We start from the raw sequence: 57,084 nt of genomic DNA, 5'->3' as shown, positions 1-57,084 counted from the left end.
GTTGCCAGGCGCGCAGCAGGCGCGAGCCCCTCGACATAGCCATGGGCGCCGCAGAACTGAACGAGCTCGTGCGTGAATTCAACAGATTCGGCTGCGACATGTCGGGCTAGCTGGCGCACCAGTGTGCGTGATGTGCCGGACTGGGCAAGCGCGAGCATGCGCACAAAGAGTTGCGTGCCTTGCACTGCAATAAGCATATCGGCCAAGCGCGTAGCGGCACGTTGATGCATCACCAACGGTTTGCGAAAAGCCTGCCGCTCTGCTCCGTAGCTCAGCGCAAACGTCACGCCGTGCTGCATGGTGCCACTGAGCAGGGCCGACAAATAGAGCGCGGTGTTGGTGAGCCACGTCTGGGTCGGCGAGACGCCGTGTGCGTCAAGCCGCTCGAGCGTGACCAGCGCAGCGGCGTACAAAGCGTCGTCGCAGCGCAACTGCTCAAGCGTGAGTGCGCCAAGGCAGGTGACGTGTTGCCGGGCGAGCCTGGACGGGGCACACGTCGATTCGACGAGGGTAACGCCATGTGCCGCCGGCGCGGGAATCAATGTCAGCGCTGACGGGGTGGTGTGGTCACACAGGCGCCAAAGCGTGGCGGTACGAAAATCGGGCACGGTAAGCGCAATCGGGCGTGTGCCATCGAAGTATTCGCCGATTCGAGCGAAACCGAGCGACTGAAGCGCAGCGTGTGCGCGCAGCGTCATGAGTGCAGGAATGCTCTGCGTCAATTGCACGGCGCGCTCGATAGGCCCGCAGGCCAGCGCGCCGAGAATGCAGGACAGATCGTGGTGGTTGATGGCCATGCCACCAAGCTCCAGCGGCAAAATCATGGTACCCAAATCGAGTGCACCCGCTTGCTCGACGATCTCGTGCCAGGCCTTTTCTGACGGAGGTTGTGAGAGCAGCGGCTCAAGTTTTTCACGAGCAAAACGTTGGCTTGCCGCGACGAGCGCGCGCTGGTCCTCGGACAGATGCCACGAGTGTGGCGCAAGGTCGGGTAACGAAAAGTCGGGCTGGTGCATCGCAGTTCTCCGTGTACGGAATTCAGACGAGCATCTCGATTGCCTCGGGGTGGCCGAGGAAGTCCCTGGGACTTGCCGAGCGGGCGTAGGCGCCCGATTGCAGAACCACCACGAAGTCGCCAATTTGCGCGTGCGGGAGAAGCACATCATCGGCGATGCGATCGAGCGGCGTGCACGAGCACCCAACGATGTGGTACCGCTCGACCGGTAGATCGTTGAGCCGATTGCCGAGCAGCACCGGGAAATTGCGGCGCAACACTTGTCCAAAATTGCCGGAGGCCGCGAGATGGTGATGCAGACCGCCATCGGTGACGAGGAAGGTGGTGCCGCGCGAGACTTTACGGTCAATAATGCGACATACGTAGATACCCGCTTCGCCGACCAAGTAGCGCCCAAGCTCGAGGACGGGCACAGCCCCGGGCAACGCCCGTTGGAGCTGTGCGAGCCACGTTTGCATGGGCTGGGTGACCGCATCCAGATCAAGCGGCTTATCCCCGTCGAAATAGGGGATACCGAAACCGCCGCCAAGATTCACATATCGGGGCGGTGTCGGTAAATCGCGGCCAAGCCTTATAACAAGCTCCGCGCTGTGTTGCTGCGCTTTGACGATGGTTGGTGCGTGCAGGCACTGCGATCCCCAAAAGATGTGAAAACCGGCCAATGTCACCTCGCGCGCGGCAAGTTCCTGCAGCAATGCCGGCACTTGTTCGACGTCGACGCCGAACTGGGTGGCACCCCCGCCCATGCGCATGCCGCTGTGGCCGACGTGGAAGTCCGGGTTCACGCGAAGGGTGACCTTCGGCTGCACGCCCAGTTCCCAACCGATCGCGGTCACCAAATGCAGTTGCGTGGCGGACTCGATATGAACGTTCACACCGTTGGCCACCGCCCGTCGCAGCTCGTCGCGCGCCTTACCCGGCCCTGCAAAGCCGATTTGATCGGGCGGTGTGCCTGCGTTAAGCGCAAGCGCCATCTCCGCGGCAGATGCGACATCAAACCCATCGACGCGGGTTGCCAGATGATGCACAAGCGCTGGCATCGGGTTGGCCTTGACGGAATAATGTAAGTGGACAGAAGCCGGCAGCTTTGCGCGCAACAGGCGCACACGGGCGTCGATTGCCGCGCGCCCGTAAGCAAAAAAGGGCGTTGATCCGGCACAGTGAGCCAAGCGGGTGACGTCGATGCCCTCCGCTGGCAAGACGCTGCTTCGGTTGATCAACGATGCACTCATACGGACCTCGCTTGGTCTTGAGCTATGGATTGGACGAGCGCATTTCGCAGTGCTGGCCGATCGAATTTGCCGTTTGCGTTGCGTGGCACGTCGGTTTGCACGACGATGCGCTTCGGCACCATGTAGCCCGGCAGGTGTTGAGCGCACCACGCCATGAGTGTTTGCGGGACAAAGGGTTCGACCGCCGGCACGACAACGAGCGCTATGGCTTCGCCCAGCGCATCATCGGGCACGCCCACGGCGACCGCTTCGGTCACGAGTTCGCTGCGGTGCACGGTCTCTTCGATTTCTTCTGGGCTGATCCGGTAGCCGGAACTCTTGATTTGCGCATCGTTGCGCGCAATGAAGTAGAGAAAGCCCTCTTCGTCGCGTCGTACGAGGTCGCCCGACCACACGGCAGTGTCCGGTTTGGCTCTGCCCGGCTTGGCTTCGGGCGAGGGCCGATAGCGCGCGGCCGTTCGAGCCGGATCGTTCCAGTAGCCCATCGTCACGCACGCGCCTACATGGACGAGCTCGCCCGTCTCGCCGGGAGCGCAGGGTGTGCCGTCCGGACGCACGACTAGGATTCGTGCGTTGGGCACGGCCTTGCCGATCGAGTCAGGGCGACGGTCGACCTCGGACGGATCGAGGTAGGTGGAGCGGAATGCCTCGGTCAACCCATACATCAAGTAAGGTTTTGCCTGGGGAAAGAGCGTGCGCAGGCGGTGCAATATCGGAACGGGTAGTCGGCCGCCGGTATTGGCGAAATAGCGCAGTGTGGTGCGTGCCGCGTGCGGCCAGCTCGCGCGCGTCAATTGCATCCATAGCGGCGGCACGCCCGTGAGGGCGGTGATACGTTCGCGCGTGCAGGCGTCGATTACGTCTTGCGGGCTGAGATAATTGACGAGAACAACGGCGGCGCCGGCCGCCCACGCGGATGTGAGCTGACTGAGACCCGCATCGAAGCTGAGCGGCAGCGCCGCGAGAATGCGGTCGGAGCTCGTATGCTGCAGATAATGGGCGACGCTCCACGCACCCTCGAGCAGATTGCGATGACTGAGCATCACGCCTTTGGGCAAGCCGGTAGAGCCCGATGTGTACAGAATAGCTGCCAGGTCTGTGTCGATTGCTGTTTCTGCTACGGGTCCGGTGTCGCTCGGCGGGCCGAAAGCGTGCGCACTGACGCACGCGCTCCAGCTGTGAACGCAGTCATTCCCGTGCGGCGCATGCTCGGTCACGTCGATTGAGTCGATTAGGATCGTATGCGGCACGCCAGACAACCCGTTTTCGGCGAGCAGGCGCGCGCGCAATGCGCTCGTAATCAGGCAGCTCGCACCGCAGTCACGCAAAATATGGGTGACCTGCTGGGGCTTCAGAAGCGGATTGATGGGAACGAACACACATTGGGCGGCAGCCGCACCAAGCAGCGAGACGACCGTTTCGATGCGCTTGTCCAGGAAGATACCGACTCGTGAGCCGGGCACGATTCCCATCGACACGAGACCGTGGCCGAGCATGCTGGCGCGCGTTGCCAGTTCCTGGTAGCTCAAACTGGTGTTCGCGAAGACGATTGCTGGCGAATCGGGCGCATGCCGCGCAGCGGTGAGTACGAGATCGAGTATGTTTCGCATGGTAAGGCCATCGGTGTCTGGTTAAGAAGTCGGCGCGTGTCAGTGATGAATCACCATGGCGCCGAAGCAACCGGCAAGGCCGCTGGAAAAAAGCAAGGACCACTCGCCGGCGTGCGCGCGACAAGTCTGAAAATTGATGAATGGGTCCGCTCCGAATACGTGGCCGAGCGCGGCAAAATTCGGCACGAATAGTCGCGTTTGCGGAATGGCGAGCATCGTCATCAATCTCGTCCATCCCGGTAGATTCACGTGGTGCGGCAACACGTGGGCGACATCGCCTGTCGTGATGCCGGCCTGGCGGATCGCTGCGCGCATGGTCGTGAACGCCGACCAGTAATACCGATCGTCGGCGATCGGCTGCAAGCTCTCGTCAGTGCCGCGAGAAAAGCGCGCGTCGGTATACAAGTGCAAACCACTGATGATGTTGCGTTGCGCGCTGCGCTCGAGCAGCAAGGCACACGCTCCGTCACTATGCAATGCGAGGTCATGGATTGCGCGCAGTTGATCGCAACCGGAGCCGATGACGTCGGCGCATACGACGATCGCACGTTCGATTGAGGGTTCTCGTGCGGCAAGCGTGAGCAGGACGCGAATAGCGGCCATCGGTGACACGCACTGCTGCTGCGTGACGGAGAACGTCAACGCGCGGGTGATTCCAGCGCGGCGCTGAATGTAATGAGCGCTACCGGTGGGCGGTGCGAGTACGCTCGTCTGGATCGTATGTGTATAGACGAGTGCATCAATGGCCGACCCCGGGGTTGAGGTGTCGCGTAATAGCGTTGTGACGGCACGTGCGGCAAGGCTGACGGGCGACTCACCCGCGGCATCATAAAATTGCGCGGCGCCATGAGCGCGCAAAGCGATAACGCGCGAAGCCGGTAGACTACAGCGTGACGCCCACTGCTGAACGTTGACGATGCGTTCCGGAAGACAGTGAGCGACGCCTGAAATCGAGAAAGGATGCGTTGTCATGAGCGCACACCCCGGAATTCGAGGATCGCACAGGCACTTTGGCCTTGAAATCCCGTGGACCACACAAGCACACGCTGACCGTCACGTGGCGAAATCACACCGAGCAGGTCATCAAGGCGTGCCGGTGTCTGTGCCGCACATAGATGGCTTTGGCGGCCGTCGCCCATGCCCATGACACGCTCTGGTGCCAGTTGGCATCGGGTACAGACGGTGCGAATGACCGCACTGTCGACCATAGACGGAAGAATCCAATCGATTTGCGCGGCACGGAGTGCGGCGCGTGACAACGACTTGTTGATCGCCCCGACGAGCATGGGCGAATCGAGGCTTGTATTTACGGTGTCCTCGCAACTCAGTTGCGTCCCAGGCGTGCAGATTGAAAGACCGCGGACACGCCATCCTGGCATCGAGCTGCGAGCGATCAGCACGGCAGCAGCGCCGTCGGCAAGCGAGATCCGCGCGCCGACCTGCTGGGACAAGGCGCGGTGCCAGCACTCGGCTGCGACAATCAGCACGGTGTTCAGTGTGTTATCCGCATCCATCATCGCAAGCGCCACGTCAACCGCTGTCAGAAACGACACGTCCTGGAGTTGCCCGATCGCGAAGGGCGCGCGGCTGGAGCCGAGTTCGCAGTGCAAGCGGCCTGCGCAGGATAAGGCCAAATCGTGTTCGAAGCTTGTCGTGCAAACGATGATCTGGTCGGGGGCATGCCGCGCCGGTGCGGTGGGGCAGATCATGCGCGCCACGCGCAGCGCCATGTCCGACAGCGACAAGTTCGTTTCGATCGCGCTTCGATTGTCTGGCCGAAAAGTGGCCTCGGTCGTCGAGCCGTTGTCGCCGCATGGCGCGCATTGAGCGCGCCAACGCAGCGTGTCGGCGTAGAGCGCATGCATGACGGCGTCGAGCGCGCTCGGTTGTGCGGACGAGATCGTCTCGGCCACCGCACGATCTACGTGGCGCCGAAGCGGCACGTATTGCGCGGTGGCAACGATTCGAGGCTCGGCGCTCGTGGAGTCAGCTCGATGAAACATGGGAAGCGACGAACGCGACGAGATTGTCGAACCGTACAAAGAGGTCGCTGGACAGATATTCCGGGTCCAGAACAAATCCGAAGCGTTGCTCGAGCTGGAGCAGAAGATCGGTCATGTTCATGGAATCCACACCAAGATCGAACAGATTCGTATCGTTGTTGATGAGGTCGGCGCTCAGATGAGTGCCCAGTACTGAGAGCAGGCAATCTTTGACCGAAGCGGGGATATCGCCGTGACGACTTGATTCGAGACGAGAGCTCATGAAAGTCTCCAGTAACGGTTCTCAGACGAAATCATGCTCACATGCATGCGGGGTGATGCACGGACGCACTTGGTTGGATCGTCTCCCACGGCGGGCGTGACGCCCGCTGGGCGGCTCGAGCAATCATTAGGCGTTGCATGTCCCCGGTGCCTTCCATAATGTCGAACGCTTTGGCATCTCGGCAGCTTTGCTCCAGCGACGGGAAACGGGCGATGCCGTCCAGACCGACTAGCGTGAGGGCCGTGCGAGTGACGTGCGCGGCCATGCGCGCGGCGTACGCCTTTGCGATCGAAGCATGCATGGCGCTTGTGATGCCTTGGTCTGCGTACCATGCAGCGTGATGGCAGAGCAGATAGGCTGTCGTGATATGCCGGTCGAGCTCCAAAAGACTCGCTTGTACGTTGCTCGCGCCGCAGTGTGGATTGACCGGGCGTGCGCCTGCTTCAAGATAGGTAGCGAGTTCGTCGCGTACGCGTCGACAGGCGCCGATCATCACAGCGGACAGAAGCGGCCGAAAATAGTCCCACGACTGTTGCGCGCCTGAGAACGAATCGCTAAGCGGCGTCTCATGGTCGCGCGTGAGCCGAGCGTCGTCTGGCACCTCGCAGTCGGTAAAGGAGAGCACAGCCAGTTGGGTCACACGCAAGCCGACCATGCGCTCGATGCGCGTCACCGCGAAACCCGGGGTATCTTGTGCAACGCGAAACGCCCTGATGCCAAAGCGGCCCGCGTTTCGATTGATCGTCGCAAACGTGATAACGGTGTCAGCACGCGCACCATTCGTGATGAAGCACTTGGTTCCGTTAAGGACCCAGCCATGGGCCGTCTTGCGTGCCGACGTGCGCATGGCTGTTGCGTCGGATCCGCAGTCGGGCTCGGTGATCGCAAATGCGCCCCAGCGTGGCGTATCGCTTTGAAAGCGCGCGAAGAACGCTGCCTGCTGCTCACGATTGGCGAGCGCAAGAACAGGCGGCATCGCCAGTCCGGGGCCGGGAAGCGCGAGCGCAAGCGCCGCATCCGCGTAGCCGAGATGCTCCATTAGCATGACGCGTGAGACGAGCGATTGGGCCTGCGGGCACCCGCCGTATTCCTGCGGAACGAGGTTCAGATTCAGCGCCCGTACCGCATCGGAATGCCAGAACGCATCAGGGATTTGCCCGGTGCGGTCGGCTTCGTCGCGATGCAAGCGCATCTGCGAAGTAAGGCGGTCGAGGTCCAGGCCAAACGCCGCGAGGCTCGCCTTGAGCACCGCTACGGTGGGAGATTGTTGGGATCCTTGCGATGAGTTGGGCATATGCGATCTTCCCGGATGGCGCACCGGCGCCGAGCAGTTGAGCTGTATGGAGACCACGCTCACGCCATATCCATACTGCTCGATCTGCAGCGTAGGCATTCTCGGCGATGCCCGCTACCTCCCAAGGTTGGGAGGGTATGGACGGCTGGCAGCGACGCCTGATTCTCGCCAGGCGATTTACGGATGTCCGATAATGGCGCCGATAGGAAATGACGAAGGCTAACCACGGACTTGAGGGACATGGCAGGACGACAACGGACAGCGCGCAAGACACAGTTGGTGCAGCCGGACAAGCGCGGCCCGCGCACGACCAAGCGTGGCGATCAGGTAGCCGATTCGATCAAAGGGTGGATCAACGACGGTCGGGCGCGGCCCGGCAAGCGCTTGAGTAAGGAAGCCGAGCTGCAGCAAATGTTCAATGTCAGTCGTGGCTCGATGCGCGATGCGCTCAAGGCGCTTGAGGTGCAGGGGCTTGTTAGCCTGAGCACTGGGCCCGACGGCGGAGCGACAATTACTCGTGTGCCGCTCGCGCGGGCGTTCCAGTCGCTGCAGAACTATCTGTTTTTTGAACAGATCACTCTTGAGGACATTTATGCGGTGAGGCGCACGCTTGAGCCCATGGTGGCCGCGGGCGCAGTGGCGTATTTGACGGATGCGGATTTCGAAGCACTCGAGCGCAGCATTTCAGTGTGTGAACCATTCGTTGCCGGTCACGAGCAAGCGCTTGATCAACGTTGTGAGGACATTCATTTTCACGACGTGCTTGCCGCCGCGCATCCCAACGCGTTTTTGCGTTGCCTTTGCCAGATCATCAACCAGATGCTGCACTCACTGGTGATCGTGGCAGGGAACGTCACGCAGCGGGACTATCAGGCGTTTGGGCGGACGACTGTCGCCGCACATCGCGCGATCTTGGATGCCGCAAGGCGGCGTGATGCGCAGGCCGTCGAGCGATTGATGGTCGAACATATGGACGAGGCCGAGGCGCAGTTGCGCAAGGTACATGCGGCGCTGAGGCAAAAGCTCGTGCTGGACTCCGAGCTTGATTTGCATGTGGATCGCGACATGTGCTGACCTGGTTTGGCGCCGTGGTCAGGGAATGGAGGCTTGGATCGCTGACGCTCGATTGCGCTTGCGCCAAGTTACAAGGCGCTTACGGCGAAGAGCGATATATTTATTATAATAAATACCCGAAAGGGTGGGTATGGCGCGAAGCGCGCTGCCTGCGCGCGGATCTGTTTTCTACGTATTCTTCGGGTAAACACCAGCGTCGCGCTGATTGACAGTGTTGTATCTGCCTCGTAGATTCCCTGACAATAAATTGGCTGGCTGAGCGCACACTGCACGCGAAGGGCTATCGTTCCGCTCGTCAATACACGCCACGGGCCTCCCTGAAGCACGTCATCAAATGGCTTAGGATGGGCGTGGCGCGGAGGATAAATGGGAAGATGTGGTTGCGGGCTGCGTCGGTAGCGGCTCGTGGTGTTTTCACGAGCTCTGAGCGGCAGCAGCTTGGTGAATTCAGCGAAGATTCATGCGATCTTCCGCGCCCTTGAGCAACTGCGAGAGAGGGGTATCGAGCGCAGCAGAGAGAACTAGCAACGCGTCGATTTTCGCGACTATTTGAGCACGCTCAATTAACGAGACGGTGTTCGGATGGACGTTGGCGCGCAGCGCGAGACCGACCTGGGTAAGTTTCTTCATCTTACGGCGCGCGCGGATCTCATTTCCGAGGGCCTCGATAAATTTTTCTGTGGTCATGCGGACTCGATGGGACAGGGCACATCGAGTATCCCGGAAGGTGCGCCTAGAAATTCACAACGAATTGTGAATTTTGCTTGCCTGTTTTTGGATTCACAATGTATTGTGATATTTGAGTTGTGCGCCATCAGGGTGCGCCGTTGAACAGAATGGCCTGCCTTGTGGGTTGGACGCTTTGGCATACCGATGCACGGTTGCAAGCGTCTGAGGATCCCCGGGCTTCAGAATTTCGCTTTTGGAGACGATATGTTAGGACTATTGAATATTTTGAATTATGTATCTTTGTTAATTTTGGTCGCCCTTGGCCTCGCGATCGTGTTTGGCATGATGGACATCGTGAATCTTGCACACGCAGAGTGGGTCACGATGGGGGCATACATGCTTGCTGTGGCGCAATCACTCGGCGGTCAACACGCGTTTTGGGTTGCGCTGATCGTGGCACCGATCGTTGGCGCGGCGCTGGGTTGGTGTCTCGAACGCTTTGTTATCCGGCTACTTTATGACCGACCACTGGACACGCTTCTGGCGACTTACGCGGTCAGTCTGATCGTTCAGAAGGTGCTGGAGCTCGTTTTCGGTACACAACCGATGCTCGTTTATGCGCCATTCAACGGAACCATCGACGTGCCGGGTGGCGGCTATCCCGCATATCGGATGTTCGTGATCGGTGTGGCATTGGCCGTCACCGTGGGGTGCTGGCTACTTTTTGCTCGAACGCGCTTTGGGACGAAGTTGCGTGCGGTCATTCAACATCCTGCGATGGCAGAGGCCGCGGGCATCAATACCAAGCGACTCAATCGAGCAGCATTTTGTGGCGGTGCGGCGCTCGCCTCGCTTGCCGGTGTGCTTGTCGCGCCGATGGTGTCGGTGGAGTCCCATCTCGGGGTGTCCTATCTGGCCAAGGCATTTTTCGTGATTGTACTCGGTGGTATCGGCTCGGTCGCCGGCAGTGTGCTCGGTAGTGCCTTCGTTGGCACGATCGAAACCTTGCTCAGCTATCGCGTCGATCCTTCGCTTGCCTCAGCGATCGTCCTGATCGTCTCCATTGTCCTGATCCGCTTCCGCCCACAAGGCTTGCTTCCGGGTTTCAGTGCCGCTCACCAGCTTCTCGGAAAGGGGTAAGGCGATGTTCGAACGTCATCTTTCGCGTGCCCGTACCTGGTTGTCGCAGCCAGCACTGAGCCGCACGGATCTCTCTCCTGTCGCGATAGGGTTTGCGTTGGCAGTTGCCGGCGTGATTCTTCCTGTTGTCGTGGGCGCCTATCAGCTCACCGTGATACGAGACGCGCTGGTGTTGGCGATATTGGCGCTCAGTTACGACCTTCTTTGGGGCAAGGCGGGCGTCCTGACGCTTGGGCATACGACCTTCTTTGGGCTTGGCGCATATGGGTTTGCCGTGGCCACCGTCCAGTTTGGTCAAGCGCCGCTTGTTGGGATCCTCGCGGGGCTCACATGTGCGGCCATCGTGGCAATCGTTCTCGGCTACTTTCTGCTGTATGCGGGTGTCAGATTGCATTTCTTCGCCATTCTCAGCATGGCCGTTCTGATCATCGTGCAGCAGGTGGCCACGAGTTGGCAGTCCATCACGGGGGGTGATACCGGTTTGCTCGGCATTCCGGGGTTGTCCCTCGAGCTCGGGAGATTCGCAGTGGATCTCAGTAGCCCAGTGGCGTCCTGGTATGTCGTCACGGCTGTACTCGTTGTGATCCTAAGTGCGACGTGGCTGCTCTGTCGAAGTCGCTACGGGAAGGTGCTCACAGCGATTTCGACCAACGAGTGGCGTGCACAAGCGTGCGGGTACCACACATCGTGGCATTTGCTGTTGGCGTTCGTTGCCTCAGGGGTGGTAGCTGCGGTTGCCGGCTGCCTGATGGCAGCATGCGCTGGCGTCGTGGCCCCGGACGTATTTTCTCCGGTACTGGCCACTGAAGTCATCCTTTGGGTTGCCGTGGGCGGCCGAGGCACACTCGGTGGACCGGTGATGGCAGCCGTTGCATTGACGCTCCTTAAGCACTCCGCGTCCAGTCTTAGCACGCAATGGTGGCCGTTGGTACTCGGCGCGATCTTCTTGATATGTGTGCTCTGCTTGCCGAACGGCATTCGGATCGGTCGTTTAGTCGCGTGGCTGCATCACGTCGCACGATTCCGGATCGGACGTGTGCCCCAGCGTTGCGCCAAGCGAGCCGAAGGAGGGCAGTGATGGAAACGCCGCTTATGAAGGGCATCGGGCTACGCCGCGCGTTCGGTGGCATCAATGCGATCGCAGGCGTTGACGTCGAAATTGGCCCGCGCGACCTGATCTGCGTCATTGGCCCGAACGGGGCTGGAAAGAGCACGCTAGTGGGACTGTTATCCGGCGCGGTTATCCCAGGGGCGGGAGAGCTGTATCTGTCTGGAGAGCGGATGACTGGCCGGCCTATGTATCAGTATTGCCGGCGTGGCGTTGTCCGGAAATTCCAGGGGACCAACGTTTTTCTCACGATGAGCGTTCGGGAGAACCTGGAAGTCGCGGCGCTCGGCGTTGCGGCTGGCAGGCCATCTGTGATGCGAGAGATCGATTCCGTTCTGGACGAGGTCGGACTCACGTCGCAGGCAGACGTGCTCGCCATGCACCTTCCGCACGGAGAGCGTCAGTGGCTGGAGATCGGTATGGCCATGATGTGCCGGCCGGCGTTGTTGTTGCTTGACGAGCCTGCTGCAGGATTGTCCGGCAATGAGGTTCAGCGGCTCGTGCGCCTTCTTCATCGCTTGCGCGAACAATGTGCGGTGCTTGCGATCGAGCATGACCTGAGTTTCGTTCAGTCGCTTAAGTGCGACACGTGGGTTATGCATCGCGGGGAAATTGTTCGGCAGGGCAGCTATGGCGACATCGCCAGGGACGAAGAAATCCGACGTATTTATCTTGGGCAGGGAGCGGGCCATGCTGCGCATTGAAAGTCTGTCGGCCGGATACGGTCAAACCTCGATTTTGAGTCAGATTGACCTCACCGTTCAGCCTAATGAAGTGGTCGGTGTGCTGGGGTGCAATGGCGCGGGTAAGTCAACGCTTGTCAAGGCCATCATGGGGCTGTTGCCGCGCGTGAGTGGTGATATTCGCTTCGGCGGGCGGGCCATTCGGGGTTTGCGCACGCACGAAATCGCACGACTGGGCATCGGCCTGGTGCCGCAGGGACGGTGGATTTTCCCCAAGCTCACGGTGCGGGAGAACTTGGCAATGGGTACCGCGGCCGCTGGTGACGGCGAGATTCTGGACGAGGTATTCGAGTATTTCCCAGTATTGAAATTAAGACTTGCTCAGCATGGAGGGACATTGTCAGGGGGCGAACAGCAGGTCCTGGCCATCGCGCGAGCGTTGTGCGGCCGCCCGAAGTTGTTGCTATTGGACGAACCCTCGGACGGCGTGCAACCAAATCTTGTTGAGCTGATCGGTGACGTCATTCCGACGCTTTGTCGTCGATCGAAGCTCGCTGTGCTTCTGGTCGAGCAGAACCTCAATCTGGTATTGCGCTGCGCGCAACGATGCATCGTTCTGAAAAACGGTCGACTTGTGCATGCAGGCGCAGTTGAACCCCGACACGGTGCTAGCAGCGCCCACCCGCTGGCTCACTTTCTGTCACCTGCTGCGGAACGAACCATGGGTTCGCCGGCAGCGCCTATCGAATGAAATGATCATGAATCGACGCGATTTTTCACGTATGACGATGCTCGGTGTGGTCGGCGCATTAGCTGCCACTGCTTATCCGACGCGCGCGCGTGCGGTGGCACCCATCAAGATCGGATTGCTCGCGCCATTGAGCGGGCCGCTCACCCGCGTGGGTGAAACAAATCGACATTGTGCGGCGCTTGCCATCGAGGAAATCAATGCAGCGGGCGGATTGCTGGGGCGTCCACTGCAACTGGCTGTCGAGGACACGCAGATGTCGACGACCGTGACGCTCGAAAAGGCGCGGCAGCTCTTTATGCGCGATGAGGTGGCAATGATTACGGGCATGGTGCTGCCCGCCGAACGCGAAGCAGCGTTGCAGGCGGCCAGGGGCGCGGCTCGCCTTGTTGTCTACCCGAACTTCGACGAGGGGCGCTGTGATCCGCAGTTGTTGAGCACGGGGCTCAGTGTCGCACAGCGGGTCGAGCCGCTCATTGGATGGTTAATGCGTGCCGGCGGCAAGAGCGTGAGCGCGGTGGTCTCGGATGTCGGCAGCAACCGTAAGGTACTGATTCATTCGCTGGAGGCGGCAGTTACGCGCCACGGCGGTCGGTTTCTCAATGTGTACTGGCTGCCGTTCGGCACGCGTGACTATGGGGCGATGCTTCAGCGGATTGCTGGGGAGCAGCCGCAGCTTGTTTGGCACAGCGTCGGCGACGATCCGGTGACGTTCGTCAAACAATATCGGTCATTTGCGATGAAGCCGCAGTTGGTGACGGATATTGCACACGAGTCGCTGTCGATTGCTACTGCTGGTGCATCGACGGGCATCATTGGTGTGTCGTCCTACTTCATGAGTCTCGATAGTTCCGAAAACCGAACTTTCCTTGCACGTTATACCGCGCGCGTGGCCGACACTCATGTTCCCCGATTGGACTCTTATGCGGTGATGCTTCCGCACGGCGAATGCACGTACGCAGGCGTCCGGCTCTTCGCGCAGGCCGTGCGTGCAGCCGGCAGTCTCGATGTGGCGCGCATCAAGTCCGTTTTGCCGGGCATTTCACTGGATTTGCCGCGAGGCAAGGCGGGTGTGAGCCAAGGCGGCGACCACGTTACTTGTGAGGCGCGTATTGCTCAGGCGCGCGCCGACAACAGCTTTGCGGTTTTGGACTCGATCGGGCCGATCCAAGCAGTGTGTCAGAGGTAGAGCAGTCTCGAGACGCTTCTATCAATTTTATTTGAGCAATTAGGAGTACATATAAATGACATTGCATCGATGAGTGCGGAAGAGTTGATTACTGAGTATCGGCGGCATGCGCTTTCTCCGCTTGAGAGCATGAAAGCGGTCCTGGGCCGCGTTGAGCGCTTCAATCCCCTTGTGAACTGTATGTGCGCCGTTGACGAGGAGGCGGCGCTGGAGGCGGCGCGCGAATCGGAGCGGCGCTGGATGCGGCGTGAGCCATGCGGGCTGCTCGATGGCGTGCCTGTATCGGTCAAGGATTTGATCGATGTAGCGGGATTTCCGACGCGATACGGATCGTTGACGACGCCGGACACGCCCCAGCGCGAGGACGGGCCCGCCGTGGCGCGTCTGCGGCGGGCCGGTGCGCTGCTTTTTGGCAAGACGACCACTTCGGAATACGGCAACAAGATCGTGACTGATTGTCCGCTGACCGGCATCACGCGCAATCCCTGGGACCGGCGCCTGACGCCAGGTGGCAGCAGCGGTGGTTCATCAGTGGCAATCGCGCTCGGTATGGGGCCGCTCGCGCTTGCGACCGATGGTGGTGGGTCGATTCGTGTGCCCGCCTGCTGGACTGGGGTGGTGGGGTTTAAACCAACGTTCGACCGTGTTCCGACGGGCGTAGCCGGTTCGTGGACGCGCCTGTCTACGTTCGGGCCGATGGCGCGCAATGTGCGCGATGCAGCGTTGATGCTGAGTGTGGTAGCCGGTCAACATGGATCTGGGCCATCGGGCTATGTCGCCCCGCAGGATTATCGAGTCGGTCTGGAGGAGGGCGTCTCGGGGCTGCGTATTGCATATTGCCCGTCCATCCCGGGCGTCATCGTGGACCCTGTGATTGCCGCGAGTGTGGCGCACGCCGCAGAGGTCATCGAAACATTGGGCGCACACGTCGAGCAAGTCGACGTAAAGCCGCTCGGCGACTATCTGGGTAGTCGCATGCACGCGATCCAATGGTCGGTGTTTTTTGCGCAGCGCGCCTGCGGATTGACGGAGCCTCAACGCATGCAGCTCGATGCGGACGTGCAAGCGCTTGTGCGGGCCGGTTTGCGCGTCACCGCGCTAGAGCTTGCCGACGCATTGCGTGCGCGCCACACGCTCGGTGTCGAGATGGCGGCGTTCTTCGAGCGCTATGACTTGCTTGTGACGCCAGTGTTCCACTGTGGGCCGCTGCCCGTTCCAGGTCTGCCTGAGACGCTGCTCTCGGCACCTCAGCAGACGTCGTGGTGCAACCAAACTGGGTTGCCCGCCATCAGTGTTCCTTGTGGATTGCCCGCAGGGCTGCCGACCGGCGTTCAGATTGTTGGCCCCTTACACGGAGATGCCCTTGTGCTGCGCGCAGCGCGAGCTTATGAGTCTGCACGCGGGACGTTTCCCATACCGGCCGCAGCACCGGCCGAGAATGCGATGGTCGCTGAGGTATGACCGTGAACATACAGATTGAGAAGATTGTTGTTCACGTGATCGAACGGCGCGCGGAGCTTGGTATCGCGATCCGTCCGGCGCATCGCCAAGCGATTGCAGTCGCGGTTCTGACGTCGAAGAACTGGTGTACCGATACTTCGCTCGAGTCTCTGTACGAAGTTGGTGCGGAGCTCGGGACGTTATTGAGCGAGCGCGCGAGAGACGCCCTTGACGCACCGCGCGCGCAGATTCAGGCGTATGGCAAGGCCGCGCTCGTGGGCACTGCCGTGCCGCTTGAGTGTGCGGCGGCGATCTTGCATCCGAGAATGGGCAAGGCAATCCGTGCGTGTCTGCCCGGCGCCATATCGCTTATCCCGTCTGTTACCAAGCGCGGTGCGGCCGGCGCATGCATGGATATTCCTGTGCATGGTGCTCTTGATATGTGGAGCTTTGATCACTTTGATACGGCGTCGCTCGTTGTGCCGGATTCACCTGCACCGCATGAGATTGTGGTGGCCGTCGCGCTGTCTGAGCGAGGGCGGCCGCTTGCGCGCGTCACACCGGCGTAGCGCACACACGTGTTTCGGCAAAAGAAAACAAATGACAGCGAGGAGATCCAATGCAGAAAAGATTTCGTGGTTTAGGCCGGGTATGTGCGATGGTAATGGGGATATGGGGGTTCGCGACGATCGCACACGCACAATCTTCAGTTTCGCTTTACGGGTTGGTCGATGCTTTTGTTGGCGACACGCACATGCCGGGCAGCGCCGGCAGTGCCTGGCAGGTCAGTTCAGGCGGGATGACGACTTCATATTGGGGCCTGTCCGGGTCCGAGGATCTTGGGCGTGGGATGAAGGCGGTATTCTCGTTGGAGAGCTTTTTTAGAGTCAACAGCGGTCAGATCGGATCATTCAATGGCCAGTCATTCTTTGGCCGCAACGCTTTTGTCGGATTGAGCGGGCGTTTCGGTGAGGTGACGATAGGCCGCAATACGGCGCCGTTGTTCGTATCGACGCTGCTGTTCAATCCGTTTGGCAACTCGTTCGCGTTCTCGCCGATAGTGGCGCACAGCTATCTGGGTTCGGCCATGGGCGCGGCATCGGTACAAAGCGATACCGCGATCGACAATTCCATGCTGTATCAAACACCGGAGGCGGGCGGATTGTCGGGGAGTTTTCTGTACAGCAATGCAGGCGTGGTGGGGCACGCGGGACAGGCGAACTACAGCGCGAATATGCTCTACTTCGCGGGCCCGTTTTCGGCAACCGCAGCAGTACAAAGTCTGCATACCGCCTCGCTTTTTCTTAACGGAGCGACAGCACAAACTGCTTGGCTCGTGGGGGGCGCCTATCGACTCCGTGCGATGAAGCTCATGTTTTTGTACGAACACATCGACAACAACAGTGAAGTAAAAGACGACACAGTGCAGATGGGGGCAAGCGCTCGAATCGGCACGGGCAATGTGTTGATCTCGTGGGCGGGTACGCGCCGACGTCCCGCCGTTGGTTCCGCGCTCCGCTGGTCGACGCTCGCCTTGGGATACGACTATCCACTATCGAAACGCACGGATGTCTATGCAGCGTGGCGCTACGATTGCATCACGGGCGCATCGTCGGGTAATAGCTTGGGGGCTGGAATGCGGATGCGATTTTGATCCACCTACGATGCTACGGGGCGAGAGCAGAATCATTCATCAATCATTCCGGGGCGACGAGCCTCGATGAACGGTCCCGGTTTTCAGTGCCAAAGGCAATGTTAGTCTTCGGCGTTCTGTTGGTCCGTCAGTTGGGCCTGCAGGCCCAACTGGCGGACGTATTCGGCAGGCGGCACTTCACCGAGAGCCCTGTGAGGCCGACTCTCGTTGTATTCGATCCGCCATCGTTCAATCTGCTCCCTGGCGTCGGCCAGCGATGTGAACCAATGCACGTTCAGGCATTCATCGCGTAGCGTGCCGTTGAATGACTCCACGAATGCGTTATCTGTTGGCTTGCCAGGCCGGCTGAAGGCAATCTCGACCTTGTGATGGTAAGCCCACAGGTCCCTCACCTGACTCGTAAATTCCGAGCCGTTGTCACAAAACAGCGTGCGGGGCGCTCCGCGTTTGCTCCTCAGTTCGTCCAGTGCACGCACGACATCTGAAGCGCTCAGTCGCTGGCCAACATCGATGGCTAGTGCTTCGCGCGTAAAGACGTCGCTGATGGTCAGCGCGCGGAACCTCTGGCCGTTCGAAAGCTGGTCGGCGACGAAGTCCAAACTCCACGCCTGATTTGCCGCCGTCGACTTTGCACGTGCCGGGCGGCTCATCTGTGCACGTCGCTTGCGATTTGGTCTGTAGCGCAGCGACAGCCCTTCCTCACGATACAGACGGTACAGCCGATTCTTGCTGACCTGATAGCCCTCCCGTAGCAGCAGCACGCGTATCTTGCGGTAACCATAGCGCACCCGCGTCGCCGCGATTTCACACATACGCTGCCGCAATGCAGTCTGCGGATCGCGGTGGCTGCGATATTGGTACACCGAGCGCGATATGGCCACCAGGCGGCAGGCACGCCGCTCTGCTACTCCATAGGCGGACTTTAGATAATCCACGACGTGGCGCCTCGGCGAGGGCTTCACCACTTTTTTTTCAATACGTCGGTCAGCATCGCCTTGTCCAACGTCAGCTCCGCGACCACCTTCTTCAGTTGGGCGTTCTCGTCTTGAAGCTGCTTGAGCTGCCGCACCTGGTCCGTCTGCAAACCGGCATACACCTTCTTCCAGCGATAGAAGGTTTGATCCGAAATGCCCACGTGACGAATCAGTTCCGCTACCGGCATGCCTGCTTCGGCCTGTTTCAACACCGCCACAATTTGCTCGACACTGAAGCGCTTGCGTTTCATCGTACGGCTCCTTTCATACTGAAAAAGTCCGCCGAAAACTCGCTTACATCATGGCACTGTTTACTGGGGGCCGCTCAAAAAGGACTTTGCTAGAAGTCCATTGGCCCTATTGAAGGGGGCAGGTCAAGCCCTGAAATATAGAACGCCGGATGCAGTGCATCGGGCGTTCTAGCGCAGAGATACTGTCAACCTATTCCACGACTTGAGACCCCGTACGCGTTACGACGCACAGCTGGCATGAGTGGCATCGATTCCGATTCCACTTCGCTTACTTTGAGCAAGTTACTGGCCGCAATTTGAAATGCACGGGATACAATTGATGGATGTGCCGGAGTTCCTCAGGTGCTTGGTCGTGCGTATCGCATGCGCTATTGTTCTTTTTAAACATACCATCATTTATCATAGAAATACTGCTCGCATTACGGAATGCTCAATTGTTGCGGAGACGCTCGAGCAGTTCGTACTCGATTGGATCGCTCGCGCACTGACCGCCACCACATTCGAGTAACGTCGATACGAGATTGGCGATGATCGTAAGCCCGAAGACTGCCATCGCGATTCGCCCGGTGGTACTCATCGACGCGGGTTGAACAGTATAGCTTGCGCGGCGGACAGCAAGCAGCAAGGAAACATACAAAATGATCAACACCGACGCGATAAAGCACCATGTGTAGAAATGCAGTCCCCACAAAGCGGAACCATACGCTCCTGAATCAGGCGAAATGTGTAGCAGTACCTGACGACCTGCGATGACGCCGGTTGCGACCGCACTGACGAGCACGCAGCAATAATGTTTGCCACGTACACCGTATCTGACGTTCATTGCGAATCCAATCCCGGCGAGGATCAATCCGACGCGCTGCAGTAAGCAAAGTGGACAGGGTAGCTCATTGAATGCAAGTTGATAATAGAATGCGATGAGCAGTGCTGCACTAATTGCAATTAGTGCGAAAACATCTGGCGTATTGTTCGTCAGCGCGTTGTCGCTGCTGTCGTTTCGTAGAATCTTCATTTCAATTATCGCGATTTCATTTATAGGAATAGATTGAGAGAATCTGTCGCGTGATGAGCGAATGAGAAAAGTGTCGAGATCAGCGCGAAGACGAACAAATAGGTCGTCGTACGTGAACGTGTACCGTATATCATTGAGGTGAACGATGCTAGCGACAACAGGAACGGAAGAAACATGAAAATTTCGAGTCCTTCAGGTGGTGGTTATCAGGAACAGCGGGACAATGTTGGGTCACCCGACTGGAAATCGATTGCCTGTCACAGGCTGGAATAGAACAGCCGGGAGGTCGCCGTAGCGAACATGGCAGATGCCACGTTTATGCTCCCGTTATCTTGGGATGCCGCTACGGCCAGCGCTCGTCATAAGTAGTTTTCCACTCCTCCTATCAGCGTCTGTATTGCCGATTTGTTGATTACACAGGTCCTCAGTTGAGCGTTCTCCCCGGGCGTCATCCGAGCGTGCCGACAATGCTGACTTCCTTATTGTCGGGAACTTCGTTGTATGAAAGCACGGTTAGGTCCGGTGAGAACAGTTTGGCGTATCGCGCGAGCATCGGGCGAATGCGTGGCACCACGATCAGCACCGGGGCGGAGCCCATTTGTTTCAATTGTTCGGCGACTGCCGGCATATGGGTCTGCAACTGCGAGAGCACATTCGGTTCAACTGGGAAATTGTCCAGCGGTACACGCGTACCCGATTGCTCCGCGAAACTTAGCGCATTCAGCAGAATGTTCTCGAGTTCCACCGTCAGGCCGAAGCCCTTGAGCGTCTCGTGCTGGGCGCCAAGTCCGGCCACGATCTGGCGGCGCAATGCGCAGCGAACTTCGGCCACGAGCAGTAGCGGGTCCTTGGTGGTTTCTGCGGCCTCCACCAGAGTGGCGGACACGGTTTCGATGTCCTTGATTGACACGTTCTCGGCCAACAACGTACGGAATACCTTGCGCAACTGACTGTGCGTGAGGCATTTCCCCAGCGCATCGGCCAGCACTGGCGCAATGGCCGTCAGGCGTTCGATGATGGCGGTCACATTATCGTAGCTGAACAGGTCGGGGATCGTTTCGCGAATTAACTTGGCCGCGTGCGTGGCGATCACCGTCGCGCAATCGACAACCTGGTAGCCGAGGCCGAGTGCTTGGGCCTTCTGGTCGGGCTCGATCCACGTGACGGGCATGCCGTAGGCAGGGTCGATGTCGGGTGTGCCATCTAATTCCCCGTAGACGGTAGGTGACGGAATGGCCATCAGCTTTCCCGGTTGCACTTGGGCCTGAGCAAGCGTGGTGCCATTGAGGATGATGGTGTAACTGGAGGGGGGCAGGCTCATATCGTCGCGCGCGCCGATAGGCGGTAGCAGGAAGCCGAGCTGTTCCGATAGGGTTTGTCGGGTGCCATGCAGGCGGCGTATCAGCGGCGCGCCTTGAGCGCGGTCCAACATCTCCACCAGCTTGTAGCCGAGGGATACCGAAAGCGCGTCCACATATGGCAGACTGCTCCAGTCGAACGATTCGTTGCCGGGCGCGGCTAGCGTGGCTTGCATGACGCGGGCGGTTTCTTCCGCCTCGACCGCTGCGGAAGGCGAAGTACGCTGCGTCATTCGATAGCCGACGTAACCGAGTACTGCTGCAAAGCACAGAAACACCAATGTCGGCATGCCCGGGATCAGGCCCAGCGCGGCCATCAGTGCGGCGGCGCTGAACAGCACCAGCGGCGAAGCCAGCAACTGCTGTCCGACCTGTTCCTCGAAGTCGCGTGCATCGTCGATGCGGGTGACAATTACCGCGGCGGCGGCGGACAGCAGTAGGGCGGGTATTTGCGCGACCAAGCCGTCCCCGATGGCCAGCAACGCATACTTGTGGAATGCCTCGCTTGCAGGCAAGCCGTGCATGATTACGCCGATGATCACGCCACCGATCAAGTTGGTGATGAGAATCAGAATGCCGGCGATAGCGTCGCCGCGTACGAACTTCGATGCGCCATCCATGGCGCCGTAAAAGTCGGCTTCGGTCGTAACATCTTTGCGGCGTTGCTGGGCTTGTGTCTGTGTGATGACACCGGCGTTCAGATCGGCGTCGATGGCCATCTGCTTGCCGGGTAGCGCGTCGAGTGTGAAACGCGCCGACACTTCTGAGATGCGCTCCGCGCCCTTGGTGACCACAACGAAGTTGATGATCATAAGGATCACGAAGACGACCAGACCGACCACGAAGTTACTGCCGATCACTACATTGGCGAACGATTCGATCACTTGGCCGGCAGCGCTCGCGCCCGTGTAGCCATTAAGCAAAACGACGCGTGTTGATGCGACGTTCAATGTCAGGCGCATCAGCGTGGCAGCCAGGATAATGGTCGGGAATGCCGAGAAGTCCAGCGGTCGCTTAACGGTCACGGCCACCATTACTACCACAATGGACAGCACGATGTTGAACGTGAACATGATGTCCAACGCGGTTGGCGGAAGCGGCAGGATTACCATCGCCAAGATGGTGAACAGGGCGAGAGGCGCAGCAAACTTCAGGCGCTTGAGTAGGTCGATCACGTTCATCGGGATTGGGACTTTTGCAAGTGTTCGGGAATGGTGATGCCAGCGGGCAGCGATGGTGAAACGTCACGTCCACCGCTGCGGAATGCCTTGATCTGTAGCACGTAGGACAACACCTGCGCTACCGCCCGATACAGCTCTGCCGGAATTTGCTGATTGACTTGGCTGGTGTGGTAGATCGCACGGGCCAGCGGCGGCAGTTCGAGCACCTCGACGTTGTGCCCTCGGGCGACGTCGCGAATGAACAGCGCTACCTCATCGACCCCCTTGGCTACTACGTACGGTGCTTGTGCACGCGTTACGTCGTATTTGAGTGCGACTGCATAGTGGGTTGGGTTCATCACCACCACATCGGCGGTTGGCACGGTCTTGCGGATTCCCTGGCGCGCGAGCTGGCGCTGGATTTGACGGATGCGGCTCTTGACCTCGGGCTTTCCTTCGGACTGCTTCATCTCCTCTTTGATGTCACGCTTGCTCATGCGCTGGCCACGATTGAAGATGATTTGTTGCACCGGTATGTCGATTAGTGCGAACACGGTGATGATGCACGACAGCGTGAGCGCAGAGGATAGGAACAGGTTTGCCCCACCGGACAGTGCATCCGCTAGCGGCGCGCCTTGCAGGCGGATGAAGCCGCTCACGTTAGAGCGGCAGACGATGAAGAGCGTAGCCATCAATACGAGGGCCTTAAGCACAGTCGTGCCGAACTGCATGTAATGCTTGCCGGACGCCAGGCGCTTGAGTCCGGAAAGCGGGTTCAAGCGGCTGAGCTTCGGCATGACGTTCTTGTGGCTTATGGTCCAGCCGCCCGGTACCAACGATGCGATGATGATGCCGGCGGGCACTGCGGCCAGTGGGGCAAGCATCTTGCACAATAGCAGCACCGCTGCAGGAAATAGCATCGAGACCGCATTGCCGATCCTATCGTCGCCGGAAAGATCGGCAAACGACAGCGCGAAAATGTGCTTGAGTTCAGCCAGCCAAACCGGCGTTAGTACGACGATGAGCTTGAGCGCGACCAGAATTCCCACACACATGCCGATATCTCGCGAACGTGCAACCTGGCCTTCCATTCTGGCTTTGCGCAGTTTCTGCGGGGTGGCCTTTTCGGTCTTGTCGCCGGTTTGTCGCTCGCTCATTGCATTCCCCCGTTGCTGATGGGCCGCGTCGCGAGTCGGTCGTAGAGTTCTAGAACGTGCTCCACCATGCGACCGTAGTGATCCGGCAGTGACGGCAATAGCAGCGTCAGCAGTAACAGTCCGAACATGGTCGTGATCGAAAAGCCCAACGCAAAAAGATTCAGTGCGGGTGCTACGCGATTAAGGAGGCCCAGGCCGACTTGTACTACCAGCGTAGCGAACATCACCGGGAGTGCCAAGGCAACGGCGGCGGAGAAAATCCAGCCTACTGCGAATGCGAGACGCTTGAGCGCGTCGAGGTCGAAGGCGAAACGACCGACCGGCCAAACTGCAAAGCTGCGCGCGATGACACTCGTGAGAATCAGATGGCCGTCAACTGCGAAGAACAGCAGGATGAACACCACATACATAACGCTGGTGAGTACGTCGGCCATCTGACCATTCATCGGGTCGTTGATCTGCGCCATGGACAGGCCCAATTGCGACGACGCGACGGTACTGAAAATCTGCAGCGCGCACAGCACGAGATGGAACACGTAGCCGAGCAGGCCGCCTATCAGTACCTGTTCGGCCATGGCAGCCACGCCTTTGAGCTGCAGCAGATCAATCACGGGCATCGTCGGAATCCCGGGCTGTACGGCTAATGCGAGGATGAGGGCGATCAGCAGGCGAAGGCGCACAGGAACCATCGCATCACCCAGGATCGGTGACGCGGCCAACGCGGCAGCGATTCGGCAAAAAGGCCAGAAGATTGTGTTCGCGAATGGCAGGAGCTGCGCAAGAACAATTTCCATTGCCGAGTCACCCGGTCAGTTGTGCGGCGCGGCTGAAGATCTCAACCGTGTAGTGCATTACGCGGCTGGTCATCCACGGGCCAGCCAGCGCGAGTGCGAACAGCGTCGTGAGCAGGCGCGGAAGAAAGCTCATCGTCTGCTCATTGATTTGTGTGGCAGCCTGGAATACGGCCACCAGCACACCGGTGATCAGGCCTGGCGTAATCAGCACGAGGATGATGACAAGTACCAGGCGCAACGCGTCGACGGCGAAGCCAGCGGCCAGATCGGGAGTCAGCATCAGTAGGCCTTCACGCTGGTAATGAGGGTGTTGACGGTAAGCGACCAGCCGTCCACCAGTACGAACAAGAGCAGCTTCAGCGGCAGCGAGATGACTAGTGGCGACAGCATCATCATTCCCATTGCCATCAGCACGGACGCGACAATGATGTCGACGATCAGGAATGGGATGAACAGCATGGCGCCCATCTGGAACGCAGTCTTCAGTTCGCTCAGCACGAACGCCGACAATTTAACCAGGAACGGTTGCTTCTCCGGATCCGTGATTTTTTCGGTGCCGGAGAGTTTGGCCATTTGCGCGAGCGTAGCCTTGTTCGTCTGCGCGAGCATATAGCGCCCCAGCGGTTGTTCTGATGTCGCGAGCGCGGCCTGCATGCTGATCTTGCCTTGGTCATACGGCACGAAGGCCTTTTGCCAGATTTCCTCGCCGACCGGACGCATCGTAAGCATGGTCAGCACCAGCGCGACACCAGTAACGATGCGCCCCGGCAATCCTTGCTGCAGGCCTAGCGCCTGCTTGACCAGCGACAGCACGATCACATAGCGCAGGAAGCTCGTCATCGTCATCAGTAGCGCGGGCAGCAGCCCGAGCAGCGTCATCAGAACGAGGATCTGAGTTTTGACTGTGAAGCCTTGGCCGCCGACGCCATCGGACGCGAGCGTCAGCGTGTCGGCTTGAACGAGTGTGGGCATAGCGAAAACCGCTAACGCCAGACCCAGGTGGGACAGGAGGTCGCGCTTCTTCATGTCGCAAGAGAGTTGAGGTCGTCGAGCTCGATGATGCGTAGGCCGTAGTGTTCTCCAGAGACGACGACTTCGCCGAACCCGACCGGCGTACCATTTACCTTGATGATGAGGGGGTCGCCGGCAAGGCGATTGAGCTCCACCGTCGAGCCGGTTTCGTACGACAGCAGATCGGCTAGCTGTACGGTGGCCTCCCCCACCTCCAACGTCAAGCGCACGGGAATGCGGCGCAGCATGCGCATCGGGTCGCGTGGTGATGCAGGTTCAGTGATGGATTTGGGATCGTCGCCCAGATCCAGATCGCCCAACGCGGAGAGATCAAGGTCGGTGGTCGAGGTCATGTTGGGAGTTACTCCACGGGTTCGAAAGAAGTAATCCACAGCGCGCCTTGGTGTTCGGCTAAGGCCGCGCGGTAGAGGCGGACGTTGTTGACGAGCACGTCGACGGTATCGGGCAAGCGAACAGGCAGCACGTCGCCCGGGCTCATACGAAGCAGTTCGTCAAGGCGCATGTTCTTGGACAGCACGTGCACCGACATCGTGACGGGGATGCACACGTTGGCCGGAGCACTATCGGGTGCAGGACGCAGGTGCTGAGCATCGAGGCGCGCAAACAAGTGGTCAAGCCACACATCGTCCAACACCAATTCGACGTCGCCACAGACTTTGCGCAAGCGGTCCGAGATGGTCATGCGCAGGATGCGGACGCCCGGGCCGGGCACGATGTCCCCACTTGGCAAAAAGGGCTCTGCTTGGTCGCCGAGCATCGCTGAGGCAAACGCGGCGAGCAGCGCGGTGTGTTGTTGTGCCGCAAAACGCCGTTCCGCCCCCGTTTCTGGCGCCGGGGCGGCCGGCATAGTTTCGTCGAGCGAAGTGCCGTAATGACAGGCCAGTAGCGCCAGCAGTAGCTCGCGGTCGCAGCGCACTGAAATCTGTCCATGGTTGCATGCATAAGTGCGCCAGACGGCCGCATTGCGCGACCGCATCGCGGCGATAGAGAGCTCAGTGACGACGAAGTTCGTGCCACGGCGCAGATTGAACCGTTCATGAAGGGAGTGGTCGATTCTGCGCTTGATATCTTGCAGAACATCGTCAAGCAAATGGTATGGACGCCCTAGCGTGCACGGATCGAGTACCACCGGAGATGCGGCTCGGCTGCTGCGGGAGTAGGGGGGAGATGCTGACACGGTCAAGGGGTCGTTTTTGAAGAAGAGTTGGCGCCATTGTCTGCAGCGTGCGGCACGGAGCGGAGAATGTTGAACAGAGTTTGAATACCCCAAAAAAAACGACCCGCTTGTGGCGGGCCGGTTTCGGACTCCAGTGAATCTGGGGCGGTGCTTACTGGAGCAGCGACAAGACCATCTGGTTCATGCTGCTGGTTTGCTTGAGCATGGACATGCTGGCTTGCAGCAGTACTTGCTGCGAGCTCATCTTGGCGGATTCCGATGCCATGTCGGCGTCCATGATGCGGCCTTCGGCGTCAGCCGTGTTCGTCGACATGTTGGCCAGGTTGTTGTGGGTGTGCTCGAGGCGGTTTTCTGCCGCACCGATGGCCGAGCGCAGCGCGCCCACGTCGTCAAGTACGTTGTTGATCAGATCGATCGTCGCGTTGGCGTTGTCAGTCAGCTCCTTGCCGGCCTCTTCAATCTTGCCTGCTTCCGGGCCCTTGTAACTCGCCGACAGGCCTTCGAACTTGTCGTGCGCATTTGTGACGTGCTTGGAGAAATCGACGGCCATCGTTTCGTCCTTGGTGGCGCCGATCTGGAAGGTGATTTCCTTGGTCAGGCGACCGCCCTCGCTCACTACCGTGCCGTCATCCTTTTTGACTTCGCTCTGCATAAGCTTGGCGCCGCCATACGACGTGTTTTTCATGATGTTCGACAGTTCCTTGCCCAATGCATCGTACTCGGCCTGCATGGCAGTCTTTTCGTTTGCCGAGGACGATCCGTCGGCGGCCTGCGTGGCCAGGTCCTTCATGCGGTACAGAATGTTGGTGACTTCCTTCATCGCGCCGTCCGCAGTTTGGAGCATCGACGACGCATTCTGCGTGTTTTGCATGGCCATGCCCATGCCGCGAGTTTGCGCTTGCAGGCGCACGGCGATCTGCAGGCCGGCGGCGTCGTCCTTGGCGGAGTTGATGCGCAAGCCGGTGCCCAAGCGGGTCATCGTGGTGTTCAGGCTGCTGCTTGTGCTGCCGATGGCCTTCTTGATGTTCATGGCGGCGGCGTTGGTGTGCAGGCTCAGCATGGTATGTAATCCTTAAGTCTAGACTAGGTTGGGGGTATTTGTTTGTCGCTGCCAACTTATCAGGGGCGACGCCTGTTCAAGACGGCAGGCGATCGACAGACGTTAAATCGATTCGAGACGGACAAGCTGGAGATTCGGCGCGGCGGATGTGAGAGCGTAGAGATTGCTTTTCCGCGGGCGCGGGAATTCTTGCCCTTTGAGCGGTGCCGCGCGATGGCGCTATGAGTCGCTGCAATAGCGTTAGTGCAAACTGGCTGCGGCTTTGTGCCGTGGACTGATCTCGCGTATGTCCGTGCGCGCTGAGATGGGCCAGACCATCACGGGGGAGGGGCGTCGGCGATTGAGGATGTGTTGACGTTCCCGCGCGTAGCGATATGCTATTGATCTGGCCCGTCTAATGTGCAAACTCCGGAAAATAAGAGTTATCTGATATTGGGAAGAGCTGATTTCGCTCACACTTTAGCTCTACATTGAGATCCGTATCGCAGCTCAGAATGGAGCTGGTTTGAGCTTCGGTTCTCGCCGTGAAAACTTCGGATGGCATTTCTATTGAGGCTGATTCGAACACGAGTTGCCAGTCCGTTAGGTTGTTGGCGATTCACCGGCTATGACGAGCGTAGCCCATAACGCGAGTTGAGAAACGTACGAGTTGTGGTTTGACTGATGCCTGATCTTCAATCTCTGGTCTTTTTCTCGCACCATGCGCGTGCGCGGGCTGCTGACGCAGTGCCGAGCGATTTCGGCTCCGCGGCAACATCGGGATGGCCGCACGGCTAAATATCGCGATCGTGCATTACAGGGAGGAAAACCCAGTGATGCAGCTGAAATTTTTGCGGCCTCGCGATATTTTTTTTGCATCAAGCACTCCGCAATTCGTAGTGTGCATTCTGTCTACCCTTGCAGGGAAAGCTCTGCTGCTTAACCGTCGGTGCCCACGAATTCCCGTCGTTCGCGTATTGACGGGATGCGACAGTGGGTGCCTCCCAAAATCCTCATCAGTCTCGCAATCATGTCGACAGTCCCAACCGCCGATGCAAAAAAGCCGCGCATTGCGCTCCTAGAAGACAACGTCGCACATGCGGCAACCGTTCGACACTGGCTCGAGGCTGCGGGCTACGATGCTATTGTCGAGCACGACGGCAGTCGCTTTATTGACCGGATCGCCCACGAGGAGGTCGATATGCTCTTGCTCGATTGGGATGTGCCCGGCATGACCGGCATCGACGTACTGATAGACATGCGCAAGCGGGTCGACTATCTGATTCCCATTGTGTTGCTCACCCAACACGACGACGAGCGCGATATCCTGCACGGCTTGAGCTGCGGTGCAGATGACTATCTGGTCAAGCCTATCAGCGAGCGAATGTTGATTGCGCGCGTTATCGCACAGTTGCGCAAATGGTACCCGGGGGTCCAGCGCAATCAGCAAATCAAATTTTCCGGCTTCATACTGGACGAGACCACGCGCACGGCGACGTTGCCCCACGGAGAACAAGTCGCGCTGCCTGAGCGAGAATTTTCCATTGCGCTGTACCTGTTCGCGCACGCCGGACGCGTGGTGAGTCGCGAGGTGCTCCTCAAGCAAGTTTGGGGCGCTGCGGATTCGTCGAATGTCGGCACGTTGGCAACCTATATCACACGAGTGCGAAACGGCCTTCGCCTCCGTCCGAACGGGCTCAGAATTTCGAGCGTGTATCGCTACGGGTATCGCCTCGAGCGGTTGGCGGATGGTACCGACAACGACTTGGATTGAGCTTGCAGCAAGCTGGTGGCTCTATGCGCGCACTCGTTTCCCGCTTGATGGCGATCGGCCCCTTGCGCGGCGTTGTAGTCCTTGCGATGCTGGCGCTGGCTGCGTTGAGCGGTAACCCCGGCAGTGGCGTGGTGTCGGGTGCGCTTGATCGTGTGCTGTTCGATATGATGGCGCAGGCGGTTGCGCATCGGTCGACGCGACAGGTGGTGGTCGTCAACATCGACGAAGGAGTGGTCGCACAACTGGACCCGCATAGCATGGACGCGTATTTGGCGCAATTGCTCGGCGCGCTTGGTAAGGCGCGCAGCGTCACGCTCGATTTGCCCTTGTGGCCCGGGTTCGATTATTCGAGTCTGCGCGCCGGAATGCGAGCATGCTCGCATACCGTGTTGGTCGAGCCAAGTCTCACCGGGCACGCAGGAAGCTGTTCAAGCTTGCTGCCGCCGGCACTCAGTTCGCTTGCTGCCGCGCACAGCCAGCGAATCGTTACGATGGGTCACTACGGCGTGGTGAGTGGTTTCGTACCTTACCGTCTGTCTGCGGGTGTCCGTTATGCACACGTTGCGCTCGACGCGCTGCGAGTGGCGAGCATCGAGCCGCCGTTGCCGGTCGTTGATTTCGTCAGGCCGTACGCGCAGTCGATTGGGGCCGCACGCACGCCGGCGGTGATGACAATGCTGCCGGCATCGATGCACCTGACACAGTATTCGGATATTGATGTGCTGCAGCAACGCGTACCTGCGGATGCGTTCGATGGGAAGGTGGTGTTCGTCGGTAGCCAGGCGTGGGGCGCCGGAGGGATGTTCCAAATCTCGTCTCTCAATTCGCACGAGGTCACGCGCTCACAACTCGACGCGCTCATCGCCGACGCCGTGGCTTCAGGCAATCTTGCGCGCGAAGCGCCCGCTGTCGTCGGGGTGTCGATCTATCTGGCTCTCGCGTTCGGCGTCGTGCTGATCTGCGTGTTTGTGCCCGGTCGTGCGGTGCATCTGGCGGCGCTCGGCTGGGGCGCGCTGATCTTCGCCGTTCCACTGGGAATGTTGGTATTCCATATCTGGTTGCCGCTGGGGCTGCTTCCGGTTGTTTGTCTGCTGATCTACGGCTTTTTTGCGTGGGAGCGACATGCTCGCATGCTCTCGATGTTGCGAGGCGAATTGCGCGAATGGGGAGCGATCGCGGCCGCGATCCGTCCGCGGGAGGGTGCAGTCGCGGTCGCGGCGCCCTCCGAGCGGTCCGATGAGTTGGTCGGCATCAAGGCAGCGTTGCTGCAGGTACGCGGCTGGCAAAAGCTCTACGTCGACATGGTCAACCAGTTTCCGTATCCAGTCTTTCTCACGATGGGCGGCCACGTTGCTGTGTGGAACGCGAAGGCTGCCACTTTAATGCGCGAGGACTCCGCAGGTGATCTGACTGACGGTCGATTGCCACTCATGCAAGTCGAGCGGCTCGTGACCGAGATCGTATGCAAGGGCGGAGACACCAGTCGTGAAATCGAATGGGGCGGGCGCACCTACATGCTGATGTGCGAACGGCTGTCGAGTGGGCTGAGCGGGGACACTTCTTCCGGCGGCGACACGCAGATGTCCCACCTGGTTTGTCTGATCGACCTTCGCGATCTGAAGGGATTTGTCTCGCACGACAAGTGGATGTTGCGCCATATCGCTCATGACCTGCGCAGTCCACTGACGGCCATCCTGTCGTTGATCGACCGCCGGGGCGCGTCCGTCGGCAGCAATCCGGACGTGGAGTCGGATCGCGCTTTCCTGAGCGATCTACGGCAGCAGGCTTCATACTCGTTGCGTATTGCGAAGGACTTCATGCAGTTGAGCCGGGCCGAACGACTCGACCGGACCGAATTCGAGCCAGTGGCGTTGAGCGAGGTGGTCGAAGAGGCGATCGATCAGAACTGGCTCGCCGCCGAGCAAAAGGGCGTCGTGTTGCGCGCACCGGTATTCTTGGCCGAAGACACCCTCGTTAGCGGAAATGGCGACATGCTCATGCGTGCGGTCGTCAACGTGCTGGACAACGCGATCAAGTATTCGCCGCCCGGCGCCGTCGTGTCATTCGCCGTCGGCTCGGCTGGCGACGGCACACTGGTACTGAAGGTTACCGACAGCGGCATCGGCATGACTGACGAAACGGTCGATCGCCTGTTCGAGCCTTTCTTCCAGGCCGAGCGCAAGGCCGACGGAAGCGCCAGCGTCGGATTGGGGTTGCCTTTCGTCAAGGCCGTCATCGAAAGACACGGCGGCACGGTTGCCGTGCACAGTACACCTGGAAGCGGTACCACGTTCGAGCTGATCCTGCCGCGCATCTCGGCGAAGGAGCGAGGCGCTGGATCGCTGGAAACAGTTAGCGTAACCCGATCTGCAGCAATGGCGATGACTGCAGCGCCCGCGCGTGACTGCCGGTTCGCGATATAGCGCGACGCCAGGGCGCACGTGAGCCGCACGTCATACTCTTGACCGCAAGGGCCTGACGTCTGACGGCACGGGCGCTCCGGCGCGGGGGCCGCCCCGAACCCTGTTCCTCCATTTTGTACCGGCTCATTTGCCGTATGGTCGTTATCCGCCCCATTGAGCGCGAGCAGCAGCGACAGGCTGCCGTTAGCGGGCCAATCAATGTTTCGTTGAACATTTTCGTTCTACGACGGATGACGTCCCAGAATCTGCGCCAGATATCCAATCTGGAGCCGCCATGACTGTCGACCTCTCGAGCGCGATGCTCGATTCGATTCGCCAATCCGTCATCCCGAACACCGATGACCCGAAAACCGAAGCCGCCACTGCCGACATCGCGGGAGGCTTCGCCGATTTACTCAAACAGGCCGTGCGTGGCACGGATGCGCAACAACATCACGCCGACGATCTCGTCACCGCCGTGGAAACAGGCGCCAGCGATGACCTTGTGGGTGCCATGCTTGCCAGCCAGCAGGCAAGCCTGTCGTTCTCCGCAATGGTCCAGGTGCGCAACAAGGTCATGAGTGCTTTTGACGACATCATCAAGATGCAGGTTTGATGAGGACCGCAAACGTGCTTGCTCAAGTCAAGGCTCAGATTGCGCGCTTCGCGCCTCCCGGCCATTTCCGATTGCCGTCCCCCGCGGCGCTGTCCAAACTGGCGCCCATCGTCATCCTGGCGATTAGCCTGGCCGCGCTGACCATGATGCTGATGCATCGTCAGGACTCGCGCTACAAACCGCTTTTTGGCTCCCAGGAAGCCGTGGTCGCCGCCGACATGATGGCCGCGTTGGACGCCGAAGGCATTCCGTACCGTATCCACCCGGACAGTGGCCAGGTGCTGGTGCCGGAGCAGAAGCTCGGTGCCGCGCGCATGATGCTGGCCGCCAAGGGTGTGGTAGCCAAATTGCCGGAGGGGCTGGAGCAGGTGGACAAGAGCGATCCGCTGGGCGTCAGTCAGTTCGTGCAGGACGTCCGGTTTCGGCGTGGCCTCGAAGGCGAACTGACGCAGAGCGTTATGGCGCTCGAGCCGGTGTCGTCGGCTCGTGTGCATCTGTCGATCGCCAAATCGGCGTCGTTCATTCTGGCCGATGGCGACAAGAGTTCGGCGTCGGTGGTGCTCACGCTCAAGCCCAACCGCAAGCTGAGCAAGGAGCAGATTGCCGCGATAGTCGCGCTGGTAGCGGGCAGCGTGGCAAACCTGGACCCGGCCCGCGTGACCGTGATAGATCAGTCCGGCAATCACCTGTCCGCGCAGATCGATCCGGTGCTGGGAAATTCCGCGCTCGACAGCGAATTGGGTTCGCAAATGCGTGAACAGGTAATGCGCAATATTCGCGAGTTGCTCACGCCGGTATTGGGGGACGGCAACTTTCGCGCGAGCGTTGCCGTCGAGCTGGACCACGATCGCGTGGAAGAAACCCGCGAGCAATACGGCGAGGCCCCGAAGGTGACACAGGAAGCGATTCGCGACGAGAAGGACATCGGTCAGGCAGCGTTGGGGGTACCGGGTTCATTGTCGAACCGCCCGGCACCGCCGTCGACTGCCAGCATGCCCGAAGCGCCGCACTCGGCCAAGAACGCGCAGACACGCCAATACGCTTACGACCGCAACGTCGTACAGATCAAGCGCAGTCCCGTGCGCGTAAAGCGCGTGAACGTGGCGGTGGTTCTGAACAACGCCGCCGCGCCCGGCGGTGGAAAGGCTTGGGCGCCAGCGCAACTTGCGCAGGTGGACACGATCCTGCGCAACGGCTTGGGCATCGATGCCGACCGTGCAGATGCACTGACGGTGTCGTCGCTGGACTTCCGCGGCACGCCGGTGACCGTATCGCAGCCGTGGTGGAAGCAGCCCGACAACATCGTGACGATTGGTACTTGGGCAGTATGGGCATTGGGTGCGCTGCTCGGGTTCGTATTCATCTTCCGCCCGCTGCTTAAGGTGCTTCGCATTTGGGCCAACGGCGGGCGCGATCCGCAGTCGCAGGGCGCCAACGCTGTATCGGGCGGTCCGGAAACCCCGGCGCTTGCGGCAGCCGCCGACGCCGACACGCAACCCCTGCTGCTGGCCGACGCGAATCTCCCGCCGATTGGCTCCGGCGCCGACGTGCTGATCGCACACCTGAAGCATCTGGCAGCTCAGGACCCTGAGCGCGTTGCCGAAGTCATCAAACCCTGGATTCGAGACGATGAGCACACCAACTGACATACCTGCGACCGTGGACACCGCCATAACGGCAGGCCCGCCAACCCAGAATCTTGCCGCGGTGGAGCGCGCTGCCATCATCCTGCTCAGCATCGGCGAGGAAGCTGCGGCGGGCGTGCTGCGATGCCTCTCGCGCGAGGAGTTGCTGGACGTGACACTCGCCATGTCACGCATGCAGGGCGTCAAGGTGGAGGCTGTGCAGAACACCATCGAGCACTTCTTCACGAATTTTCGCGAGCAGAGCGGCGTACGGGGTGCTTCGCGCTCGTTCTTGCAGCGCTCGCTGGAGATGGCGCTCGGCGGTGTGGTGGCCAACAGCGTGCTCAACAAGATTTACGGCGACGCGATCGGCCCGAAAATGGCGCGCCTGCAGTGGGCACAGCCGCAATGGCTAGCCGACCGCCTGCGCGACGAGCACGTGCGCATGCAAGCCATGTTCCTCGTCTTCTTGCCGCCGGAGCAGGCGAGCCGCGTGATTCAGGCGCTGCCCGAAGCGCGGCGCGAGCAAGTGCTGCTCGATATCGCGCGTCTGACCGAGATCGATCATGACCTGCTGCGGGACCTGGAAGACGTGGTCGACTGTTGCATCGCCAACCTTGGCACACAAAGCACGGCCGTCGAAGGTGTGCGGCAGGCCGCCGACATCATTAACCGTATGCCGGGCGACCGCGCCCACATGGTGGAAATTCTGCGTGCTCGAGATCCGGAGTTGGTCGCGGCGGTGGAAGACCTCATCTACGATTTCGCGGTGATCGCGAACCAGGATGATGAGGTGATCTCCGTCATTCTCGAACATGTCGACACGGCGCTGTGGGGCGTGGCGCTTAAGGGTGCCGACCCAGCTGTGCGCGACGCATTGTTGCGCTCGATGCCGCGGCGCGCGGTGCAGGCCTTCGAGGAGATGTTGCGCCGGGCGGAGCCCGCACTCCCCAGCAAAGTCGAGTCGGCGCGCCGCGAAATCATGGAAATCATACGAAGACTTGCCGATGACGGCGACTTCGAACTTCGGCTCGTGGCGGAGGAAGCGCTTCGATGAGGACGTACCGACGCTATGCATTTCCCTCGCTAGCGCGCATTCGCGCGGCAAGCGAGCAGCTCGGCGGATTCACGGCGCCCGACGAGGTGGATCTGCTCTCCGAGCAACTGCATGTACCACCGGCCGCAGAATTGCTTGAAGAAGCTCGGCAAGCAGGTTACGAGGAGGGCTTTGTCGCCGGCGAACGAGTCGGCGCCGAAGGCGCACGCCGCGACGTGCGTTCCGGGCTCGATGCGCTGGTAGCACCAGTCGACGCGCTGGTTCGTGGCTTCCAGTGCGTGCACCAAGCTTATCGAGCCAAGGTGCGCAGCGAAGTGGCTGAACTCGTTGGCGACGTTGCCCGACAGGTCGTGCGTGCGGAGCTCGAAATCCGTCCCGAGCGGATTCTCGCGTTTGTGGGTGAAGCCGTCGGCACGCTGACCAAACCGCCCGAATCCGTCAGCGTGCGACTGAACCCGTCCGATTACGCGCGCCTGGCTGAAGCGGCGCCAGACCGAGTGCAGGGCTGGCAACTGGTGCCGGACGACCGGCTCGAGCCTGGCGAATGTCGCGTGCGGGCCGATGACATCGAAATGGACGCGGGCTGCGGTCAGCGCCTTGTCGCCTGCATCGAACGGATTACCTCGCAGCTCGCGCATGCCCATGCCGATGACTCGGACGGAGTGCCAGCATGAACGAATCCGTACTTGGCAAGCTCGACCTTGGCGATGTGCCCGTCGCAAGGCCCGTGGGGCGCTTGTCCGCGGTCTCGGGCCTCCTGCTTGAAGTGACCGGCTATGCATTCGAAACCGGTCAGTTCGCACGTATCGAGACCTCTTCGAACAGCTGGATCGATGCACGAGTGGTCGGCTTTCGGGAAGGCGTGTCGTATCTGATGCCTTTCAGGCCGGCAGAGGGTTTGGCCGCGGGCGCGCGTGTGTTTGGCGATGAAGGTGCGCGCACGCTGTCGATCGGCGCTGGATGGCGGGGCCGCATCGTCGATGGCCTCGGTGAACCGATCGACGACCGTGGTCCGCTCATCGGCGACGCCGTGCTCGATCTGACTCCCCCGCGCGTGAACCCGCTGCGTAAGCAGCCGGTGGAGGGTGTGATGGACGTAGGCGTGCGCGCGATCGACGGCATGCTGACGTTGGGTCGCGGGCAGCGCGTTGGCCTTTTTGCTGGCAGTGGCGTTGGCAAGAGCGTGCTACTCGGCATGATCGCGCGCCAGACCGCGGCCGATGTGGTGGTGGTCGGCATGATCGGCGAGCGTGGCCGCGAGGTGCGAGAGTTTATCGAGCACTCGCTTGGCCCCGAAGGCTTGTCCAAAGCCATCGTCGTGGTCGCACCGGCGGATGAATCCCCGCTGATGCGTTTGATGGCGACCGAGCTGTGCCACGCCATTGCCACACACTTTCGCGATGCCGGCAACGATGTGCTGCTAATGATCGATTCCCTCACCCGTTACGCGATGGCGCAGCGAGAAATCGCGCTGGCGCTGGGCGAGCCGCCGGCCACGCGCGGCTATCCGCCCTCGGTGTTCGGCATGTTGCCACGTTTGGTGGAGCGTGCGGGCAACGGCGAAGGTGTTGGCAGCATGAGTGCCATCTACACCGTGTTGGCTGAAGGCGACGACGAACAGGACCCGGTGGTCGACACGGCGCGTGCGATTCTTGATGGCCACATCATGCTGTCGCGCGATCTCGCCTCCCAGGGGCATTACCCGGCGATCGACGTGCTGCGGTCGGTCAGCCGCTGCATGTCACTCGTGGTGCCACGCGAGCAGATCGACGCGGTACGCAAGGTGAAGCAAATGATGTCTCGCTACGCCAATGTTCGCGATCTGATCCCGCTGGGCGGCTACGTGGCCGGCGCGGATCTCGTTACCGATCACGCCGTGAAGATGCACGACCGGATCGAAGCCTTCCTGTGTCAGGCGCAGGACGAGGTCGCGCCGCGCCAGGCGACGCTGGATATTCTGACGGAGATTGCCGCATGAACGCCCGACATGTCGTTGCGGGACTATCGCAACTCGTTGCGATGCGCGCGAAGGAAGTGGATCGGCTGGAAGTCGATGTCGCCGCGCGCGACGCTGAAGGCGCTCGCTATCGCCATCATATTTCGCAAATGACTTTGCTGATGCAAAGCGTCGACACCGGTACGCACGTACATCCTGAGCACGCAATGAACGGTGCGCGCTATCGCTCCGCGATCGCCAATCTGATTCATCTGCACCAACATCAATTGGCAAAGCACGAGGCAATAGTGGCGGGCTTGCGCGCGGATTTGTGCCGCGCACGCCTGCGGTACGAGCAGATCGACCGGGTTCGCAGCAAGAAGCTGGGCGCGCTCGAACTCGAGAAGCGCGCACGCGATCGCAAACTCGAGGACCAACAGGCTTCCCAGGCATGGCTGCGCAGGCGGCTGTCGCAGCGACGTTCGATATCCAACCCATTCTGATCAAGCGAGGACGCCATGTTCGGCAGTATTGGAGACCCAGTGGTAAGCGCCAAGGAGCTTACCGATAAGTACATGCAGAATGCAGTTCAGCGCCTGAAAAGCCAGAAAGCGGGCAACGTGATTGCCCAGGCCGGGCTCACCCGGTTACAAGGCGCGTTGAGTTCGTTTCAGACCGCGTTGAAGGGTTTGTCCGGTGTTGGTGGCATCGTCAAACAAAAGGCTTCGCTGTCGAACCAGGCGCTGGGCGAAGCCACAGCGGCGGCCAGTGCACAGCCCGGTCGTTACGCGTTCTTCGTCAAGCAACTCGCGTCGGCGCATCAGGTGGCCTTCAAGGGCCTCTCGTCATACGGTGCCAAGGACGCGGGCACACTCGGAATCGCACTCGCGAACGGCGAATCGTTCAAGGTGGACCTATCGGCAGCCAACGCCGACGCGAGCGACAACGTGTCGCCGGCCGAACTGGCTCGTGCGATCAATCAGGCCGTCGGCAACAAGGGAAAGGTATCTGCGTCGATCGTCACGATCGAAGGTGAGCAGCGTCTCGTGCTGACCTCAGGCGGGACCGGCGAGGCCGGTGCTATTTCGCTCGATACCGGCGGCATCCGCGGTGCAGCGCTGTCTGCTGTCCTGTCGGGCACGCCAGACGAACTGTCGATAGCACGAGACGCCATATTCAAGCTTGGCGGGGAGAGCGGCGTCGACATCAAGCAGTCCAGCAACACTTTCACCGGCATTCAGGGCGTGTCCGTCACGTTCAAGCAGTCGATGGTCGAAGGTGACGCACCCTTGTTGCTCGATATCAAGCTCGACCAAGGCGGCACGGCCGACGCCGTGCAGGCGTTTGTCGATGCGTATAACAAAGCAATGGGCGTCCTGGCCGAGTTGACGAAGGTCAATCCTGACGATCCGTCCAGCGCAGGGCCGTTCGTCGGCGATGCCGGTGTGCGCAACCTCCAACAGCGGATGAACGCGCTGTTGCGCGCCACAGTGGGCGAGAAACGGATGTTGGACTACGGCATCTCGGCGGATCGTACCGGCAAACTGTCGCTCGATACGGCCAAGCTGAACGCCGGGTTGGCCAAGAACCCAAACGGCCTCGACACGCTGTTTGCCGATCCTGAGAAGGGCATCGTCGCGCGCATGGACACCTACCTGAAGACATGGACCTCGTCCGTCGACGGTCAGGTCAAGCGCCGTCAGGAGTCCGCCGAGCTTATTGAACAATCGTTAAAGAAAAAGGAGCGCTCGCTCGAAGTCCAATACCGTCAGGTCTATGGCCGATATCTGACCCAGTTCACGCGCGTGGCGGAGCTGCAGAAGCGGATGGAATACACGAAGCAGTTGCTTGACGGCCTCCTTAGCGGAAACAAGAAATGATGACCCGACATGGTTATGGCAATTACCAGACGACGAACCTGGCCAGTCAGACGGCAAGCGCGTCGCCGGTGCGGTTGGTGATTGTGCTGATGGATGGCCTGCTCGACGAGATGGCGCGCGCGCGCGCCCATATCGAAGCTGGACGCTACGAAGAGAAGGGCAACAGCCTGAATAAGTGCATCGGCATGCTGCATGGTCTGACCAGTGCACTCGATTTCGACGCTGGCAACGAGGTCGTCGTCAACCTTGCTCGGCTGTACGAGTACTGCACGGTACGCTTGAATGAAGCCGGACTCACTCTGGATCCGCTCCTCATCGATGAAGTCTCGATGCTGATCCGCACACTGCGCGGGGCTTGGGAAGGCGTCGATCAACGATTCGGATGATAGATCATGGACCAGAGCGACTATGTGCTCCGACTCGCAATGCGCGTACGACAAGCGATTGCGAGGTGCGATTTCGACGCGCTGGTGTGCTTGAGCGTGGAAGTACACGATATCGTGAGCAACATGGCGACCGGAACGGCGTTGACCGCTGCCGAGCTGGAAGCACTGAGACTTCTGACGATCGCGCACCGCGTCGCTATTTCATTATTGGAAATTGAATCCGAACGGCTGATCGAGGCGATGAACGATCTCAATGATCGCCGCGAAGTCTGGCAGGCCTATGCAGTTCAAGGGAGCCAGCAATGATGAGCGGTCTCTCGGCAACGGCCGACCTTGCGCCGGCAACGGCAACCGACGGTAGCGTCGTGCTGGCTGCAGTGCTCAGCGTGCAGCCATCCGTATTAACCGATGATTTCGAGTCCTTGCTGATGGAAGGCTCCGGACTGGACGACGGCACGGACGCTACGGCGGATCCGGTGTCGGTGCTGGATCCGTGGTTGGCACTGGCGCGAGCGCCTGAAACCGAACCGCCGGCTCGCGACATGCCATCGTTGCAGGACGGCGCGGTGGCCGCACCGGGCCTTATGCAGGCGCTGGAAGCACGTGCAGTCGACACTGTCGCACCGGACCGGACGACAAGCGACACACCGGTTGACACCGTCGCAATGCAACTTTCCACCATCGTTTCGTTGCCGGCACACACGCATGGGACAGCGCAACCAGTGGACTTGTACCGGCGCGGCGCGATCGAGCAAGCGGTTTTGCCGCAAGTTGATGCGAAGGAACCGATCGCGCCCATGCTGGCCGCACGCCTGTTCGACCATCGGTCGAGTGCGGTACCTGGGGCGCTGTTGAACCAAAGCATGAATCTCGCGACGACGCGCGTCTCGCAGATCTTCGGCCCGCTCGCGTTCGGTGACGCAAGCGCTCCGACAGGGCCATCTGCCGTCGCGCCCGACAGCGAGGTAGGCACCCGCGCAACACAAGCCGAACTTTTGACGGAAGCGGCAAGGGTACCGGAAGCGGCAAAGGTACCGGCAACGGCTACGAGTGCGCCGACCGCGCGTCAGCAGAAGCTGATCGACGCGCTGGGAGAGCGCCTGAGCGTGCAGATGGCTCAGGGCATGCGTCAAGCCGTGATCCGACTCGATCCGGGTTCGAACGGATCGATACGCATCGAACTACGCCAGAACGTCAACGGCATGGCAGTTCACTTGTCGGCCACCCATCCCGAGGTCGTTCTCCAGTTGCAGGCGATCGGAGAAAGCTTGCGCCAGGATCTCGGCGCGCGACATGGTGGCGACGTGACCGTGCAGGTCTCGGCAGGTCGGCAAAGCCATGGCGAGGCGGGCGGCTCGGGCGGCCGCGAGCACCACCCACGCGATGAGCCGCCCACGAGAGGGCCTGGTGGCGGTTTGGCCTCGGCAGGCGGCGATTCGTCATTCGAATTGACGGCGTGCGAACTAGCGGACGTGAAGAGGGTGACGACATGAACCGGAATGCACGGTAACAAGGGCAACACGCGGCCATGCAACCTGACGCCGGATCTACTGCTTTCGAGCAACGAAGCGAGTTGCTCGAACGGTTGACGGTCGCTGTGCGAGAGGGTCCGAAGCGTACCGGCCACGCGCACACTGGCCGATACGCGGTGCATGGAATAGCGCGAATCAGCCGCATTGCTCAATTGGGAATACGAGCATTGGGCTGCGGCACCAATCGCACGCTCTCGTAACGTGACGGTAACGAAGGTCATGATGGACCGAATACGATGACTGCAACGATCTACACCGAATACCAAAGTGTACAGCGCGAGAACCAGACGTTGTCCCCCGCCGATGAGGCGCGCTGGATGGCGCAGTATGCGCCGCTGGTGAAGCGCATCGTGCGCAAGCTCGCGTCGCAGGCGGGTGGAGCGATGGAGGCCTGCGACCTCGAGCAGCTCGGGCTGATGGGACTGCTCGAAGCGCTGCGTCGCTACGGTGAGCCCGATGACGAATTCGAGCATTTTGCTCTATTTCGCGTACGGGGCGCGATTCTGGACGAACTGCGCCGCCAGGACTGGCGCCCGCGCTCGGCACGCCAAGGTGCTCACCGTCTGCGCAGCACTGAGCGAGCACTGCGCCGGGAGCTGCGCCGCGATCCTACGAAAGAAGAAGTGTGCAACGCGCTGGAAATCGGCGACGACGAATACGAGCAGTTGCAACTGGACGACTGCGCACAAGAGTTCGTCAGCTTTGACGCCATGCTGGAAGAGGACGCGGAACGGTACGAGTGCGGCGGCAGCGATGGCATCGAACACCGCGCCATGCTGCGCCACTCGCTCGAACAGGCGCTGGGCGTGCTCGATGCGCGCGAGCAGCAGATCATCCAACTCTATTACGAATTCGATCTGAGTCAAGCGGAGATCGGGGCGGTGCTGGGCCTGACGCGGGCTCGAGTCTGTCAGATCAACAAGAGCGCACTGGTCAAGATGCGCAAGCGCCTCGCTCAGCATTGACAGTGAAGAATATTGCGCCGCTCCCTTCGGACGGCGCCCAGGTCGGGAAGGAATCATGCAACAGATATTTGGAATTTTGATTGTGCTTGGCTGCGTATTCGGCGGCTTCGTATTCATGGGGGGCGATTTCCGCAAGCTCTGGCAGCCTGTCGAATTGTTGATCGTCGTCGGCTCGGCCGTTGGCGCGCTGGTGCTCGGCAATTCTCGCCACGTGCTCGTCGACATGGGCAAGCAATTGCGTAAGGTGATGGGCAGGCGCAAGCGCATGGCCAACAAGGAACTCCAGCGCCAGCAACTGCTGCTGATGTATGAGCTATTAAACATCGGCAGAGACCTCAAGGCACTCGACAACCACGTCGAGAACCCGCACGAAAGCCGGCTGTTCCAGCGCTACCCGCTGGTGCTACAGGGCCCCGAGTTGCTTACCTTCATTGTCGACAACCTTCGCTTGATGGCGATGGGCAAGATCAGCTCACACGAGTTGGAAAGCGTGCTCGAGCAGGAGCTCGTTGCCATTCAAGAGAACATCGAGTTGCCATCGCGCTCGCTCAAAAAGATTTCGGAAGCCATGCCCGGCTTTGGCATTGTGGCTGCAGTATTGGGCGTGGTGATTGCCATGGGCAGACTTGGAGACGGCGCCAGCGCGGCCGAACTGGCCGAGAATGTCGCGGCCGCCATGATTGGCACGCTTATCGGCATTTTCTTCTGTTATGGCGTCTTGGATCCGGTGTCGAACCTGGTTAAGCAAGCGATGAAGGCCGAGATGTCGGAAATGGAATGCATGAAAGTGATACTGGTGGCCTTTGCTGGCGGCAAGCCACCGCTGCTGGCGATCGATGCAGGCCGTCGCATGATGCAACCGGCCTGCAAGCCGAGCTTCGCGCAGCTCGAGGGCTGGATCGGGCAATTGGACGCGGGGCGCGAATGAGCTTGGATAGCACCCACGAAAGCGTCACGACCGAAGATGCGCCCGTCGCGCCCGCGACGGCCAATTCTGCCAAGCGAGGTGAACGCCGCGCGGCCCCCGTCGACTTGATCGTCAAACGCCCGGTTCGGCGGGATTACGACGACGATCATGGCGGTGGCTGGAAAGTCGCGTTCGCCGATTTCTGCCTCGCGCTGCTGTGTGTGTTCATGTTGTTGTGGGCGCTCAGTGCACGCGACGAGGAGACGCGCCGCAAAATGGACGCAATGGTCGACAGTGCGCTGTACGACGACGACACGGACATGTTGGCCGGTGCGCCGTTGGGGCCGAATACTCACACGTTGCAGGACACGTTGGCGTCGCACATGGCGGACGAGGAGGCTGGCGACGTGAAGCGCGGCCAGCCGATGGCGGACAGCCGCGAGGCGATGGACGCGCTTGCCGAGCGTGTGCGCAAGCTCGGTAAGGACGCAGGGGTGCTCGACAACGTTCAAGCGATTGTTACGCCAATGGGCCTGCGGGTCATGCTGCACGATACCGAAGAGCGCGGCGTGTTCGTCAGTGGTGGTGCGGTACCTTCCGAGCCGTTTCGGCCGATGCTGATCAAGCTGGGCGCGCTCATGGGCTCGGTTGGCAATCCACTGTTCGTAATGGGACACACTGATTCGGTGCCGTATCGCAACTCGGACTCCGGCTCACGTTCGAACTGGGATCTGTCGGTGGATCGTGCGATGTCCGCCCGGTCGTGGCTCTTGCAAGGAGGCGTGAACTCCGAGCAAGTGATGCAGGTGATCGGCATGGCCGACCGGGCGCCGCTGGTGAACAATCCTCGCGCCGCGATCAATCGACGCATTGAATTTCTGGTGCTGACGCCGGAACGGGCCCGCGCTATCTGCGCTATGTTCGGTCCAATCGGCCAAGTAGTGCCGTTGACGCCGGGCATTAACGCCACGTCGGCCGGCGATCCTGACGCGGGCCGCGTCGGTGCGGAGGTCGGTGCCGAGCTCGACAAAAAAAGGACTTAACAGATCGATGCGCTTGCTCGTTCTGAAGGAGTGAGGACGTAACAATTTTGAGGGCCGCGGGGCCTTAGGGTGACATCATGCGAATTGCTAATCTGGCGGCACACGCCGCAGTCAATGGAGCGGAAGGCGTACAGCGTTCCGAGGGCGCGCGCCACAAACGTACTGTGGCGTCAACTGAGGTGGTGCACGAAAAGACCCGTGATCGCCTGGTGCTGGATGCAGCACGCGCCGCGCTGGACGAGACGCCGGAAATCGATATGGTTCGCGTGACTCGCGTTCAGGCCGCGCTGGCCGCCGGCAAAATTCGGTTCAATGCCTGCAAGTTGGCGGGCGCGATTCAACGTTATCACGGGGGTGGTGAATGACGGGCACGGGTTCCCTTCACCAACTGCTCGTGGACGTTATCGCCGACTGCGTCGGCTACCGCAAGCTTGTGCAACTGCTGGAAGATCAGTTTGCAGCGGCGCTGCAACTCGATACCGTGAGGCTTGGCGTGCTTGCGGGTGTGATCGCGGCTGAGACTGATGCGATTGACATGCGGCGTCGCTACCGCATTGAGCGGCTCGGTCAGGCGCGGGGTGCGGTGGTCGCGCTTGGTCGGCGTCTGTTGGCCGACGACAGGCACGCAATGCAACGGGCATCGTTCGTCGAGCGGTGTGAGGAAGTGAAATTGCTTGCAGCGCGATGCCACGCCCTCACTCGGCGCAACAGCGGACTCTTGGTCGCTCAGTACGAGGTGATGCAGCGTTTGGTGTACGGAGAAAGCCACACCTATGTTCCGACCTAACGTCGCATTTACGCCCGCCACGCCGACTTCGATTGGCAGCACTCCTTCCCCCGTTGCGTCCGCAAGCGAGACGGCGATGGGCTTTGGTTCGTTGTACGCGTCGCTAAATCGCGATATCCGCGGCACTATCCGCAACGGCTTCGGCTGCTCGACCGAGCCGCAGCTTTCGTCGCAGGCGGGAACGTGGACCAATATGATGCGAGCCCGCGCGGAAGCACTCGCGAAGCCGCAGCAGGGTGTCGTGGGAAGCGGTGCTCCTGCGACGGGGCCGAACTTCGCCGATTCAGATCAGCAGGCCTTTCTGGCCGAGATCATGCCGCACGCTCGTCGTGCGGGCGCGATGATTGGTGCGGCACCGGAACTGATTGCCGCGCACGCGGCGCTTGAATCCGGCTGGGGCAGCAAACCGCTGAAGAACGTACGCGGCGAGACCACGCATAACCTGTTCGGTATCAAATCGACCGGCGGATGGGCGGGCAAGTCGGCTGCTGCCGTCACCACCGAGTATGTGAACGGTTCGGCCGTGAAGATGGTCGACCACTTCCGCGCATACCCGAGCTATGGCGGCGCATTTCACGATTACGCCAAGTTGCTGCGAGATTCGCCGCGCTATGCCGGCGTGCGCAACGTAGGCGACGACGCTAGCGCATTCGCCAGCGCACTCAAGCGCGGTGGCTACGCGACCGACCCTGCCTACGCGACCAAGCTTGTGGACATGGTAGGGCTGGTCAAGCGGATGGTTCGCTGACGTTCGTTGTGGCCCGGGTGCCGGCGGCCGCTTTATCTCTGCTTCGTAACGCCGACCGGTTCGACGGTGTCGGCACTGATCACCCGCGCGAAGATCACTTTGCCAGTGCTCGCGTTTTTCACGCGGATAACCTCGTCGATCGCGCCATTCTGCATGGCGGTGCCCGGCACGGATACGCGTATCGGCCCGGAATTAGCCTCGATTTGGACCGCCTGGCCGCGGCGGATGGTTTCCGCGCCGTTGAGTAGCCGGGCCTGAATCACCTGGTCGGCCTTTACCGTGCGGCGCAGCGTGCGCCCAACAGCAAGGGCGGGATCGGTCAGCGCGTCGGGGGTGAGCGCAAAATCGCGGACATCCTGCTTGAAATCCGCTTCGTTGAGCGTGTGGCCGGAGCGCAGCGCGGTTGCCGCTACCAGCACTGGCGTGTCGATGTGAGCCTTCACCAGATAGGTCGTGGCGCGCGGGTCCCCCTTGCAGCGCACTGAAAAACGCATGCGGGTCAGCGTCTTGGTGTCAGTCGCGGCGATTTCGTAGGGCTCGCTGCACGTCGGGGCAGGCCGACGCGGGGGCGACACCGCGACTGAAGCATGGGGTTTGGTTAGCGCGCGATCGGCAACATAGCGCTCAAGCCACGTCAGAGCCGCTTTCTCGACCTGCGGGACTGCCGGATCGCCCGGATGCGCCGTGGCGGGGGCGGGTACCTGCGCAAAGGCTGCATGCGGCATCGCCAACGCTGCGATTACTGCTGCCAGCACCACATGCTCGTGCGGTTGCTTGCGGGAGTGTGTCGGAGGCATCGCATCCTTTTTCTTGAACTGAATGTTGCTCGATTATAGGGCGCGGCGCGGCTGTAGCGAACGCTCGAGCGCCGTGTTCAAGTTCTGTAAAACCTCTTCGCGGCAACGTTCGCCAGCCCGTAACCTCCACCCGGTCTATGACTCAACCGCTGCCCGGTAACGACCGCGTGGCACTTTCCGGAGGCAAGCCGCCACTATGGGATTGAATCTCGAACAAGCACTCGGCGTACATTCGGCCGCACTCAAAGTGCGTGCCGAACGCACCAAGCTTCTTGCATCGAACTTGGCCAACGAATCGACGCCGGGCTACCAGGCGCGCGATCTGGACTTCCGTGCGAGCCTCGGCTATGTGCTCGCCAACGATGCCCTCGATGCCGCGCTGCGATTCGGTGGCGATGAACCGATGTATCGCGTGCCCAGCAGTCCCTCGCAAGATGGCAACACCGTCGAACTGGGTGTCGAGCAGGCGGCGTTCTCACAAAACGCGGCGGATTTCCAGGCTAGCCTGACATTCGTCAACATGAAAATCAAGGGTCTGAAATCCGCCATCACGGGGAACATCTGATGAGCTTCAAGGACATTTCGCAGATCGCGGGTTCGGCGTTGTCCGCACAAGCCGTGCGACTCAACACCATCGCCAGCAACCTTGCCAATGCAGGTACGTCCGGCACCGAGGAAACCGCGTACCGCGCGCGCAAACCGGTATTCGCGTCGGTGTTCCAGAACGGTGGTGCGCGCGTGCAGGTGCTGGACGTGATTGCCACCGACGATGCGCTCGCTGCTCGACATGAGCCGGGCCATCCGCTGGCAGATGAAAACGGCATGGTGTTTTACTCGAACGTCAGCGCCGTCGAGGAAATGGCCGACATGATGGCCGCTTCGCGCGCTTTTTCCACCAACGTCGAGGTGCTCACGCGCATCAAGGGTATGCAGCAGGACCTGCTGCGCATGGGTGAGGGCTGAACACGGTGGATATCCAGAACAATGTCAATAACGTCACTGGCACAGGTGGCTCGGTCGCCACGCCGACAGCAGGCAATGGCGGAGGCGATGTGTCTGCCATGTTCACCCGGCTGTTGGTCGCGCAGGTCAAGAATCAGGATCCGCTGGCGCCGATGGAAGCCAACCAGTTCGTGACGCAGTTCGCGCAGATGAGCCAGGTGGAAGCCATGCAAACGCTTGCCAACCTGAGCGCCGCCAACGCCAGGACGCAGGAAAGCATGCTCGTCGTGACGCTCGGGTCGCAAGTCGGATCACAAGTGCGCGTGCGATCGGAAAAGGTCGAGTTGGGCGAGGCGGGGGTCAAAGGGGGCTTCAAGCTCGAATCGTCGGCGTCGGAGGTCGGCGTGATCCTGATCGATGGGGGCGGCACCGAGTACAGGGTCTCGCTCGGCGCAAAACAGGCGGGCGACGTCGACTTCAACATCGACCCCGCAGAGCACGGCCTGCCGCCGGGCAATTACACGCTCCGTGTGGTTGCCGACTCCGGCGAGAAGCCCCCCGTCGAGCTCGACGGCAATCTGCAAAGCGTGCGTCTCGGAACGGACGGTCGCGTGATCTTGACGATCACGGGCATTGGTGATGCGGCGGCCACCGACATCACTCGCTTTCTCGGCCGTTCAAATCAGCAACGTATGTCTTCGGAAACCGCGTCTCCCCAGAGTTTCCCCATTTCAAAGAGGTTCCAGTCATGAGTTTCAACATCGCGCTCGCCGGCATCAACGCCATCAACGGGCAGCTCAACCAGATCAGCAACAACATCGCCAACAGTGGCACGCTGGGCTTTAAATCGGGCCGCGCCAACTTCGCGTCGAGTTACATCAATGCGATGCCGTCGGGCGTATCGATCGGTTCGACCTCGCAGTCGATGGACGTCACCGGGAATTTTTCCGCGACGGGTCGCGGCATGGATGCCGCGATCGCAGGAAAGGGGTTCTTCATCTCTCGCGAAACCGACGGCTCGATGGTGTATTCGCGCGCCGGTGTGTTCAACATTGACAAGAACGGCAACGTGACCGATTTCATGAGCCGCGTCGTGCAGGGGTATGGCGCGGACGGGGCACTGGGCAGCCTGACGATTCCGACCGGCTCGATTCCCGCACAGGCGAGCAGTTCGCTGGAATACGTTGGCAATATGTCTGCCGACTGGACCAAGCCGACGGTCTCGCCATTCAACAAGGACGATCCGAAGTCGTACAACGGCATATCGGCCGCCACCGTGACGGATTCTCTCGGTCGCGAGCACACCGTCACCCAGTATTTCGTGAAGGATGCGGGCAACAAGATGCAGGTCTACTACGCGATGGACGGTCAGGATGTCGGCAATCCCGTGGATCTGAGCTTCGACAACACCGGCAAACTGGTAACGCCGACCGACACCGTTCAACTTGACCTCGGCACGCCGACCGACGCCGCACCGATGTCGATCGCAATCAGCTACGCCGGCACGACGATGTTTGGCGGCAAACAGACGACCGACAAGAGTCGGGTGGACGGCTACAAGGCCGGCACCGTGACCGGTGTGTCGCTGGCCGAGGACGGCTCGATCGAGGTGCAGTACAGCAACGGCAAGAAGCTGTCGGCCGGCCAATTGGCCATCGCGACGTTCCAGAACGAAAACGGCTTGGTGCCAGTGGACGGTTCCGGCTGGCAGGCCAGTTCCGCTACCGGTGAACCGCTGGTCGGCAAGCCGGGCACCGGCATGGCCGGCAAGCTCGCCGTGCGCGCAGTCGAGCAGTCGAATGTAGACATGACCGCGGAGCTCGTGAGCCTGATGGGCGCGCAGCAGAACTACCAGGCCAACTCGAAGGTGCTGTCGACTGAAAACGAAATGATGCGCGCGTTGATGCAGGCGTTGTAACGCGATGGACAATTTCCTCTACACCGCCATGACAGGCGCTGAGCATTCGCTGCGCGCACTCAACGTGCGAGCCAACAACCTTGCCAATGCGCAGACCAGCGGCTTTCGCGCCGATCTGGCCAGTGTCACAAGCGAGGCAGCCAGGGGTTATGGCTACGACTCGCGTTACCACGCGACGCTCACATCGACGCATGTGAATCACGAACCCGGCAAGATCAGCGAAACGGGTCGCACGCTGGACGTCGCCATCGACGGAGCCGGCTATCTTGCGGTGGAAACCCCGCAGGGCGTGGCGTACACGCGAGCTGGTGCACTCACGATCGACGGCGACGGCGCACTTACCCTGAACGGTAATGCCGTTTTGGGAGAAGGTGGTCCGATCGTGCTGCCCGAGCACGACGCGTTGACGATCGGCGCGGACGGCACGATTTCCGTAGTGACGGCGGGCGAGAAGGATGTGCAGGACGCGGGTCGCCTGCTGCTGGTGAACCCAGAGCCGACCGACTTAGTGAAGAACGCGCAGGGCCTCATCGTTTCGCGCACCGGTACCGACTATACGGCCGACGACAGCGTGACCGTCAAGGGCGGCCATTTGGAAGCCAGCAACGTGTCGGCCGTCGAGGAAATGATGCAAACGATGTCGCTCACGCGCTCGTTCGAGATGCAGATGAAGCTGTACAAGGTGGCCGATGAAATGGCCGATGCCGGCAACCGGCTCATCCGCGGGTAAGCGGTCGGGTGGACCGGCACCTAACGTATCAACCAACACTAAAGGGCAACGATGAATCACGCAATGTGGATCAGCAAGACGGGCATCCAGGCCCAGGACGCGAAGCTGCAGGCGATTGCCAACAACCTTGCGAACGTCAACACGGTCGGCTTCAAACGCGATCGAGCAGTTTTCGAAGACATGTTCTACCGTGCCGAGCGCCAGCCCGGCGCTCAGGTATCGGACAACGCAACGGGGCCGGGTGTGCAACTCGGCAACGGCACGCGGATTGCCGGCACGCAAAAGGTGTTCACCACTGGCGCGCTCCAGGAGACCGGCCAGCCGCTGGACGTGGCCATTGTCGGCAATGGCTTTTTGCAGGTGGAAATGCCGAACGGCGAAGTGGGCTACACCCGCGCCGGCCAGTTGCGCCTGAACGACCAGGGCCGTCTGACCAATGCACAGGGCCTGCCGCTCGTGCCGGGCATCGACATTCCACCTGAGGCGGTTGGTGTCACCATCAGCGAGAACGGGGCGGTGTCGGTTTCGACGGGCGCAGGCAAGACGCTGGCCGAAGTCGGCCAACTTCAGCTTGCCCAATTCGTGAATCCGGCCGGCCTGCTCGCATTGGGCGGAAACCTGTATGCAGAAACCGTTGCCAGCGGCGCGCCCACTGAAAGTGAGCCCGGTCAGAATGGCATCGGAACGCTCAAGCAAGGTGCGCTCGAGGGTTCCAACGTATTGGCCGTGGAAGAAATGGTCGAGATGATCGCTGCCCAACGCACCTACGAGATGAACACCAAGGTGCTGTCGGCTGCCGACAACATGATGCAGTACCTGTCGCAGGCTGCGCGCTGATGATGGTCGCCCGCTTCGTTGCCATGGGCGGTGTGCTGGCCTTACTGGGCGGTTGTGCGGCCGGACCGTTCGATCGTTCGCTGCCGGACTTCGACGACAGCATGCCCGATACCGTTTTCGATGTCCGTCGAGGCACGGCGGGCGGCGTGCTGGTTCCCGATCAGGCGTGGTCGCTCACGTCGGATGTGCGCGCTTTCCGCGCCGGCGATGTGTTGACGGTGGATCTCGAAGAGTCGACCCAGGCGAGCAAGAAGAGCGGCACGCAGGTCGGCAAGGACAGCAGTCTCAGCGCCAAGAAGCCGTCACTATTCGGCAAGGCGCTGCCAGTCGAGGCCGAACTCGGCACGAAGAGTGGGTTCAACGGCGCGGGTTCCAGCTCGCAGCAAAACACACTGCGCGGCTCCGTGACCGTGATGGTGCTGCGCGTGATGCCCAACGGCCTGCTGCAAGTGCGGGGCGAGAAGCGCCTCGTGCTTAACCAGGGCGAAGAGAACGTGCGTTTGGCGGGTTACGTGCGTGCTGCCGATATCGATTCGAACAATCGTGTGTCATCTCAACGCGTCGCGAATGCGCGCATTACCTACGCGGGCCGTGGGTCGCTGGCGGACGCAAACCAGCCCGGCTTGTTGACCCGATTCTTCAACAGCCCCTGGATGCCTTTCTGAGCCGACGACTACGAGCGGACCGAACTAGGTCGATACCCAATCGACCACAGGATGAAACGATGAAACCAACCCGACTAACCACCCGTGTCGCCGCCCTGGCTATCGTAATCGGCATCGCGCTAAGCAGCACAATTGAAGCGCGCGCTCAGACCGTCGGTAACCTGGTCGACGTAGAGGGTGTGCGTGAGAATGCGCTCGTCGGCTACGGTATCGTGGTTGGCTTGGCCGGATCGGGTGACGGCACGCAAGCCAAGTACACCACCCAATCGCTGACGAATATGCTCAAGCAATTCGGCACGCGACTGCCGGAAAATATCAACCTGCGTTCGCGCAACGCGGCCGCGGTGATAGTGAGCGCGACTTTCCCGCCGGGCTATCGGCGCGGCCAGAAAGTGGACGTGACCGTTTCATCGCTCGGTGATGCGAAGAGCCTGCGCGGCGGAACACTGCTGATGACCCCCTTGCGTGCGGCGGACGGTGACGTCTATGCACTGGCGCAGGGCAACCTGGTGATTCCTGGTCTGAATGTGCAAGGGCGCAGCGGCACCAGCGTCACCATCAATACGCCCACCACGGGCCGGATTCCTAAGGGTGCAACGATCGAGCGGGAGATTGCCACCGATTTCGCCGATACGCCTACCGTGCGCTTGAACCTGAAACGTCCGGATTTCCAGACCGCCTCCAGTATCACCGACGTTATCAACAACGCACTCGGCAGCGAAGTCGCCAGCACCGTGGACGCTACCTCGGTGGATGTGGTCGCCCCCAAGGTGGCGAGCCAGCGCGTGGCGTTCGTTGCCCGCCTGAACGCGCTGAAGGTGAGTAAGGGCGCAGAGGCGCCGCGCGTTGTCTTTAACTCGCGCACCGGTACGGTCGTTATCAGTCAGGGAGTGACGGTCAAACCGGCGGTTGTCTCGCACGGCTCGCTGAAGGTGACGATCGCCGAAGGCACGATGGTCAGCCAGCCGAACGCATTCGCCAACGGCAGCACCGTGACAGCGCCCGTTAGTGAGATCGGGGTGACGCAGGCGGGCGGCAATGCGTTTCAGTGGACATCGGGCGCTAGCCTGCAAGCGATCGTCGACACGATCACCCGCACCGGTGCCACGCCGGATGACCTGATGGCGATTCTACAAGCCCTTTCCGAAGCTGGCGCGCTGACGGGGGAGCTGGTGGTGATCTGACGAGAATTCGATTATGACGCTTGAACCCAGATATCCGCCGCACGCACAGTACGCTGCAATTGATACCGCGGCCGTCAAGGCTTCGGATCCAGCTTACCGCGCGCGCGTGGAAGATGCAGCTGTGAAATTCGAAGGCCTTTTCATCGCACAGATGTTGAGCGAAATGAAGAAGGCGACCGACCAGCTCAAGGGAGACGATGGCTTTGTCGACCGTTCAAGCGAAGCAATGCTTGACTACGCGAACCGTGCGGTGGCCGATGCTATCGCGAAGCAACGTGGCTTTGGCATCGCGGACACGCTGGTCGCGCAGATGCTGCCGCGTGACGCGATGCCGTCGAAAGACTGATGCATAACACATTCACCGCCACACTTTTTGCACTTGAACCTCACTATGAATATTACTCGAATTGGTTTGTCAGGCGCGCTCGGGGCGCGAGCAGCAATGGACAGGTCGGCACGCAACACGGCAAACCAGCAGACCGCCGGCTACACGCGCCAGGGTGTGCTGCGAACTTCGCGCGTGAGCGGCGGGGTCGATGCGAGTTCGGTGATCCGTTTCGGCGATCACACCAACACGCAGCAGAAGTGGGCCTCGCACGGAGCGGTCGGCGAGCACCGGGCGGCGGAATCGTACTTCCGTCAGCTCGAGGAGGTGATGGGGCTTAAGGACGGCAGTATCAAAGTCTCGATGAGCAAGTTTTTCGGCGCGCTGGATGCGGCCAGCGCCGATGTGGCTAACTCTGCGCTGCGGCAGCAGGTGCTGTTGGCTGCCGGTGGCATGGCGAAGAGCTTCAACAGTGTGCAGCAGATGATGCGTGGCCAGCTCGATACGCTGCGCCAACAGAGCGCGGCGACCGTAGAGCAGATCAACGGTCTATCCCAAACCGCCGCCGAGTTGAACCGTCTCGTCGCCGAAGCGGAAGCCAACGGTGGCGCACCATCCGAGCTCATCGATCAGCGCGACCAAGCCATCGACCAGTTGTCGGCGCTGGTCGATATCCGCACCGTTCGCCAGCCGGACGGCACCGTCGACGTGAGTCTCGCCGGCGGTACACCGCTAATTGCCGGCCATCAGACCGCAAAGATGAAGGTGGAAACGCTGTCCGGCGGCACGTTCGAACTCAAGCTGGAATTGGCCGGCACGCAGTATCCGGTGGACGGTGCCAAGGTCGGCGGCGAGCTGGGCGGTTTGTCGTCGTTCGCAAAGGACACGCTGCTGCCGCAGATGGAGGCTATCCGCTCGCTGGCGGCCGAACTTGCGGGCCGCTTCAACGAACAGGTCACTACAGGCTTCGGCATGGAAGGTTCGCCGGGCAAGGCGCTGTTCACGTTCAATCCGGTAACGGGCCACTTGACGGCTAACGAGATGAAGCCCGAGGAACTCGGCTTTTCGGGCGATCCCAAGACCCCTGGCAACAGCGACAATCTTCTCAAACTGATCGAATTGCGCTCCCGACGTATCGATTTGCCGGGCTTCGGCGAGGCCTCGTTGGGCGACGCGTACGTCCTGCTAGTCGGGAAGCTCGGCGTGCAGAGTGAGCAGAACCAGTCGAGCTTGGCAATTGCCGTTAATGTTCGCCAGCGAGCGGAAGAAGTGTGGCAGTCGCTGTCCGGGGTCAGCATGGACGAGGAAGCCGTCAATCTTTCCGAGGCCCTTCAGGTTTACTCGGCCAACATGAAAGTGATTTCCGTCGCAAAGGAATTGTTCGACGCGACAATGCGCGCTTTCTAAGAGGGATGGTATGGATGCCTCGCACCTGCGAGCGGTGTGAGCCATGAAGAGACGCTAGGAAGCCGTTCTCTCAAAGGCGAGTGGCATCAAAGGGCCTAGTTCGGCAATCGCAATTGTCGATGTAGTTGAGGGAATCCGATGCGATCGGTATGACGGCTTGAGGTCGCCCATACCGGAAAGGCTGCGTGCCCGTGACGTCGGCGTAACCGGCGGCACGGCGCGTCGAAGACTAACGTTTAACACAGGGAGAACGTCGAAAGATTGCGAAGTAATCGCATGTGGTTGAAGGCTAGGTAGCACCGGGATTCACTCAATCGGAATGGCGCTACGGGTTTCGGGTTCGTTAGGAGAATCAGTCGCGAGTCGGCGCATTCTATCGGGAAGCCGTCGCGCGCGCACCGTCTGAGGCCGGATATCGACAGGCAACTGAGCCTCAGCGCGACCACAGGAAAGCTATTGCAGTCGGGATGCGTTCAGTACAGAGCACCATGCGTATCGCCAGTCAACACTTCGGCAACACCATGCTCGCGACGCTACGCGCGTCGAACAGCAAGGCCGCCGATCTCACGTCCAAGATATCCACGGGCCAGCGAGTGCAGCGCGCATCAGACGACCCGATTGCGGCCGCGCGATTGCTGCTTATTGAGCGCGACACCTCGGTGCTTGAGCGTTATCAGAAGAACATCGACACGCTGTCGGTGCGCTTGCAAAAGAATGAAGTGCATCTTGACGGCATGCTTGGCACGGTGATGTCCGTGCACGATTCGTTGCTGTCTGCCGCCGACGGTAGCCGTAGCGCGGCTGATCTGAATGCGCTCGCCGCGCCGCTGCGCATGCGGCTCGACAACCTGAAGCAGGCCGCCAACGCCAAGGATGGCGATGGCAACTTTCTTTTCTCCGGCTCGCAAACGAATACGTCGCCGATAGCATATGACGCGACCGCGCCTGTCGGCAGCCGCTACTCGTACGCCGGCAATGGTGAACTGCAGCAAGTGGTGATCGGCCACGGCGTCACGCAGCACGCCAACGTCACAGTCGAGCCTCTGGCCGATGTGATGAACAAGCTGGAAGCGGCCATTGCGGCCATGGAGGATCCCGAAGTCAATCCGAGCGCACCGGCGGTGCGAGGCGTCTTGACGGCGGCATTGGACTCGGTCAAGCGCAACGGTATCGATGCACTGAGCGTGAAGATTACTGATCTGGGAGGTGCCCAGAACACGCTCGATCTCATGAGCGAGAATCATTCAGCGCAGCTTGTCGCCAACGGGCAAGCCGTTAGCCTGGTAGGGGAACTGGACTTTGCCGAGGCAATCGACCAGTTGAACAACTACATCGCAGCCGTGAAAGGTTCGTACGCGATTTATACGCGCATGACGCAGTTGTCGCTGTTCGACGCAATCTGAGGCCTCGTTCATGAAGATGGGATCTACCACACCCGTTCGCGGTCAGCTGGTTTCCCGGCGTGACGATGTGCATGTGGCCAGCCACGCGCAGCGTGGTGCTCGTACGAAGGAGGCCGCCGCACTTACCTCGGCGCCGATTGCACACCTACCGGCATCGGGAATTTCCCCCGTGGCACCGCGCTTCCCGGACGTGTCGGTCGCCTTCACCGCACGCCACGCTCAACTGAACGCCGACGTGACCGTCGCGCAGCGCGCGCTGGCGTTCGTCGAGACGGCCACTGGGCAGTTGCGTGGGTTGAAGAGGGCGATCAGCATGGTCTTGAGCGGTGCTGAACAAAGGGGCGACGGTGCTGCTGCGCTTATCGCGAAATTCGGCGCGCTCTGGCGCGACCGCGCGGTGCTGGCGGGCGGTGTGCTGGATGCGCAGTTGGTGGTGCGTCCGGCTGCCGATGCAGTATGTACGTTCCGGATGCGCGCGCTCGATGTCGAGCAGTGGCGAAGTGGTGGTACGGAAACGCTCGTGTTCCACCCGGCCGGCTTGGGCAAGCAGCAGGCATCGCTCAGCTTTGGAGATGCGCCGCTCGACGCAGCCGCCTTTTCGCGCAAGCTCGACCATGCGCTGGCGTGCACGGGCGTTCGCGCGGCGCTGGCCGTTGACGGCCAGATTGATTTCACGGTGGCGGAATCGCGCTGGCCCACCGTGCGCGACCATCTTATGGTGCAGGGTGGGGGCAGGCGGTTCCCTGGAGGCCGCGCCAGCCGCGCGCAAGTCGACGCGGTGCCGGAAGCCATCGATCCAGCGCGCTGGCAAGTTACCGACCGCATGTCGCAGCGCGCGGCATTGCGCGACGTGGTGCACGCGCTGGACGGGTTGGCGCAAGCGGACCGCACGCTGCGCGCCCACCTCGATACCGCGGGACAAGCCCTACAAGGCGAAAAATACGGACCCGCAGCCGTGCAGGCGAGGACGGACATTCAGTCGGTATCGGATGCGCTTGCTGAGTCGGCAGACTTCAAAGTACTGTCCGTCGTCACGTCGACGTTGTTTGGTCTGAGCCGCGGGAGAGTCGAAGCACTACTTAAGCATTGACGGTGTGGGGGCGAGGAAAAGCCGGATGGACCCGATGCGGGCAGGCACGTACGTACGAGAAGTACACCCCCGGATCGAGGCCGCTCAATGGCGCCGTGCCAATCAGACTATCCATCGTTGCCGCGTTCGATGCCAGGGTCGGAACTGACGAACAAGTAGTTGCGCCTCCCGACCGCGATACCACGCAGCGCTCGCTCGGCAATTCGGTTGTGGATCGCTGCCCGCCCGTCGCTGCGGCTTCCCGGCACGATTGGAAGAGCGCGATGGCGATTTCGCGCTGCTTTACCCGGAATAATTCAACATTTGGCCTGAATCTCAACTCGCCTCCCATACGGAATTCCGGATGCCCCGGCAGAAGCTAGAACCGACCGGCATGGCGCTCAGTGATGACGCACGCCGCGCTGCTTACGTCATCCCCGAAATTCTCTAACGCCGCTGGCTCGAAGCCTGCGCCGAGGCCAACCCGAAACTCTTTTGAGACATTTCTGATCGATGTGGCTTGCCACTGTCGGTACCATCAGCTTCCATTGGACTCCGCCGACAGGGTTCAAAATCTTGGCCACTGGAAACGAAAGGAGAGGGCTTCGGTGAATACCAATCGATGCGAAAACAAGGTAGTCGTTTTGGAGGTCGATCCTGGCGATTATCGTCATGTAGAACGAGCCGCAGAGAGGTTGGGCTACGGAACCTCGGAGTTTGTGATGTTGAGTGCCTCTCTCGTGGCGTCTGCCATCGCGAACGGTGATGATGCACTAAAGACGCCGGCCGCCTTGCGCGATAGCACTGGTCTTTTGTCTCGATGACACAAGGCGTCAGACTGTACCCCCGGCGGTAACCCTTGGTCGACGTCCAGGTGGTCAATTGCAATGCGTAGCCGTTGGTCGTTGGTCACCGGGGCTGCGCTGGGCGTCACTTCGATGATTTCTATTAGTAATCCCTTCATTCAGGCAGTGCGCAAAAATAAGAGTTGTCTGATTGGGTCAGGCTGACCAGAGTCTGAAAATGTGGTTGGCAGAGCGCCTTCTATCGCGCCGCCCCTATTAATCATTCGTG

The 57,084-nt window shown here is 60.5% G+C and carries 58 protein-coding genes and 1 pseudogene (1 of these 59 only partly in view); 39 read left to right on the top strand and 20 right to left on the bottom strand.

Annotated features, from left to right (window positions below):
• From HWX09_RS13015 to HWX09_RS12985, 7 genes are all read right to left on the bottom strand, one after another.
• Positions 1-1,016 carry the 5' portion of an acyl-CoA dehydrogenase family protein gene (locus tag HWX09_RS13015; RefSeq protein ID WP_027781976.1) on the bottom strand. 94 nt of this gene lie to the left of the window's left edge, so the window shows 1,016 of its 1,110 coding nt (coding positions 1-1,016); the start codon lies at positions 1,014-1,016; its stop codon lies beyond the left edge, outside the window.
• Between the two features lie 22 nt (positions 1,017-1,038).
• Positions 1,039-2,247, bottom strand: a complete 1,209-nt coding sequence (locus tag HWX09_RS13010; RefSeq protein WP_027781977.1) for a pyridoxal-dependent decarboxylase, exosortase A system-associated — start codon at positions 2,245-2,247, stop codon at positions 1,039-1,041.
• Complete coding sequence (locus HWX09_RS13005) at positions 2,244-3,857, bottom strand: acyl-CoA ligase (AMP-forming), exosortase A system-associated (protein WP_027781978.1); 1,614 nt, start codon at positions 3,855-3,857, stop codon at positions 2,244-2,246. Before HWX09_RS13005 ends, HWX09_RS13010 begins: the two co-directional genes overlap by 4 nt.
• Positions 3,858-3,896: 39 nt before the next feature.
• Positions 3,897-4,829 (bottom strand): 3-oxoacyl-[acyl-carrier-protein] synthase III C-terminal domain-containing protein, encoded by a 933-nt coding sequence (locus HWX09_RS13000; protein ID WP_027781979.1) that lies wholly within the window; start codon positions 4,827-4,829, stop codon positions 3,897-3,899.
• The gene (locus tag HWX09_RS12995; protein WP_175888579.1) at positions 4,826-5,770 is read right to left on the bottom strand and encodes a 3-oxoacyl-[acyl-carrier-protein] synthase III C-terminal domain-containing protein; all 945 of its coding nucleotides are present in this window, start codon (positions 5,768-5,770) and stop codon (positions 4,826-4,828) included. Before HWX09_RS12995 ends, HWX09_RS13000 begins: the two co-directional genes overlap by 4 nt.
• A 73-nt stretch (positions 5,771-5,843) precedes the next feature.
• Positions 5,844-6,122, bottom strand: a complete 279-nt coding sequence (locus tag HWX09_RS12990; protein ID WP_080681207.1) for an acyl carrier protein — start codon at positions 6,120-6,122, stop codon at positions 5,844-5,846.
• 37 nt (positions 6,123-6,159) lie between these two features.
• On the bottom strand, positions 6,160-7,416 hold the full coding sequence (locus tag HWX09_RS12985) for an acyl-CoA dehydrogenase (protein WP_027781982.1): 1,257 nt from the start codon (positions 7,414-7,416) through the stop codon (positions 6,160-6,162).
• A gap of 240 nt (positions 7,417-7,656) precedes the next feature.
• Here HWX09_RS12985 and HWX09_RS12980 point away from each other — a divergent pair, with 240 nt between their 5' ends.
• A complete protein-coding gene (locus tag HWX09_RS12980) occupies positions 7,657-8,490 on the top strand; it encodes an FCD domain-containing protein (protein WP_027781983.1) in 834 nt (277 codons plus the stop codon).
• A gap of 447 nt (positions 8,491-8,937) precedes the next feature.
• Here the strand turns inward: HWX09_RS12980 and HWX09_RS12975 are convergent, their stop codons facing one another.
• Complete coding sequence (locus HWX09_RS12975) at positions 8,938-9,177, bottom strand: helix-turn-helix transcriptional regulator (protein ID WP_027781984.1); 240 nt, start codon at positions 9,175-9,177, stop codon at positions 8,938-8,940.
• A 246-nt stretch (positions 9,178-9,423) separates the two neighbouring features.
• Here HWX09_RS12975 and urtB point away from each other — a divergent pair, with 246 nt between their 5' ends.
• From urtB to HWX09_RS12935, 8 genes are read left to right on the top strand one after another with little or no spacing between them, the layout of a single operon-like run.
• Complete coding sequence (urtB, locus tag HWX09_RS12970) at positions 9,424-10,299, top strand: urea ABC transporter permease subunit UrtB (protein WP_027781985.1); 876 nt, start codon at positions 9,424-9,426, stop codon at positions 10,297-10,299.
• Between the two features lie 4 nt (positions 10,300-10,303).
• A complete protein-coding gene (locus HWX09_RS12965) occupies positions 10,304-11,377 on the top strand; it encodes a branched-chain amino acid ABC transporter permease (RefSeq protein WP_027781986.1) in 1,074 nt (357 codons plus the stop codon).
• The gene (locus HWX09_RS12960) at positions 11,377-12,111 is read left to right on the top strand and encodes an ATP-binding cassette domain-containing protein (protein WP_027781987.1); all 735 of its coding nucleotides are present in this window, start codon (positions 11,377-11,379) and stop codon (positions 12,109-12,111) included. The genes HWX09_RS12965 and HWX09_RS12960 overlap by 1 nt, the downstream gene beginning before the upstream one ends.
• A complete protein-coding gene (locus tag HWX09_RS12955) occupies positions 12,098-12,841 on the top strand; it encodes an ABC transporter ATP-binding protein (protein ID WP_027781988.1) in 744 nt (247 codons plus the stop codon). The genes HWX09_RS12960 and HWX09_RS12955 overlap by 14 nt, the downstream gene beginning before the upstream one ends.
• 7 nt (positions 12,842-12,848) lie before the next feature.
• Positions 12,849-14,027, top strand: coding sequence for an ABC transporter substrate-binding protein (locus tag HWX09_RS12950; protein WP_027781989.1), 1,179 nt, complete (start codon positions 12,849-12,851; stop codon positions 14,025-14,027).
• Between the two features lie 51 nt (positions 14,028-14,078).
• Positions 14,079-15,488 carry an amidase family protein gene (locus HWX09_RS12945; RefSeq protein ID WP_027781990.1) on the top strand — a complete coding sequence of 470 codons (1,410 nt, stop codon included), beginning with the start codon at positions 14,079-14,081 and terminating at the stop codon, positions 15,486-15,488.
• Positions 15,489-15,490: 2 nt separating this feature from the next.
• On the top strand, positions 15,491-16,036 hold the full coding sequence (locus tag HWX09_RS12940) for an amino acid synthesis family protein (protein WP_027781991.1): 546 nt from the start codon (positions 15,491-15,493) through the stop codon (positions 16,034-16,036).
• A 50-nt stretch (positions 16,037-16,086) separates the two neighbouring features.
• Complete coding sequence (locus HWX09_RS12935) at positions 16,087-17,121, top strand: porin (RefSeq protein WP_027781992.1); 1,035 nt, start codon at positions 16,087-16,089, stop codon at positions 17,119-17,121.
• 101 nt (positions 17,122-17,222) lie between these two features.
• On the opposite strand, the gene HWX09_RS12930 is transcribed toward HWX09_RS12935, so the two are convergent.
• The 10 genes from HWX09_RS12930 to HWX09_RS12885 form a co-directional block, all read right to left on the bottom strand.
• A protein-coding gene (locus HWX09_RS12930; RefSeq protein ID WP_155257281.1) for an IS3 family transposase occupies positions 17,223-18,346 on the bottom strand; the annotation gives its coding sequence in 2 pieces (ribosomal slippage) (positions 17,223-18,085 and positions 18,085-18,346; 1,125 coding nt in all).
• Between the two features lie 430 nt (positions 18,347-18,776).
• Complete coding sequence (locus HWX09_RS12925) at positions 18,777-19,358, bottom strand: disulfide bond formation protein B (protein ID WP_230469054.1); 582 nt, start codon at positions 19,356-19,358, stop codon at positions 18,777-18,779.
• 448 nt (positions 19,359-19,806) lie between these two features.
• Entirely contained in the window at positions 19,807-21,897 is a 2,091-nt protein-coding gene (locus HWX09_RS12920) for a flagellar biosynthesis protein FlhA (RefSeq protein WP_027781996.1), read from the bottom strand.
• Positions 21,894-23,033, bottom strand: a complete 1,140-nt coding sequence (locus HWX09_RS12915) for a flagellar type III secretion system protein FlhB (RefSeq protein WP_027781997.1) — start codon at positions 23,031-23,033, stop codon at positions 21,894-21,896. The genes HWX09_RS12920 and HWX09_RS12915 overlap by 4 nt, the downstream gene beginning before the upstream one ends.
• Positions 23,030-23,827 (bottom strand): flagellar biosynthetic protein FliR, encoded by a 798-nt coding sequence (fliR, locus tag HWX09_RS12910; protein WP_027781998.1) that lies wholly within the window; start codon positions 23,825-23,827, stop codon positions 23,030-23,032. The genes HWX09_RS12915 and fliR overlap by 4 nt, the downstream gene beginning before the upstream one ends.
• Before the next feature lie 7 nt (positions 23,828-23,834).
• Positions 23,835-24,107, bottom strand: a complete 273-nt coding sequence (locus HWX09_RS12905) for a flagellar biosynthetic protein FliQ (protein WP_027781999.1) — start codon at positions 24,105-24,107, stop codon at positions 23,835-23,837.
• Positions 24,107-24,853 carry a flagellar type III secretion system pore protein FliP gene (gene fliP / locus HWX09_RS12900; protein WP_027782000.1) on the bottom strand — a complete coding sequence of 249 codons (747 nt, stop codon included), beginning with the start codon at positions 24,851-24,853 and terminating at the stop codon, positions 24,107-24,109. The genes HWX09_RS12905 and fliP overlap by 1 nt, the downstream gene beginning before the upstream one ends.
• A complete protein-coding gene (fliN, locus tag HWX09_RS12895) occupies positions 24,850-25,191 on the bottom strand; it encodes a flagellar motor switch protein FliN (RefSeq protein WP_027782001.1) in 342 nt (113 codons plus the stop codon). The genes fliP and fliN overlap by 4 nt, the downstream gene beginning before the upstream one ends.
• An 8-nt stretch (positions 25,192-25,199) precedes the next feature.
• Entirely contained in the window at positions 25,200-25,949 is a 750-nt protein-coding gene (locus tag HWX09_RS12890; protein WP_027782002.1) for a FliM/FliN family flagellar motor C-terminal domain-containing protein, read from the bottom strand.
• 238 nt (positions 25,950-26,187) lie between these two features.
• Positions 26,188-27,096, bottom strand: coding sequence for a flagellin (locus HWX09_RS12885; RefSeq protein ID WP_027782003.1), 909 nt, complete (start codon positions 27,094-27,096; stop codon positions 26,188-26,190).
• 1,009 nt (positions 27,097-28,105) lie between these two features.
• On the opposite strand from HWX09_RS12885, the gene HWX09_RS12880 reads away from it, so the two are divergent.
• From HWX09_RS12880 to HWX09_RS12795, 18 genes are all read left to right on the top strand, one after another.
• Entirely contained in the window at positions 28,106-28,849 is a 744-nt protein-coding gene (locus HWX09_RS12880; RefSeq protein WP_051421357.1) for a response regulator transcription factor, read from the top strand.
• A gap of 23 nt (positions 28,850-28,872) precedes the next feature.
• Positions 28,873-31,272, top strand: a complete 2,400-nt coding sequence (locus HWX09_RS12875; protein ID WP_051421313.1) for an ATP-binding protein — start codon at positions 28,873-28,875, stop codon at positions 31,270-31,272.
• Between the two features lie 274 nt (positions 31,273-31,546).
• Positions 31,547-31,867 (top strand): flagellar hook-basal body complex protein FliE, encoded by a 321-nt coding sequence (gene fliE / locus HWX09_RS33850; protein WP_034185254.1) that lies wholly within the window; start codon positions 31,547-31,549, stop codon positions 31,865-31,867.
• Entirely contained in the window at positions 31,867-33,513 is a 1,647-nt protein-coding gene (gene fliF, locus HWX09_RS12865; RefSeq protein WP_080681208.1) for a flagellar basal-body MS-ring/collar protein FliF, read from the top strand. The genes fliE and fliF overlap by 1 nt, the downstream gene beginning before the upstream one ends.
• Positions 33,497-34,549 carry a flagellar motor switch protein FliG gene (locus HWX09_RS12860; RefSeq protein WP_080681209.1) on the top strand — a complete coding sequence of 351 codons (1,053 nt, stop codon included), beginning with the start codon at positions 33,497-33,499 and terminating at the stop codon, positions 34,547-34,549. Before fliF ends, HWX09_RS12860 begins: the two co-directional genes overlap by 17 nt.
• On the top strand, positions 34,546-35,223 hold the full coding sequence (locus HWX09_RS12855) for a FliH/SctL family protein (protein WP_080681210.1): 678 nt from the start codon (positions 34,546-34,548) through the stop codon (positions 35,221-35,223). The genes HWX09_RS12860 and HWX09_RS12855 overlap by 4 nt, the downstream gene beginning before the upstream one ends.
• Positions 35,220-36,527 carry a FliI/YscN family ATPase gene (locus tag HWX09_RS12850; protein ID WP_027782009.1) on the top strand — a complete coding sequence of 436 codons (1,308 nt, stop codon included), beginning with the start codon at positions 35,220-35,222 and terminating at the stop codon, positions 36,525-36,527. Before HWX09_RS12855 ends, HWX09_RS12850 begins: the two co-directional genes overlap by 4 nt.
• A complete protein-coding gene (locus HWX09_RS12845; RefSeq protein WP_155257282.1) occupies positions 36,524-36,988 on the top strand; it encodes a hypothetical protein in 465 nt (154 codons plus the stop codon). Before HWX09_RS12850 ends, HWX09_RS12845 begins: the two co-directional genes overlap by 4 nt.
• 72 nt (positions 36,989-37,060) lie before the next feature.
• Entirely contained in the window at positions 37,061-38,365 is a 1,305-nt protein-coding gene (gene fliD, locus HWX09_RS12840; RefSeq protein WP_175888577.1) for a flagellar filament capping protein FliD, read from the top strand.
• Positions 38,362-38,751: a flagellar export chaperone FliS gene (fliS, locus tag HWX09_RS12835; RefSeq protein ID WP_027782012.1), complete on the top strand. Its 390-nt coding sequence runs from the start codon at positions 38,362-38,364 to the stop codon at positions 38,749-38,751. Before fliD ends, fliS begins: the two co-directional genes overlap by 4 nt.
• A 6-nt stretch (positions 38,752-38,757) precedes the next feature.
• Positions 38,758-39,057: a hypothetical protein gene (locus HWX09_RS12830; RefSeq protein ID WP_027782013.1), complete on the top strand. Its 300-nt coding sequence runs from the start codon at positions 38,758-38,760 to the stop codon at positions 39,055-39,057.
• Positions 39,054-40,244 carry a flagellar hook-length control protein FliK gene (locus HWX09_RS12825; protein ID WP_027782014.1) on the top strand — a complete coding sequence of 397 codons (1,191 nt, stop codon included), beginning with the start codon at positions 39,054-39,056 and terminating at the stop codon, positions 40,242-40,244. The genes HWX09_RS12830 and HWX09_RS12825 overlap by 4 nt, the downstream gene beginning before the upstream one ends.
• A 275-nt stretch (positions 40,245-40,519) precedes the next feature.
• The gene (locus HWX09_RS12820; RefSeq protein WP_027782015.1) at positions 40,520-41,248 is read left to right on the top strand and encodes a FliA/WhiG family RNA polymerase sigma factor; all 729 of its coding nucleotides are present in this window, start codon (positions 40,520-40,522) and stop codon (positions 41,246-41,248) included.
• Positions 41,249-41,303: 55 nt separating this feature from the next.
• A complete protein-coding gene (gene motA / locus HWX09_RS12815; RefSeq protein ID WP_027782016.1) occupies positions 41,304-42,176 on the top strand; it encodes a flagellar motor stator protein MotA in 873 nt (290 codons plus the stop codon).
• A 2-nt stretch (positions 42,177-42,178) separates the two neighbouring features.
• Positions 42,179-43,198 carry a flagellar motor protein MotB gene (locus HWX09_RS12810; RefSeq protein WP_175888576.1) on the top strand — a complete coding sequence of 340 codons (1,020 nt, stop codon included), beginning with the start codon at positions 42,179-42,181 and terminating at the stop codon, positions 43,196-43,198.
• Positions 43,199-43,275: 77 nt separating this feature from the next.
• Complete coding sequence (locus HWX09_RS12805; RefSeq protein ID WP_155257283.1) at positions 43,276-43,563, top strand: flagellar biosynthesis anti-sigma factor FlgM; 288 nt, start codon at positions 43,276-43,278, stop codon at positions 43,561-43,563.
• A 29-nt stretch (positions 43,564-43,592) separates the two neighbouring features.
• Positions 43,593-43,985 carry a hypothetical protein gene (locus tag HWX09_RS12800; protein ID WP_155257284.1) on the top strand — a complete coding sequence of 131 codons (393 nt, stop codon included), beginning with the start codon at positions 43,593-43,595 and terminating at the stop codon, positions 43,983-43,985.
• A gap of 76 nt (positions 43,986-44,061) precedes the next feature.
• Positions 44,062-44,733, top strand: coding sequence for a glucosaminidase domain-containing protein (locus tag HWX09_RS12795; RefSeq protein ID WP_051421315.1), 672 nt, complete (start codon positions 44,062-44,064; stop codon positions 44,731-44,733).
• Between the two features lie 32 nt (positions 44,734-44,765).
• Here HWX09_RS12795 and flgA read toward each other — a convergent pair whose 3' ends face one another.
• Positions 44,766-45,488 carry a flagellar basal body P-ring formation chaperone FlgA gene (flgA, locus tag HWX09_RS12790; RefSeq protein ID WP_175888575.1) on the bottom strand — a complete coding sequence of 241 codons (723 nt, stop codon included), beginning with the start codon at positions 45,486-45,488 and terminating at the stop codon, positions 44,766-44,768.
• A gap of 238 nt (positions 45,489-45,726) precedes the next feature.
• Here flgA and flgB point away from each other — a divergent pair, with 238 nt between their 5' ends.
• From flgB to HWX09_RS12730, 12 genes are all read left to right on the top strand, one after another.
• A complete protein-coding gene (gene flgB / locus HWX09_RS12785; protein WP_027782019.1) occupies positions 45,727-46,095 on the top strand; it encodes a flagellar basal body rod protein FlgB in 369 nt (122 codons plus the stop codon).
• Complete coding sequence (gene flgC, locus HWX09_RS12780; protein WP_027782020.1) at positions 46,095-46,493, top strand: flagellar basal body rod protein FlgC; 399 nt, start codon at positions 46,095-46,097, stop codon at positions 46,491-46,493. The genes flgB and flgC overlap by 1 nt, the downstream gene beginning before the upstream one ends.
• Before the next feature lie 5 nt (positions 46,494-46,498).
• Entirely contained in the window at positions 46,499-47,224 is a 726-nt protein-coding gene (locus tag HWX09_RS12775; protein ID WP_027782021.1) for a flagellar hook assembly protein FlgD, read from the top strand.
• Complete coding sequence (locus HWX09_RS12770) at positions 47,221-48,390, top strand: flagellar hook-basal body complex protein (protein ID WP_027782022.1); 1,170 nt, start codon at positions 47,221-47,223, stop codon at positions 48,388-48,390. The genes HWX09_RS12775 and HWX09_RS12770 overlap by 4 nt, the downstream gene beginning before the upstream one ends.
• 4 nt (positions 48,391-48,394) lie before the next feature.
• On the top strand, positions 48,395-49,120 hold the full coding sequence (locus tag HWX09_RS12765) for a flagellar basal body rod protein FlgF (RefSeq protein WP_027782023.1): 726 nt from the start codon (positions 48,395-48,397) through the stop codon (positions 49,118-49,120).
• 51 nt (positions 49,121-49,171) lie between these two features.
• Positions 49,172-49,957 (top strand): flagellar basal-body rod protein FlgG, encoded by a 786-nt coding sequence (gene flgG, locus HWX09_RS12760; RefSeq protein WP_027782024.1) that lies wholly within the window; start codon positions 49,172-49,174, stop codon positions 49,955-49,957.
• On the top strand, positions 49,957-50,622 hold the full coding sequence (gene flgH / locus HWX09_RS12755; protein WP_051421316.1) for a flagellar basal body L-ring protein FlgH: 666 nt from the start codon (positions 49,957-49,959) through the stop codon (positions 50,620-50,622). Before flgG ends, flgH begins: the two co-directional genes overlap by 1 nt.
• A 59-nt stretch (positions 50,623-50,681) precedes the next feature.
• A complete protein-coding gene (locus HWX09_RS12750) occupies positions 50,682-51,806 on the top strand; it encodes a flagellar basal body P-ring protein FlgI (RefSeq protein ID WP_027782026.1) in 1,125 nt (374 codons plus the stop codon).
• A 13-nt stretch (positions 51,807-51,819) separates the two neighbouring features.
• On the top strand, positions 51,820-52,152 hold the full coding sequence (locus HWX09_RS12745; RefSeq protein ID WP_155257285.1) for a flagellar biosynthesis protein FlgJ: 333 nt from the start codon (positions 51,820-51,822) through the stop codon (positions 52,150-52,152).
• 45 nt (positions 52,153-52,197) lie between these two features.
• On the top strand, positions 52,198-53,538 hold the full coding sequence (gene flgK / locus HWX09_RS12740; protein ID WP_027782027.1) for a flagellar hook-associated protein FlgK: 1,341 nt from the start codon (positions 52,198-52,200) through the stop codon (positions 53,536-53,538).
• 467 nt (positions 53,539-54,005) lie between these two features.
• Positions 54,006-54,941, top strand: coding sequence for a flagellar hook-associated protein FlgL (gene flgL, locus HWX09_RS12735; RefSeq protein ID WP_230469055.1), 936 nt, complete (start codon positions 54,006-54,008; stop codon positions 54,939-54,941).
• Positions 54,942-55,110: 169 nt separating this feature from the next.
• On the top strand, positions 55,111-56,031 hold the full coding sequence (locus tag HWX09_RS12730; protein ID WP_027782029.1) for a hypothetical protein: 921 nt from the start codon (positions 55,111-55,113) through the stop codon (positions 56,029-56,031).
• A gap of 49 nt (positions 56,032-56,080) precedes the next feature.
• Here the strand turns inward: HWX09_RS12730 and HWX09_RS12725 are convergent.
• Positions 56,081-56,264, bottom strand: a pseudogene (locus HWX09_RS12725) (transposase); the annotation flags it as partial.
• Positions 56,265-57,084 lie beyond the last annotated feature (820 nt).

The organism is Burkholderia sp. BCC1208, from assembly GCF_902833095.1.
Classification (GTDB): domain Bacteria; phylum Pseudomonadota; class Gammaproteobacteria; order Burkholderiales; family Burkholderiaceae; genus Burkholderia.
This window is presented reverse-complemented; position numbering and strand designations above follow the sequence as displayed.

Coding starts and splice junctions, on each gene's coding strand:
- motA (WP_027782016.1), top strand. CDS start 41,304: ATGCAACAGATATTTGGAATTTTGATTGTGCTTGGCTGCGTATTCGGC.
- fliN (WP_027782001.1), bottom strand. CDS start 25,191: ATGACCTCGACCACCGACCTTGATCTCTCCGCGTTGGGCGATCTGGAT.
- HWX09_RS12980 (WP_027781983.1), top strand. CDS start 7,657: ATGGCAGGACGACAACGGACAGCGCGCAAGACACAGTTGGTGCAGCCG.
- HWX09_RS12925 (WP_230469054.1), bottom strand. CDS start 19,358: ATGAAGATTCTACGAAACGACAGCAGCGACAACGCGCTGACGAACAAT.
- HWX09_RS12830 (WP_027782013.1), top strand. CDS start 38,758: ATGGACCAGAGCGACTATGTGCTCCGACTCGCAATGCGCGTACGACAA.
- HWX09_RS12985 (WP_027781982.1), bottom strand. CDS start 7,416: ATGCCCAACTCATCGCAAGGATCCCAACAATCTCCCACCGTAGCGGTG.
- flgB (WP_027782019.1), top strand. CDS start 45,727: ATGGGATTGAATCTCGAACAAGCACTCGGCGTACATTCGGCCGCACTC.
- flgH (WP_051421316.1), top strand. CDS start 49,957: ATGATGGTCGCCCGCTTCGTTGCCATGGGCGGTGTGCTGGCCTTACTG.
- HWX09_RS12960 (WP_027781987.1), top strand. CDS start 11,377: ATGGAAACGCCGCTTATGAAGGGCATCGGGCTACGCCGCGCGTTCGGT.
- fliD (WP_175888577.1), top strand. CDS start 37,061: ATGCAGAATGCAGTTCAGCGCCTGAAAAGCCAGAAAGCGGGCAACGTG.
- HWX09_RS12750 (WP_027782026.1), top strand. CDS start 50,682: ATGAAACCAACCCGACTAACCACCCGTGTCGCCGCCCTGGCTATCGTA.
- HWX09_RS12880 (WP_051421357.1), top strand. CDS start 28,106: ATGTCGACAGTCCCAACCGCCGATGCAAAAAAGCCGCGCATTGCGCTC.
- fliP (WP_027782000.1), bottom strand. CDS start 24,853: ATGAAGAAGCGCGACCTCCTGTCCCACCTGGGTCTGGCGTTAGCGGTT.
- HWX09_RS13000 (WP_027781979.1), bottom strand. CDS start 4,829: ATGACAACGCATCCTTTCTCGATTTCAGGCGTCGCTCACTGTCTTCCG.
- HWX09_RS12770 (WP_027782022.1), top strand. CDS start 47,221: ATGAGTTTCAACATCGCGCTCGCCGGCATCAACGCCATCAACGGGCAG.
- HWX09_RS12950 (WP_027781989.1), top strand. CDS start 12,849: ATGAATCGACGCGATTTTTCACGTATGACGATGCTCGGTGTGGTCGGC.
- HWX09_RS12855 (WP_080681210.1), top strand. CDS start 34,546: ATGAGGACGTACCGACGCTATGCATTTCCCTCGCTAGCGCGCATTCGC.
- HWX09_RS12845 (WP_155257282.1), top strand. CDS start 36,524: ATGAACGCCCGACATGTCGTTGCGGGACTATCGCAACTCGTTGCGATG.
- fliE (WP_034185254.1), top strand. CDS start 31,547: ATGACTGTCGACCTCTCGAGCGCGATGCTCGATTCGATTCGCCAATCC.
- flgL (WP_230469055.1), top strand. CDS start 54,006: ATGCGTTCAGTACAGAGCACCATGCGTATCGCCAGTCAACACTTCGGC.
- HWX09_RS13005 (WP_027781978.1), bottom strand. CDS start 3,857: ATGCGAAACATACTCGATCTCGTACTCACCGCTGCGCGGCATGCGCCC.
- HWX09_RS12820 (WP_027782015.1), top strand. CDS start 40,520: ATGACTGCAACGATCTACACCGAATACCAAAGTGTACAGCGCGAGAAC.
- HWX09_RS12875 (WP_051421313.1), top strand. CDS start 28,873: ATGCGCGCACTCGTTTCCCGCTTGATGGCGATCGGCCCCTTGCGCGGC.
- flgC (WP_027782020.1), top strand. CDS start 46,095: ATGAGCTTCAAGGACATTTCGCAGATCGCGGGTTCGGCGTTGTCCGCA.
- urtB (WP_027781985.1), top strand. CDS start 9,424: ATGTTAGGACTATTGAATATTTTGAATTATGTATCTTTGTTAATTTTG.
- HWX09_RS12805 (WP_155257283.1), top strand. CDS start 43,276: ATGCGAATTGCTAATCTGGCGGCACACGCCGCAGTCAATGGAGCGGAA.
- flgK (WP_027782027.1), top strand. CDS start 52,198: ATGAATATTACTCGAATTGGTTTGTCAGGCGCGCTCGGGGCGCGAGCA.
- HWX09_RS12915 (WP_027781997.1), bottom strand. CDS start 23,033: ATGAGCGAGCGACAAACCGGCGACAAGACCGAAAAGGCCACCCCGCAG.
- HWX09_RS12885 (WP_027782003.1), bottom strand. CDS start 27,096: ATGCTGAGCCTGCACACCAACGCCGCCGCCATGAACATCAAGAAGGCC.
- fliR (WP_027781998.1), bottom strand. CDS start 23,827: ATGGAAATTGTTCTTGCGCAGCTCCTGCCATTCGCGAACACAATCTTC.
- HWX09_RS12955 (WP_027781988.1), top strand. CDS start 12,098: ATGCTGCGCATTGAAAGTCTGTCGGCCGGATACGGTCAAACCTCGATT.
- HWX09_RS12935 (WP_027781992.1), top strand. CDS start 16,087: ATGCAGAAAAGATTTCGTGGTTTAGGCCGGGTATGTGCGATGGTAATG.
- HWX09_RS13010 (WP_027781977.1), bottom strand. CDS start 2,247: ATGAGTGCATCGTTGATCAACCGAAGCAGCGTCTTGCCAGCGGAGGGC.
- HWX09_RS12850 (WP_027782009.1), top strand. CDS start 35,220: ATGAACGAATCCGTACTTGGCAAGCTCGACCTTGGCGATGTGCCCGTC.
- HWX09_RS12965 (WP_027781986.1), top strand. CDS start 10,304: ATGTTCGAACGTCATCTTTCGCGTGCCCGTACCTGGTTGTCGCAGCCA.
- HWX09_RS12745 (WP_155257285.1), top strand. CDS start 51,820: ATGACGCTTGAACCCAGATATCCGCCGCACGCACAGTACGCTGCAATT.
- fliS (WP_027782012.1), top strand. CDS start 38,362: ATGATGACCCGACATGGTTATGGCAATTACCAGACGACGAACCTGGCC.
- HWX09_RS12765 (WP_027782023.1), top strand. CDS start 48,395: ATGGACAATTTCCTCTACACCGCCATGACAGGCGCTGAGCATTCGCTG.
- HWX09_RS12920 (WP_027781996.1), bottom strand. CDS start 21,897: ATGAACGTGATCGACCTACTCAAGCGCCTGAAGTTTGCTGCGCCTCTC.
- fliF (WP_080681208.1), top strand. CDS start 31,867: ATGAGGACCGCAAACGTGCTTGCTCAAGTCAAGGCTCAGATTGCGCGC.
- HWX09_RS12795 (WP_051421315.1), top strand. CDS start 44,062: ATGGGCTTTGGTTCGTTGTACGCGTCGCTAAATCGCGATATCCGCGGC.
- HWX09_RS12975 (WP_027781984.1), bottom strand. CDS start 9,177: ATGACCACAGAAAAATTTATCGAGGCCCTCGGAAATGAGATCCGCGCG.
- HWX09_RS12825 (WP_027782014.1), top strand. CDS start 39,054: ATGATGAGCGGTCTCTCGGCAACGGCCGACCTTGCGCCGGCAACGGCA.
- flgG (WP_027782024.1), top strand. CDS start 49,172: ATGAATCACGCAATGTGGATCAGCAAGACGGGCATCCAGGCCCAGGAC.
- HWX09_RS12990 (WP_080681207.1), bottom strand. CDS start 6,122: ATGAGCTCTCGTCTCGAATCAAGTCGTCACGGCGATATCCCCGCTTCG.
- HWX09_RS12905 (WP_027781999.1), bottom strand. CDS start 24,107: ATGCTGACTCCCGATCTGGCCGCTGGCTTCGCCGTCGACGCGTTGCGC.
- HWX09_RS12860 (WP_080681209.1), top strand. CDS start 33,497: ATGAGCACACCAACTGACATACCTGCGACCGTGGACACCGCCATAACG.